The organism is Alloprevotella sp. OH1205_COT-284, from assembly GCF_003859795.1.
In the GTDB taxonomy this organism is placed as follows: domain Bacteria; phylum Bacteroidota; class Bacteroidia; order Bacteroidales; family Bacteroidaceae; genus Alloprevotella.
Genome location: NZ_RQYI01000019.1, coordinates 1 through 43,797 on the forward strand (window position 1 = coordinate 1; position 43,797 = coordinate 43,797).

At 51.7% G+C, this 43,797-nt stretch carries 38 protein-coding genes and 2 pseudogenes; 15 read left to right on the top strand and 25 right to left on the bottom strand.

Translation table 11 applies throughout. The annotated features are described in order from the left end of the window. Positions 1-352: 352 nt before the first annotated feature. Complete coding sequence (locus tag EII14_RS05875; RefSeq protein WP_124931619.1) at positions 353-799, bottom strand: hypothetical protein; 447 nt, start codon at positions 797-799, stop codon at positions 353-355. A 176-nt stretch (positions 800-975) separates the two neighbouring features. Here EII14_RS05875 and EII14_RS05880 point away from each other — a divergent pair, with 176 nt between their 5' ends. Both EII14_RS05880 and EII14_RS05885 read left to right on the top strand, forming a co-directional pair. Beyond that, entirely contained in the window at positions 976-1,653 is a 678-nt protein-coding gene (locus tag EII14_RS05880) for a response regulator transcription factor (RefSeq protein WP_370242026.1), read from the top strand. 26 nt (positions 1,654-1,679) lie between these two features. After that, positions 1,680-3,089, top strand: coding sequence for an ATP-binding protein (locus tag EII14_RS05885; protein ID WP_124931620.1), 1,410 nt, complete (start codon positions 1,680-1,682; stop codon positions 3,087-3,089). A gap of 68 nt (positions 3,090-3,157) precedes the next feature. On the opposite strand, the gene EII14_RS05890 is transcribed toward EII14_RS05885, so the two are convergent. Both EII14_RS05890 and EII14_RS05895 read right to left on the bottom strand, forming a co-directional pair. Further along, positions 3,158-3,865 carry a DUF2461 domain-containing protein gene (locus tag EII14_RS05890; protein ID WP_124931621.1) on the bottom strand — a complete coding sequence of 236 codons (708 nt, stop codon included), beginning with the start codon at positions 3,863-3,865 and terminating at the stop codon, positions 3,158-3,160. 86 nt (positions 3,866-3,951) lie between these two features. Beyond that, positions 3,952-4,425, bottom strand: coding sequence for a low molecular weight protein-tyrosine-phosphatase (locus tag EII14_RS05895; RefSeq protein WP_124931622.1), 474 nt, complete (start codon positions 4,423-4,425; stop codon positions 3,952-3,954). A gap of 189 nt (positions 4,426-4,614) precedes the next feature. Between EII14_RS05895 and EII14_RS05900 the strand changes: the two genes are divergently transcribed. The 4 genes from EII14_RS05900 (at position 4,615) to EII14_RS05915 (ending at position 6,944) form a co-directional block, all read left to right on the top strand. Further along, on the top strand, positions 4,615-5,229 hold the full coding sequence (locus EII14_RS05900) for a phosphatase PAP2 family protein (RefSeq protein WP_124931623.1): 615 nt from the start codon (positions 4,615-4,617) through the stop codon (positions 5,227-5,229). 231 nt (positions 5,230-5,460) lie between these two features. Next, positions 5,461-5,814: a hypothetical protein gene (locus EII14_RS05905; protein WP_124931624.1), complete on the top strand. Its 354-nt coding sequence runs from the start codon at positions 5,461-5,463 to the stop codon at positions 5,812-5,814. Positions 5,815-5,956: 142 nt separating this feature from the next. After that, positions 5,957-6,331 (top strand): MmcQ/YjbR family DNA-binding protein, encoded by a 375-nt coding sequence (locus tag EII14_RS05910; RefSeq protein WP_124931625.1) that lies wholly within the window; start codon positions 5,957-5,959, stop codon positions 6,329-6,331. Between the two features lie 127 nt (positions 6,332-6,458). Then, the gene (locus tag EII14_RS05915; RefSeq protein WP_124931626.1) at positions 6,459-6,944 is read left to right on the top strand and encodes a Dps family protein; all 486 of its coding nucleotides are present in this window, start codon (positions 6,459-6,461) and stop codon (positions 6,942-6,944) included. 300 nt (positions 6,945-7,244) lie between these two features. Here EII14_RS05915 and EII14_RS05920 read toward each other — a convergent pair whose 3' ends face one another. From EII14_RS05920 to EII14_RS05980, 13 genes and pseudogenes are all read right to left on the bottom strand, one after another. Then, complete coding sequence (locus EII14_RS05920; protein WP_124931627.1) at positions 7,245-9,650, bottom strand: hypothetical protein; 2,406 nt, start codon at positions 9,648-9,650, stop codon at positions 7,245-7,247. Between the two features lie 646 nt (positions 9,651-10,296). Continuing rightward, the gene (locus EII14_RS05925) at positions 10,297-10,959 is read right to left on the bottom strand and encodes an aminotransferase class IV (protein ID WP_124931628.1); all 663 of its coding nucleotides are present in this window, start codon (positions 10,957-10,959) and stop codon (positions 10,297-10,299) included. Continuing rightward, positions 10,943-11,929 carry an aminodeoxychorismate synthase component I gene (locus tag EII14_RS05930; RefSeq protein WP_124931629.1) on the bottom strand — a complete coding sequence of 329 codons (987 nt, stop codon included), beginning with the start codon at positions 11,927-11,929 and terminating at the stop codon, positions 10,943-10,945. The genes EII14_RS05925 and EII14_RS05930 overlap by 17 nt, the downstream gene beginning before the upstream one ends. A 73-nt stretch (positions 11,930-12,002) precedes the next feature. Next, complete coding sequence (locus EII14_RS05935; protein WP_124931630.1) at positions 12,003-12,392, bottom strand: rhodanese-like domain-containing protein; 390 nt, start codon at positions 12,390-12,392, stop codon at positions 12,003-12,005. Between the two features lie 91 nt (positions 12,393-12,483). After that, complete coding sequence (locus tag EII14_RS05940) at positions 12,484-13,839, bottom strand: FimB/Mfa2 family fimbrial subunit (RefSeq protein WP_158608335.1); 1,356 nt, start codon at positions 13,837-13,839, stop codon at positions 12,484-12,486. A gap of 82 nt (positions 13,840-13,921) precedes the next feature. Beyond that, a complete protein-coding gene (locus tag EII14_RS05945; protein WP_124931632.1) occupies positions 13,922-15,310 on the bottom strand; it encodes a M12 family metallo-peptidase in 1,389 nt (462 codons plus the stop codon). A gap of 60 nt (positions 15,311-15,370) precedes the next feature. Beyond that, positions 15,371-17,560: a glutamine synthetase III gene (locus tag EII14_RS05950; RefSeq protein ID WP_124931633.1), complete on the bottom strand. Its 2,190-nt coding sequence runs from the start codon at positions 17,558-17,560 to the stop codon at positions 15,371-15,373. Positions 17,561-17,892: 332 nt separating this feature from the next. Beyond that, positions 17,893-19,278 (bottom strand): flotillin family protein, encoded by a 1,386-nt coding sequence (locus EII14_RS05955; protein ID WP_124931634.1) that lies wholly within the window; start codon positions 19,276-19,278, stop codon positions 17,893-17,895. A 112-nt stretch (positions 19,279-19,390) separates the two neighbouring features. After that, positions 19,391-19,924 carry a hypothetical protein gene (locus tag EII14_RS05960; protein WP_124931635.1) on the bottom strand — a complete coding sequence of 178 codons (534 nt, stop codon included), beginning with the start codon at positions 19,922-19,924 and terminating at the stop codon, positions 19,391-19,393. Between the two features lie 973 nt (positions 19,925-20,897). Next, positions 20,898-23,123, bottom strand: coding sequence for a S9 family peptidase (locus EII14_RS05965; protein ID WP_370242041.1), 2,226 nt, complete (start codon positions 23,121-23,123; stop codon positions 20,898-20,900). A 45-nt stretch (positions 23,124-23,168) separates the two neighbouring features. Further along, positions 23,169-23,540: a dihydroneopterin aldolase gene (folB, locus tag EII14_RS05970; RefSeq protein WP_124931637.1), complete on the bottom strand. Its 372-nt coding sequence runs from the start codon at positions 23,538-23,540 to the stop codon at positions 23,169-23,171. Between the two features lie 119 nt (positions 23,541-23,659). Then, positions 23,660-24,100: pseudogene (locus EII14_RS05975) on the bottom strand (ribonucleoside-diphosphate reductase, adenosylcobalamin-dependent); the annotation flags it as partial. Between the two features lie 341 nt (positions 24,101-24,441). Further along, positions 24,442-24,882, bottom strand: a complete 441-nt coding sequence (locus tag EII14_RS05980) for a hypothetical protein (protein WP_124931638.1) — start codon at positions 24,880-24,882, stop codon at positions 24,442-24,444. A 220-nt stretch (positions 24,883-25,102) separates the two neighbouring features. Between EII14_RS05980 and EII14_RS05985 the strand changes: the two genes are divergently transcribed. From EII14_RS05985 to lptC, 4 genes are all read left to right on the top strand, one after another. Further along, entirely contained in the window at positions 25,103-27,157 is a 2,055-nt protein-coding gene (locus EII14_RS05985; protein WP_124931639.1) for a family 20 glycosylhydrolase, read from the top strand. Then, positions 27,154-27,873 (top strand): type III pantothenate kinase, encoded by a 720-nt coding sequence (locus EII14_RS05990; protein ID WP_124931640.1) that lies wholly within the window; start codon positions 27,154-27,156, stop codon positions 27,871-27,873. Before EII14_RS05985 ends, EII14_RS05990 begins: the two co-directional genes overlap by 4 nt. Before the next feature lie 21 nt (positions 27,874-27,894). Further along, positions 27,895-29,214: a hypothetical protein gene (locus EII14_RS05995; protein WP_124931641.1), complete on the top strand. Its 1,320-nt coding sequence runs from the start codon at positions 27,895-27,897 to the stop codon at positions 29,212-29,214. Between the two features lie 190 nt (positions 29,215-29,404). After that, positions 29,405-30,016 (top strand): LPS export ABC transporter periplasmic protein LptC, encoded by a 612-nt coding sequence (gene lptC / locus EII14_RS06000; RefSeq protein WP_124931642.1) that lies wholly within the window; start codon positions 29,405-29,407, stop codon positions 30,014-30,016. 174 nt (positions 30,017-30,190) lie between these two features. On the opposite strand, the gene EII14_RS06005 is transcribed toward lptC, so the two are convergent. Both EII14_RS06005 and EII14_RS06010 read right to left on the bottom strand, forming a co-directional pair. Continuing rightward, entirely contained in the window at positions 30,191-31,261 is a 1,071-nt protein-coding gene (locus EII14_RS06005; RefSeq protein ID WP_233569390.1) for a DNA alkylation repair protein, read from the bottom strand. A gap of 217 nt (positions 31,262-31,478) precedes the next feature. Continuing rightward, complete coding sequence (locus tag EII14_RS06010; RefSeq protein WP_124931643.1) at positions 31,479-31,847, bottom strand: hypothetical protein; 369 nt, start codon at positions 31,845-31,847, stop codon at positions 31,479-31,481. Between the two features lie 183 nt (positions 31,848-32,030). On the opposite strand from EII14_RS06010, the gene EII14_RS06015 reads away from it, so the two are divergent. From EII14_RS06015 to EII14_RS06025, 3 genes are all read left to right on the top strand, one after another. After that, positions 32,031-32,234 carry a winged helix-turn-helix domain-containing protein gene (locus EII14_RS06015; RefSeq protein ID WP_124931644.1) on the top strand — a complete coding sequence of 68 codons (204 nt, stop codon included), beginning with the start codon at positions 32,031-32,033 and terminating at the stop codon, positions 32,232-32,234. 271 nt (positions 32,235-32,505) lie between these two features. Next, the gene (locus tag EII14_RS06020) at positions 32,506-33,789 is read left to right on the top strand and encodes an SO_0444 family Cu/Zn efflux transporter (protein WP_370242036.1); all 1,284 of its coding nucleotides are present in this window, start codon (positions 32,506-32,508) and stop codon (positions 33,787-33,789) included. A gap of 292 nt (positions 33,790-34,081) precedes the next feature. Beyond that, positions 34,082-34,768, top strand: coding sequence for a queuosine precursor transporter (locus EII14_RS06025; RefSeq protein WP_124931646.1), 687 nt, complete (start codon positions 34,082-34,084; stop codon positions 34,766-34,768). Positions 34,769-34,952: 184 nt separating this feature from the next. Here the strand turns inward: EII14_RS06025 and EII14_RS06030 are convergent. From EII14_RS06030 to EII14_RS06055, 7 genes and pseudogenes are all read right to left on the bottom strand, one after another. Further along, positions 34,953-35,657 (bottom strand): annotated as a pseudogene (locus EII14_RS06030) (SIMPL domain-containing protein). A 60-nt stretch (positions 35,658-35,717) separates the two neighbouring features. Further along, a complete protein-coding gene (locus EII14_RS06035; protein ID WP_158608336.1) occupies positions 35,718-37,376 on the bottom strand; it encodes a carboxylesterase/lipase family protein in 1,659 nt (552 codons plus the stop codon). 198 nt (positions 37,377-37,574) lie between these two features. Beyond that, positions 37,575-37,730 carry a hypothetical protein gene (locus tag EII14_RS09325; RefSeq protein WP_158608337.1) on the bottom strand — a complete coding sequence of 52 codons (156 nt, stop codon included), beginning with the start codon at positions 37,728-37,730 and terminating at the stop codon, positions 37,575-37,577. Positions 37,731-37,758: 28 nt separating this feature from the next. After that, positions 37,759-39,048: a leucine-rich repeat domain-containing protein gene (locus EII14_RS06040; RefSeq protein ID WP_124931648.1), complete on the bottom strand. Its 1,290-nt coding sequence runs from the start codon at positions 39,046-39,048 to the stop codon at positions 37,759-37,761. A 391-nt stretch (positions 39,049-39,439) separates the two neighbouring features. Beyond that, positions 39,440-39,994: a hypothetical protein gene (locus EII14_RS06045; protein ID WP_124931649.1), complete on the bottom strand. Its 555-nt coding sequence runs from the start codon at positions 39,992-39,994 to the stop codon at positions 39,440-39,442. 249 nt (positions 39,995-40,243) lie between these two features. Further along, positions 40,244-40,702 (bottom strand): type II toxin-antitoxin system death-on-curing family toxin, encoded by a 459-nt coding sequence (locus EII14_RS06050; RefSeq protein ID WP_124931650.1) that lies wholly within the window; start codon positions 40,700-40,702, stop codon positions 40,244-40,246. Positions 40,703-40,714: 12 nt separating this feature from the next. Then, positions 40,715-41,716 carry a DNA-binding protein gene (locus EII14_RS06055; protein ID WP_124931651.1) on the bottom strand — a complete coding sequence of 334 codons (1,002 nt, stop codon included), beginning with the start codon at positions 41,714-41,716 and terminating at the stop codon, positions 40,715-40,717. 370 nt (positions 41,717-42,086) lie between these two features. Here EII14_RS06055 and EII14_RS06060 point away from each other — a divergent pair, with 370 nt between their 5' ends. Beyond that, positions 42,087-42,755 carry an HD domain-containing protein gene (locus EII14_RS06060; protein ID WP_124931652.1) on the top strand — a complete coding sequence of 223 codons (669 nt, stop codon included), beginning with the start codon at positions 42,087-42,089 and terminating at the stop codon, positions 42,753-42,755. A gap of 330 nt (positions 42,756-43,085) precedes the next feature. Further along, positions 43,086-43,532: a PepSY-like domain-containing protein gene (locus EII14_RS06065; protein WP_158608338.1), complete on the top strand. Its 447-nt coding sequence runs from the start codon at positions 43,086-43,088 to the stop codon at positions 43,530-43,532. The last annotated feature ends 265 nt before the right edge of the window (positions 43,533-43,797 follow it).

A 43,797-nucleotide genomic window follows, 5' to 3' on the forward strand; every position in this document is an offset into this window, starting at 1 on the left:
TGCTTAGAATTTTCTACTCGTTGCTTAGAATTTTCTACTCGTTGCTTAGAATTTTCTACTCGTTGCTTAGAATTTTCTACTCGTTACTTAGAATTCTCTACTCGTTGCTTAGAATTTTCTACTCGTTACTTAGAATTTTCTACTCGTTACTTGGAATATTCTACTCGTTGCTTAGAATTTTCTACTCGTTACTTAGAAATTTCTATCTCTTAGGTAGGTTTTTTCGCAAGGGAGGTGGAGTTGAACGCCGTTTCCGTGCTTGTCGGTCATCGGCATATCGTGTTTCCGGGTATTTCTTCCGATCAAGGTTCGCCTCATGCTGTCGATAGGGGAACACGGTGTGCGCATGTTTTCACGCCATGAGGAGAATGACAACTGAGGTGATGCTCACGGCAAGTCCGAACACTCCGGTGGCAATGGCGGCTTTTTCGCGTATCCAGCCCCAGAGAAACAAAGCGACAAAGAAGCTGAGCACGGGAACAATCCAAAAAAGTTGCGTCAGCAGGTAGAGCAGGATGTCTGCCAACCAATGGGGAGAAGAACCAAAGGGGCGGACTCCGCCAAAAAGGTAGAAAATCATCGTGAAGATCGGGATGATGACACTGGGGAAGAGGAGGGCTAAAAGCCATTTGGGATATTGATTCATGGGGCGTATGGAAATTAACACGTGAAATGCGAAACGATACCCGCAAAGAGTGTTTGGCCGTCGGAGAGATGAGGGGCGACCGTTGCGGGAGAAGGGGGCGGCGGCGAGAGGGCGGAAAAACGACTGTCTCGGCCTATCTGCTGCAAAGGTCATGATTTTCGATGAAAGGGGAAAGGCTTTTGCCCGGAGTTTTGCCCGTGACACACAAAACAGCTCCACGGCTTCATCAAAAAGTAACGACTTGCCGGGTGTGCATCCGAGAAGAATGATGTATATTTGCACAAGCCCCGACGTTTGTCGGGCGTTTGTTGTTGATTACTTCCCTGTTTATGGAACGCATACTTGTCGTAGACGACGAAAACGACCTTCGCGAAATTTTGCAGTTCAATCTCCAAACCGCCGGTTTTGAGGTGGATGTTGCCGATTCGGCCGAAAAAGCCCTTGAAATACTCACCCCTCGTCATTCCCTGATTTTGCTGGATGTGATGATGGGCGGCATGTCGGGGTGGCAAATGGCGCGTGTGGTGAGAGAGGAGCGAAAACTCGACACCCCCATTGTGTTTCTCACGGCCAAAACGACCCAGCCCGATGTGTTGCACGGTTTTTCGGTCGGAGCCGACGATTACATCACCAAGCCTTTTTCCTTTCAAGAGGTGTTGGCGCGCGTCAATGCCATTTTGCGCCGCAGCAATGCTCCTCATTGTGCCGTGTCGGCCAAAACGGAGCTTGTGTTCGGGCATCTTGTGATCGACTTCGTGCGAAAGGCCGTTCGTGTGGACGGGCAAGAGGTGCGCCTCTCTCCCAAGGAGTTTGGCATTTTGTCCACCTTGGCTTCCCACCCCGGCAGGGTCTTTTCGCGAGAAGAGATTTTGGCCGAAGTGTGGAATGGCGAGGCCTTTGTGCTCGATCGCACCATTGACGTACACATCGCACGCGTGCGTCGAAAACTCGGACACTATGGCGCGCGCATCACCAACCGGCAGGGATATGGTTATAGTTTTGAGTAGCCAATCGGCTTTTTAAGGCGAAGCGTATGAGCTACAAGGTTAAACTGCTACTTTATTTCTCCGTTCTGTTTGCCGTTTTTGCCGCCGTGTTGGTGGGGTTTCAGTGGCAACGCGAGAAACAGTTTCGTCGCGAGCGTTTGGAGAGCCGTTTGCAGGTCTATGCCGATATGTCGGCCGAACTGCATGCCACCGAATCTCCCGATTCGCTCGCCGCGGCTTTTCGCCGTTTGCGACGCATGATGCCCGAAGATTTGCGCATCACCGTCATCGACTACGAGGGTAAGGTGCAGCTGGACTATCCCACACATCGGCTTCACCCCTTGACCAATCATCGCGAGCGGCCGGAGGTCAGGGCTGCTTTCTCGAAAGGGGAAGGGAGCGACGTTCGGCTTTCGGCTACGGCCGGCATACAATATTTCTATTATGCCAAACGCTATCGCGACAGCGTGGTGCGCGTTGCCTTCCCCTACGATCGGGTGGCGCAATCGCTGCTCCAACCCGACAGTGTGTTGCTTTGGTTCGTGTTGTTGGTGTTTCCGTTTGCCACGGTCGCCTTGGTCTACACCGCCGATCGCTTCGGGCAAAGCGTGGAAACGCTTCGGCAGTTTGTCGATAGCGCGGAGCGCGGGCTGGTCGATTATGCACACATCCGATTTCCCAAAACGGAGCTTGGGCTGATGGCTCGTAAGGTCGTCGAAACCTATCGGCGTGCCGAAGAGGGGCGTTTGGCCGTGGAGCGCGAACGGGAGAAGAAGCGGATTTTCAAACAACAGATGACCAACAACATCACCCACGAGTTGCGCACGCCCGTGGCGGCCATTCAGGGTTTTCTCGAAACCCTCGTGCGCATGCCCGACCTCCCCATCGAGCAACGCACGTTTTTCCTCTCCCGTGCCTTTGCCCAATGTCGGCGGCTGTCGGAACTGATTCGCGATGCGTCGCTCATCAGCAAAATGGAAGAGGCCGCCGACACCATTCCGAGCGAGTTGCTCAATCTTTTCGACATCGTCGAAGAGGTCAGGCTCGACATCGCCGCAACGGCATCTGCTCAGAGCTTCGCGCTCGATAATCGCATTTCCGAGAGAACGGAAATCTGCGGAAACCACTCGCTCATCTACGCCGTTTTTCGTAACCTCATGGAAAACAGCGTTAAATATGCCATTCCCTGCCATTGCGTCGTGGAGTGTGTCGGTGAAGACGACACACATATCTTCTTGCGCTATTACGACAAGGGTAGCGGTGTATCGGAGGAACACCTGCCCCGAATTTTCGAGCGTTTCTATCGTGCGGACGAAGGGCGAACGCGCCACGAGGGTGGCACGGGACTGGGTTTGTCGATTGTGAGAAATGCCATCGCCATTCATGGCGGCACGATACGCGCCGAACGCCACGAAGAAGGCGGTTTGCAACTGTCGTTTTCTTTGGCCAAAGGCTGAGGCGATGAGTTTGCACCGATGAAAAAAACATCCGCTCCGAAGTTCATTAACCTCGGAGCGGATGGCGTTTATGTTCCTCCTTCGCGCACATAATCCACGGCGCGATTGACATAGTCGAGTAGCGGCTTGGCCGTTTGCAGCAATCGGGCGATGCGTTCGGGAGCATCGGCCGCCGTGATTTCCGTTTCGTCAAGACTGCATGCCAAACAATACATCTTCAATCGCAGGTATTCCGACCAAGGTGCCTCTTTGTCGAAACCTTTCGGGTTGCGTTTGAGCGCCCCGTCGGTGACGAGCCCGAAACGTGGGTCGGCCTCTTGTTTCACGATGCGGTCGAAGTCGCCCCCTCCGCCGGCGATGTCCTCGCGCACGATTTGCAACACCTTGGGCGGAAGGCAATAGTCGCCCACTGCCAAGATGTTTTGAGTGTTCCAGCGGATGTCGCCGAAATGAGCCGCCTCGGCCTCCACACCGACCTGCACATAGTAGCCGGAGTAGCCCGATTTCTTGCCGCCTCGGCAGATGTAGGCACCCATGTGGGTTTTGTAGGGAGTTTTGTCGGTCGAAAAGCGCGTGTCGCGGTAGATGCGATAGGTGATGTCTTTGGCCGTAAGCCCGGCCACGGAGGGGTCAAAACGCGCAATGTGTTGCACGAGGGTTTCGGCAAATGAGTTGAAGCGAGCCTGTGCGGCTTGATAGTCGGCTTTGTGGTTGGCAAACCATGGTCGGTCGTTGTTGGCGTGGAGCCGACGGAGAAAATGTATGACTTGTTGCATAGAGAAGTTTCAAATGGAGGAAAACGTTTGGCAAATGCTCGCCGGAATGCTCGGAAAACGGCCGGCGAAAAAAGAAAAGGAGGGCGTCAGCCCTTGTCGGTCAAGGCGTCGAGCAACCTTTGACAAGCATCTTCACACAAGTCGATGACCAAACGGAAGTCTTCGGCCTGACCGTAGTAGGGGTCGGGAATGTGGCGATGGGAGGGAAAGCGCGTGAGATAGTCGGCCAGCAAAACCACCTTCTTCATCAGTTCGGGGCGTGGAGCTTTTTGGCGCAGACGTCGCAGGTTGTCCTCGTCCATGGCAACGATGACATCGAACAGCTCGAAGTCTTTCGCGGTCATCGGGCGGGAGCGATGCGTGAGATGCAGTCCGCGCTCGGCGGCATGTGTCCGCATTCGTGCGTCGGCAAGTTCGCCTTCGTGGTAGCCGATCATGCCGGCCGAGTCGATGAGTGAGAAGCGGTGATCGGCACGGGCTTCTTTCACCTTTTGGCGAAACATTTCTTCGGCCAGTGGAGAGCGACAGATATTGCCGAGGCAGATAAAGAGTATTTTCATGAAGAGGAAGTTGTAAAAATGAATGATGTCGGAAAAGGCGCGTCAATGCCGCCTTGGCGAAAGAGAACGGCGGAATGCGGACGACCGAAGCCGGGCGGGAGCGACTGCCGATGAGCAACGTTCGTCTTTTGCCGCCGATCGTAAGACAAAGGTACGAGCTTTTTCAGATTAAAATCGTATCTTCGCCCCATGAATATCTTTCGTTTGCGCTTTTTCTTGCTTTTTTTGTGGTCTTCGCTCTGTTTCGGGCATCCTTTGCCCTTTTCGTCTTCTTCTCCTTTTTCTCATCGAGGCGATGATGTGCTGCAATTCGTGCCGCTCTTGGGCGGGGTGGGCTTGTCGGCGGCCGGAGTGGAAGGGCGTCATTCGTTGCGCGATCGGGCACTGATCGGTGCCACGGCTTTTGTGGCTGCCGAGAGCACCACGCGTCTGTTGAAATCGTTGCGTCTTTCGCGTCGTCCCGATGACACCGACCGCTTTTCGTTTCCTTCCGGCCACGCCACACGTGCTTTTCTCGGAGCCGAATGGGTGCGGCGCGAATACGGTTGGCAATACGGAGTTCCGGCCTATGCCGTGGCCTGCGGCGTGGCAGCGTTGCGTGTTCACCACCGCCGCCACCGTTGGAGCGATGTGTTGGCCGGTGCAGGCATCGGGGTGCTGAGCGTAGAGTTGGCGCATCGTTTGCTGCCGTGGCAGCGGCGTTTGCTCAACCGCGCCCGACAGCAACAGGTGCAGATGGCTTTTGTGCCCGCTTACGATGTTTCTTCGCATTCCGCCGGATTGAGTTGTGTGATGTGTTTTTAATCCTTTTGCAAGAACAACCGATTCTGAAAGAACTGATATGTAGAAAGAAAGCTGTCAATAATGGTGCGCAAAAACTAAAAACGACAAAGAAGCGGCTTCGCTCTTTGTTGATTTCTAAAAAAATACTTTTTATCGAGGCGGATATTTGCGCAAATCGGAAAAAATAGATACTTTTGTCGACAAGAAGACAAATAGAAAAGTCTTAGTATCCATTTAGTATTTCACGAAGTTATGAAAATTTTCCAACTCAATTCTATCTTCAAAGGCTTGGCACTCGTAGCCATGCTTTCTTTCGCCGGAAATGTTGCTGCCCAAGACGTGGTGGAAACGCAAAAGAGCGAACAAAAAACCTGCTGCAAGGCCGGTAAAACTGCTTGCGACAAAGCCAAAGAGGCTTGCAAGAAAGACAAAAAAGCCTGCAAGAAAATGGAAGACGTTTGCAAGAAAGAGCAGAAAAACTGCATGAAGACTTGCGACCAAAAGAAAAAGGAATGCAAGAAGGCTTGCGACAAGAAAGACAAGGAATGCAAAAAGGCTTGCGAACAAAAAGCAAAGGTAGAAAAGAAAGCCTGCTGCAAACACTAAACTACCCGGTTTCTTAAACCGCACAACCCCCTCATCGAGGCTGCGCGCACAACCATGGCACGTTGCCTCGATTTCTTTTTTACCTCCTCCGGGGTTGCACTTTCATTTCCTTTCGATTTCGTTTTCATCTCATTTGACTGCTATGAACATAGAAAGCATAAGAGAATACTGCCTTTCCAAAAAAGAAGCGAATGAGGGCTTCCCTTTCGACGAGGACACACTCGTTTTCAAAGTCTTCGACAAGATGTTTGCCATTCTTGATTTGAAGGAAGGCAAACGTGTGCTGGTGAAGTGCGATGCCGATCGTGCCGTCGAACTGCGCGAACAATATGCCGCCGTCGAACCGGCGTATCATTGTAACAAGCGTTATTGGAACCAGTTGTGGTTTGAGCAACTCGACGAGAAGTTGGTGAAGGAACTCATAGACCATTCGTATGACGAGGTGCTCAAAAAAATGACCCGAAAACAACGTCGGGCGTTGGAGGAAATGCCTGATGAAAACGAAGCAAAATCTTGATGTCCGCCCCAAATATAGGTTTTATCTATTCTTGTATTGTCTTTTGTCTGTTGGAGAGTAGAAAAAAACTCCCTACCTTTGCAGCGTAAAACAATAAAACATATTCACTCATTAATGAAATCTCATCATGAAGAACTTAGACTACCTCAATCTCGATCCCAAACAAACCGCTCCCATCGTAGAAGGCCTTTCCAAACTTTTGGCTGATTTCCAAATCTACTACACCAACCTCCGCGGTTTCCATTGGAACATCAAAGGACGCGGTTTCTTCACTCTCCACGAAAAGTTTGAACACCTCTACGACGAAGTGGCCGAAAAGGTCGATGAAATCGCCGAGCGCATTCTTCAACTCGATGGCACGCCCGAAAACAAGTTCAGCGAATACATCAAGCAATCTTCTATTCGTGAAGTCGGCGTTGTGTCGTGTGGCAATGATGCCATTGTAAACATTCTCGAAACCCTCAAGCTCCTCATTGCTCGCGAACGAGAAATCCTCGCAGCTGCCGCCGAAGCCGGCGACGATGTGACAGCGGCTCTCATGGGCGATTATCTCCGCTCTCAGGAAAAGCAGATTTGGATGTTCGTGGCTTTTCAAACTTCCAATTGCAAATAAATTTCGGATCAAATCACTTATGTGATTTTCAGATCGAGGGTGTATCGAAAGATATACCCTCTTTTTGTCACAACCCTTTTGTTGCTTAGCGATTTCGCCACATATCTTACCGGTAGAAACAGATTACAGTTTTCTGATTTTTGGGCGATAGAGGCGAATTTTCTTTGAATAAAAACGTGTGTAAAACAAAAGTCTTACACACGTTTTTTATGTAGATGGAATAGCATTCGATGGGATTATGTTCTTATGAAAGAAGCAGATACACACAGCTTGTGTGCGAATCTCATTGTTGTTGGAAGTTTATCGAATGACTTTCTTCACACCGTTCACGATGTAGATACCCGGTTGTGTCTTGCGCACGCGACGTCCTTGTAAATCATGGATTTCTTGTTGAGCAGAGTCTGTTTGGGCGACATTGATGCCGGTAGGGTCTGTGAAGGTTAAAGGCAGATAGGTCACACCTTCTTCCGCATTGACAATATAAGCGGTGAAACCGACAAAGTTGTCTGCGTTGTAAGGATAGAATCCGGTGCGCGACTCTACGTTTTGCAGTGTGTAGGCATTGTTCGATTTTGTGGCAACGGCGATGGCAGGTTGCAGTACGTTGTCTGTAATTTGGGTGCCATTGGTGGCCGACTTCAAAAAGTTGAAAGTACCGGCATTTTCGCTTTGTATAACAACACCGGTGTTGGCGGGAATGATGTCGTTGATTTCTTTCAAAATGACTTTTTGGTCTCTGATCGTGCCTTTATAAGCTTTCACGCCGGCAGGAATCATTGTGGCAAAAGGTGCGGAGAAGGTGGTGAACTTTTGGGTTTCGTCGGTGATGGTGACGGAGATTTTCTCGATGGGTTGCAATTTCCACATGCTGGCATTTGCCGATATTTCCCAACCCACGATGTTTCCGGGGGCATCGCAGTGAAGTTTTTCATATTGTCCGGCTCCTCCGAAAGTCACTTTGCCTTCATCGTTTTTGTAGAAAGAAAGTGCAACGGGCGTGTCAGACATGGCCACGGGGGTAGATTGTGAAGGCTTGCTCAGGTATTTTCCGGAGGAGATGTTTTTCACGGCATATCCTCCTTCGTGAGCGGTGATGCTCCACAATTTGTTGGCACCGTCGAAGTTTACAGATCCGGTGAAAGCGTTGCCTGCGGCGTTCACGCCCATGTAGCGCAGTTGGTCGCTTTGGGTGGTTTCGAGAGTGAAAATACCGTCGAACATGATCGTCACTTGGCTCAGAGCTTTGTAGATAGCTTCGGTGGCTGCCAAGAGCTGAGCGGCCTCGGTGGGCGTTGCGGCAGGAAGGGAGTTTACGACGCGGTCGTAGGATTCCTTTGTGGGATAGGTCGTTGTGTTGAGGTGATCTTTGTTTGCTGCAATGAAAGCATCGGCTTTGGCTTTGGCTTCATTGTAGCCTATTGTGTAAGCGGCGGCCAGCTCTTCCGGAGTGGCTTCCACAAATCTAATGGTGCTTCCGGCATCGGTGGCGGCATTGGGTCTTGTCCAATACCCCAGTTGGCTTTTAACATCGTTGATGAAACCCAAGATGCTTTCTGATTTCCGGAATACAAAACCTTCTCCGTTTCTCTGTAAATCGTAGGAGCCGAGATCGGTTACGGCTGAAACTTCGGTGAAAGGAATTACTTGGTCATTTTGAGGAGTGGCATTCCAAAGAATTTTGTTGGCTCCGGCTCCCATGTTGTAGATTCTATACCCTTTGGCAACATCGCCCACGAAAGCAAACAGTGCATTTGGGGAGATGGGAGAGGTTTCTGTGGTGTTGGCAATGGTGTTGGTTAGTGGGTTGTAAACGGAATTCTTTTTGGGAGTACGCAGAATTTCCAATTTGTACCATTTGCTGGCAGCCAAATCAAACTTGCCTTCTTTCGGTTCGGGAGAAATGGCAAAAGGGGCACTGTTGTAGTCCAAACCATAATAGACACAATCCAATGTTTCATCCTTTGTGACCAAGTCGGTAGGTATGATTGAGCTATTGCAGGCAGACGTTCCCAGAATGGGCAGAGGATTCACGAAAGAAATGAGTTGTGTTTCTTTGGGAACGTTCTTATAGATAATGGTTCTTTTGACATCATTAATAATGTGTTCGACTGTGATGGTGTAGAATTCCGTCACCTCGCGACAGATCTGCCAATTGGAGTTGGCGTCATTGGCATTCCATAAGTCTAAATGATTGTCTACTCCGTTGTTTCCGTTGAAACCTCCATGTACGTTGAGGGCCGGTGCCTGATCTGTGTAGGTTGCAGATGCGGAAACGGGAATAATGTCAATTTGTCCACGTTCGGCGGTACTCTTATTGTTGTTTTTAACTATCAGCCATTCGCTACCCTCATCGGAAAGATTTACGCAATTGGCGGCATTATCGGTGGCATCACAAGTCATGTATTTTTGTGCCGAAACGCTCCAAATCTTGTAATGTTTTTCTTTACTTCCACGAAGTAGCCGAAACCTTTCTGCAGTTTGGGGAGATCTTCTGGAATAGACTTTATCTGCTCCCACGCCTAAAAAGTATTGGTTGTGAATGGAATGGCGGATGCAAAAATCTTTGGAGGCATCATTGATGTCGGTAGCGATCATTTCAGACAAATCGCGCGGCACATAGGCTTTGGATTGGGCTACGGCTTCACTCGTCCCCCAAAAGGCCGAAAAGGCAAGAAGGGACATGAAAGCGGAGTAAACTTTTTTCATAAATGAATAAATAGAGAATATAAAAAAATAATGGTTGTTTGCGGTAAAGATAAACGCTCGTCGGAAGGAAGACTCAAAAAGGCTTTTCAAGTCTCGGCAAAGGTATAAAAAAAGTGGAAATTACAGGTATTCGGTAACACGAAAATATCCGACCGATCGAAATCTGAAATAAATGGTGAAACAAAAGGTGGGCTTCGTCGTTTTTGAGCGCGTATTCCCCTTGTTTTTTTGTTTTTGCCGTTTTGCTTCCGCTAAAACGCCTTTCTCGTTGATTTCCAGTTTGTTTCGTGCGAAGGCAAGTGAAGGCAAGAGGTGGAGGGGGATTGCTAATGTCTTGATTTCCAATAATGTCCGGTGAAGGCAAATAGGGCTGTTTGCTTTCACTTGCTTCCGCAATTTTCGGAGAAAAAACGGCGTAACAGAGGTGGTGAAGGCAAAAAGTCGTTTCATCGGCTTGATTGTCAGTGTGTTATGATTTGTGTTTTCGCTTTGCCTTCACTTGCCTTCACCGGTTTTTGTTGATTATCAATTGGTTATCTTGTTTTGCGGAGGCAGTGAAAGCAAAAACACTACATAAGGGATACGCGCGCGTGCGCGCGAAGGAATGTTCTTGGGAGGAGTTTTCAAGGCTCGAAAAAACAACTGCCTAAGAGGGCGTTTTTTTTAGCTCTGAGGTAGTTTGATCTACAAGGCTTGTAGGGGAATGGAACCGTATGCAATCGGTGGGCAGGTCGATTTCTCCCCAACGAATCATGGAGTTGAAAAGTCGGAGGCGGGAGAAACGGGACAGGCCATTGGCGGGAATATCGCTTTCGACCAACACGCCGCCGGCGAGCAGGGCGGCGCGGTGCGTGCCGGCGAGGAGGGGAAGAGAGGGCGTGTGCCACGCGCGGCCGTCGAAAAGAGCGAGATTGGCAATGGTGGTGTCGGTGAGCAGCCCGTTGCGCACGATGATGACGTCGTCGGCCGTGCTGCGGAGGGCGAACAGGGCGTTGAGCACGGAACGGTCGGCGGATTTGCGAGGATAGGCTGCGTGGTCGGCTTCGATGCAACGCAAGCGAGAGATGGGGCGGAGGGTGTAGGGCGAAAACGTGACGTCTGCGATGCTCGAAGCGTCGTAGATCACACGACAGCGCACGCGATCGAGATAACGAAGATCGGCCGGGAGGAGAGAGAGGCAGGCGGAGAGGTCGAACTCGGAATGGGGCGACTGTTCGTGGGCGAGGGTGGCGCGCAGGCGTGCTCGGTGATAGTCGAGGCGGAGAGGGTGTCCGCGTTCGATGCAGATGGTTTCAACGTAGCGGTGCATAGACTTTTTGTTTCATCTCTTCGTATTCGGCCTCCATGCGGCTGTTGATCGTGATGCCGCCGCCGGTTTTGAACACAAGGGTGCCGTCGGCCTCTTGTTCGACGAAGCGGATCATCACCGCACTGTCGAGGGTGGCACCGTCGAACACGCCCATTATGCCGGTGTAGAAACCGCGTTCGTAGGTTTCGGCCTCGGCAATGATTTGCATCGTTTTGACTTTGGGCGCGCCGGTGATGCTGCCGGCAGGAAGCAGTTGGAAAAGGAGGCTGCCCAAACGGCGAAGATGGTCGGTGGGGAGACGGCCGACAATCTCGGAGCTGGTTTGGAGGAGCTTTCCGCGGTGGGTTTCGATGCTTTCGAGATAGCGATAGCGGCGCACTGCGACTTCGGAGGCCACGATGCTGAGGTCGTTGCGGATGAGGTCGACAATGGTGGCGTGTTCGGCCGCTTCTTTCGGGTCGTCGAGCAGTCGCCGTGCGGCTTGGGCATCGGTGGCGGCAATGGTGCCTTTCATCGGGTAGGCACTGATGAGGCCGTCGGCGATGCGCACAAAAATTTCGGGAGAGAAACAGACGAAATGCTCTTTCCACCACAGCCGATAGCGCGCTTGTGTGTGAGTGTAGAGGTCGGCCAAAGAGAGCGAGGTGGTCAGGGGGACGCGGCAGGTGAGGTTGGTCAGAAAACTGTTGCCTTCTTGCAATTCCGCCGTCACTTTGTTGAAAGAACGGCGATAGTCGTCGAGAGAGGGCGGTTGTGGTTGCCAAAGAGGCGGCTCGGTAAGTGGAGTGGGGGAAGTGCGACCGTTGTGCACGCGGCCGAAATCGAAGCGCAATTCTTCTTCATTCACTTCGTCGAGCGGAAGAAGGAGAATGTTTTCCTGCCGATAGTCGATGACAAAAAGAAAAGGTCGTCCCTCACCGCCCCATTGGTTGATGAGGTGCTCGGCTTGGGTTTGTGAATAGCGTTTCATCGAAAGTGGGTTGCTTGTTGAAGCACATCGCCGAACAATCGGCGACTGTTCGGCGGTGTGTGGGGGGAGAGATTTATTTTCTGACAAGCGGAAGCCGTGCAGACATCCAGCCGAGTATGCCGTTTTGGAGTTCGACAACTTTATAGCCGTTGCGAGCGAGGATGCGAACGGCCTGTTTGCTGCGGTTGCCGCTGCGGCAGTAGAGGGCGATGGTTTTGTTTTTGGGGAGTGTGGCGAGCGATTGTTGTTCGAAACCGCTGCCCAACACGTCGATGTTGATGCTTCCTTGTATGTGCCCTTCGGCATATTCTTGGGCGGTGCGCACATCAAGACGGACAACATTGTCTTGGGTGATGATCTTGGCAAAGGCTTCGGCCGAAACGGACTCGGTGCCTTCGGGAGATTGGCAGGAGAAAAGAGAGGAGAGAAACATGGGAATGTGTATGAGAAGTTGTTTAATCATGAATTGAAAGGTTTAAGTGTCGGTCGGAAAGACTCGGCGTTTGAAAAAGTGGGAAAAAGACGTGGTAAGAGAAGCGGCGGCGGGCGGTGGTTCAAGAAAACTTGATGTGTACGCGTTTGACCAAACGAAGATGATAGTTTTTCACCGTTTTGCCTGCGGCAAGGATACCGCCGCCGAGACGAAAGGCGTAGCTCATCGTTGCCGCTTCGCAAAGATAGCGGGCGTTTTTCTGATTGTAAGTGGTGTAAACCGGTTCTCCGCCGAGGGAAGAGAGGGTTTGGTTGAGTTGCGCGAGCTGTTCGCCCGAATAGAGTTCGGACAAACGGCGTGCCGTCTCTTGCGAGGGAATGCTCCAACCCGTCAGCGTGCCTTCGGTGTAGGTCTGTGCAAGGCCTTGGGCTTCGTCGGGAGAGAGGGTGGAGAGCGCAGAGGGCAGATTGCTCCAACCTTGGGTCGAAAGCAAAATGAGATCGGCGGCTTCCGCGGTTTCGTTTTCCACGAATGCCACGACATGGTGACCTTTCCAAACAGATCCGGCACGAGGGCGTTCGTTTGGCGAGGTCGGAGTGTCGTCGGGCGAAGAGGGAGGTTCGAGAGGCAAAGGCTGGCCGGCACCGAATGAGAAAGTACTTTCAAAAGGTGCATTCCAGCCGATTGACAAGATCTCGCCGTCGATGAGCATGTCTCCCGTTGTGGAATAGCTGCCTTTGAGGCGATAGGGAGTGGCGGCTTTGAGACCGGAATTGAGTGTGAAACCGTATTGTCGGGTTTGAGAGGCTTCGGTGAGAGAAATGCTCAACACGGTGGACGAACGGTCATTGGGGAAGACGTATTTCGTGCCGGTGCTCCATGTGCCGTCGGAGTTTTTCCGGCAAGGCAGAAGGGTGGCGGATGGAGAGGAGTAGGCGTTGTTCCATGTCAATTGTCGGGGCAGGTCGTTGAGTTTCACGCTGACGGCTTCGACTGCCGAGGGGATATTGGAGAGCGTGATTTCCATGCCGGCCACGGCATAGGCGAGGGTGAGAGTGACGCTTGTCTTGGACGTGCCGACGGTGAGTGCTGCCTCACCACGCATCAAAGGTTGTTCGGCCTGATTGTTTTCGGTACTCATCGACAAGGCTGCGGCATTGACGTCGGTCGGCTCTTCGAGGCGATAGGCCGTGTGGCCGCTCAGTGCCACGATGCGATAGTTGCCGGAGGGCAGCGAGAGGGCAAGCGGCGTGGCGACACTCTCAATTGTTTGTCGGGCGCGACATCGACCGGTGTCGTCGAATGCATAGACGGCAATGGGGTAGAGAGGCTGTGTGCCCACTGCGGTGCGTGTGCGGATGTTTACTTTGTGTTGCTTGTGGGTTATGCTTCCTTTATCGTCGGGAAGTTCGATAGTATCGCAGGCACTGACCAACAGAACTGCGGCCATGAGGAATGATGAAATGTGAAATTTCATGAGAATTGGAATAAACGCATAATGCCATTTCTCCGGGAGTGAGAGAGCATGGTGGTGATGGAGAGGAAGAAAGGATGGCGGTTTAGTGCAAAACCCTTTTCGTCGTTCTTTTGCCATTGGACGTGATGACAACGAGTAGAACCCCGGCATGATTTTGTAGGGCGAAGCGTTCTTGCCGATGGATGGAGATGCGTTGGTGCAGGTGTCGGCCGTCGAGAGTGGTAATCGCTATGTTGCTGTGAAGAGGGGCGGTCACGGTGAGTGTGCCGTCGGTCATCTCTATGGAACTTTCGGAAGCGGAGGAGGGAGGCAGATTCGTGATATGATTTCCTTGTGTCACGGTGATGACGGCATCGGGGAAGAACTCCTCGTCGGACGATTGAAGCGAGCCGTTTTTATCGTCATCTTTCTCCTCGGAGGGCTGTTTGGCGTCTTGGGGATTGTTGCGCGAGATGGTGATTTTTCCGATTCTGGTGTTTTCCGTCGGGTTGGCTTTCACTTTGATGGTCAGAATCATGTCATCGTATCCGTTGGGATGAGAGATTGTGAGCCAGTCTGCATCGCTTGTGGCAAAAAACACTCCGTTGGTGCGTAAGAGCAGTTGTCGGGTCTGTGCTTCGTTGTCGGGAGCCCACTCCGTAAACTCCGGATAGTATCGGTCTTCGAGGAAGTCACCAAATAGGGAAGTCGCCGGAATGGTTTCGCGGATGCGCCGCACGCTGTTTTCCGTTTCACTTCCCATCGTGACTCCTTTCCAGATGGTCTTAGGACTTGAATAAAGGGGGATGGCGTCCACGGTGGTACACATAATTGTGCCGATGTCGCCTCTCACAGCCCCTACCGCATAAGGATGTATGCCGCCATTGCCACGTTCGTGTTCACAGCCGAGGATATGTCCGATTTCGTGTGCCGTTGTAAGAAAGTGTTTTGCTGCACGTATGGAACAAAAGGCAGCCATACGATCACTGTTTAATGGGGCTAAACCATGATGCCCGTCATTGAATGGATTGGTGTAGAAAATAACAATGTCGGCTTTGGTTTCTTTTCTTCTTGCTTTTACATCTTGATGATTGCTGACGATGTTCATTCCATCGGTGATGCTTTGAGCGGTTGATTGGATGCTTAGGCTGCCAACACAACGAAAGCGTGCATTGATGCCTGAATTGTGGTAAATTTGATTGAGGTTTTGGATAACGTTATTCGACATGGTTTCGATGGTCTCGAAATGTTCTTGGGCATAGGCCTGTCCCGTGGGGTCGAAAACAAAGAGCAAGTCGATTTCGTAAGCATTATCAATATTGTTTTGGGGAAGAGGGAAGTCTTTCTTACTAAAAGTCTTGACGCCACGTGTGGTTACTCCATCCCGACATGTTATACAGCAGATGCGATCGAGTGATTGGGCGTAAATGCAAGAATTACCGCAACCGCATAATAGCAGCAAAGATAGTAAAAGATATTGTCCGTATTTCATAATTCTTTTAAACGAGAATGAGCTTGAAAAATGTGTGAGATATTGTCGGACTCGGAGTTATCAGCGAATGAAAAGTAATTCTCTATATTTGGGAAGTGTCCACATTTGATCTTCCACAATGAGTTCGAGTTTGTCAATGTGTTTGCGAATGGCATTCAAAAATGGTTCAACCTCATCGTGATAAGCTATGGCCAAATCACGAATGTTTTCGAGTTTGTTGACTATTTTTCGCTTTTCGACCATTTCCTCTACGGCATTGACGATGAAATCGGTGTGGAGGTTGATCTTTTCGATCAGCGTCACGTTGTAGGCACTCAGCTGAGCTGCCTTTTCGGGAGGGAAGGCTTTGAGAATTTTGCTCACGTTGTCGACCAATACGCTTTGATATTTCGTTGCCACGGGAATAATGTGGTTCATGCAGAGATCTCCGAGCACGCGGCTTTCGATCTGCACCTTTTTGTAGTAGGTTTCCCATTTGATCTCGTTGCGTGCTTTGAGTTCGTTGCGGTTCATCACCTTGGTCGATTCAAACATCTTTATCGTGGCTTCGTCCAAATATCTGTCGAAGACGATCGGACAACTGGTTTCGCAGTCCAATCCTCTTCGTGCGGCTTCGGCTTTCCACTCGTCGCTGTATCCGTTGCCGTCGAAATGTATGGGGCGACACGTCTTGATGTCTTCTCGCAACACTTCGAGAATGGCACTGATTTTGTTTTGTCCCGCTGCGATGTGTTCGTCCACTCGTGCCCGGAAATTGTTGAGTGCTTCGGCGGCTGCGGCGTTGAGGGCGATCATCGCGCTGGCACAGTTGGCCGACGAACCAATGGCGCGAAACTCAAACCGATTGCCCGTGAAGGCGAAAGGAGAGGTGCGGTTGCGGTCGGTGTTGTCGATCATCAGTTCGGGAATCTGCGGAATGTCGAGTTTGATGCCGTGTTTACCTTCGAGAGTGAACAGCTCGTCGGTCGTCGAGTTTTCGACTTTGTCGAGCAGTTCACTCAGTTGCCGGCCGAGGAAGGTCGAAATGATGGCCGGCGGTGCTTCGTGTCCGCCGAGCCGGTGGGCGTTGGTCGCGCTCATGATGCTGGCTTTCAGCAGTCCGTTGTGGCGATGCACGGCCATGAGTGCCGACACCACGAAGGTGAGAAACCGCAGGTTCTCTTCCGGTGTTTTTCCGGGAGCGTGGAGAATGACGCCCGTGTCGGTCGTCAGCGACCAGTTGTTGTGTTTGCCACTGCCGTTTACGCCGGCAAATGGTTTTTCGTGGAGCAGGCAACGGAAACCGTGTTTGCGTGCGATTTTGCGCATGAGTGAAACGAGCAACATGTTGTGGTCCACGGCGAGGTTGCATTCCTCGTAGATCGGCGCAAACTCAAATTGGTTGGGTGCCACTTCGTTGTGTCGGGTCTTGCAGGGGATGCCGAGTTCGAGTGCCTGAATTTCGAGGTCTTTCATAAACTCCGTCACGCGTTCGGGAATGGCGCCGAAATAGTGGTCTTCCATTTGCTGGTTTTTTGCACTGTCGTGGCCCATGAGGGTGCGCCCGGTGAGCAAGAGGTCGGGGCGTGCGGCATAAAGCCCTTCATCGACGAGGAAGTATTCTTGTTCCCAACCGAGATTGGCCGTCACCTTCTTAACGTCCGGATAGAACAGCTGTGCCACCGATGTGGCCGCCTTGTCGACGGCGGCGATGGCTTTTTTCAGCGGTGCTTTGTAGTCGAGTGCCTCTCCCGTGTAGGAGATGAAGACGGTGGGGATCATCAGCGTGTCTCCGACGATGAACACGGGGCTTGTGGGATCCCACGCCGAGTATCCGCGCGCTTCGAAAGTGGAGCGTATGCCGCCGTTGGGGAAAGAGGAGGCGTCGGGCTCTTGTTGCACGAGCAGTTTGCCCGTAAACTCTTCGATCATCCCCCCCTTGCCGTCGTGTTCGACAAAGGCGTCGTGTTTTTCGGCCGTGCCTTCGGTGAGCGGCTGAAACCAGTGGGTGCAATGCGTCACCCCCATTTCGATTGCCCATTGCTTCATGCCTTGTGCGATTTCGTCGGCCGTAGCCCGATCGAGCGGCGTGCCGCTGTCGATGGCGGCGCAATACTTGTTGTAGGTCTTCAACGGCAGATACTTGCGCATCTTGTCTTGGTTGAACACATACTTTGCGTAATACTCGGAGGGGCGTTCCGTGGGGGTGGCTGCGGGAATGGGGCGTTTTTTGAACGCTTCTTCCACCACTTTGAATCTCAAACTGCTCATACGTTTGCAAAGATTTCGATCCGTCGGGCTTTCGCTGTCGAGGCTCTGTCGGATTGGGTTGTGAAGGCTTTATGGAATTTGGCGCAAAGGTACAAAAAAATAGAAAAAAAGAAGCACTTCGCGACCAACTTCTCCCTCATCTCTCGAAACTTCTTCAAAAGCGTTTTCTCTTCTCTGCCCGTATCGGACTTTGGGGAGGAACGCCCATTGCGGGGAGTGGAAGAAAACAGCATCTCGTTGGCACACGGCGTGCAAACGAGATGCTTGAAAATAGAATCTGCCCAAGAGGAAGTGGAGCAGCAGGTAGAGGCAGGTGTCGGCAGATCGGCCGCTTATTTTACGTCCTTGTTTTCAACGATTTCTTCCACCTCGCCTTGCTCTTTCCGCTTACCCAGATAGTCGGGCAGGCTCATGCCGGCTTGATCGAACAGATCGGACAGGGGCGGAACGGATTTTATCAGTCCGCTGACGAAACCTGCGGTCGAGCTTTTGCCTTCCGCACCGTTGGCTCCGTTGTCCCACACGGTCACCTTGTCGATGTTGATGCCCTTTATGGCTTCCACTTGTGTCTTGACTAGTTCGGGAAGTTTTTCGAGCAGCAACAAGGTGTAGGCTTTTGTGGCGTCGCCACCGGCGGCTTGTATCATTTGGTCGTATCCTTGTGCCTGCTTGGTGAGGATTTCGTAAAGACCTTTACCCTCGGCCTCCATTTTTGCGAAGATGGCGTCGGCTTCACCTTTGGCTTTGACGCGTTTTTGTTCGGCTTCGGCTTCGGCTTCGATGACGAGGCGTTGTTTTTCCACCTCTTGAACAACGATCACATTGGCCTGTTGCGAAGCTCTCTCTCTTTCGGCACGCGCCAATTCCGCTTGTCTTTCGGCCGAGTAGGCTTCTTCCAAGGCTTTGGCCTGCGCCACTTTTTCGGCGGCCACGGCACGGCGTTGTGCTTCGGCTTCTTTTTCTCGTCGTTCGGCGTCGGAGTTGGCGATGTCTACTTTTGCATGGTTTTCTCCGGCAATGGCTTTTGCGTTGGCTTCCGAGGTGCGGATGCGCGTTTCTTTCATGGCTTCCGCCCGTCCGATTTCTCCGATTTTGTCTTGTACGGCCACGCTGACTTTTGCCTCGTTGATGGCTTTTGCGGCGGCCTCTTTTCCGAGAGCTTCGATGTATCCGCTCTCGTCTTTGATGTCGGTGACATTGACGTTGATGAGTTTCAAACCGATTTTTTTCAACTCGATTTCAACGTTTTTCATGATGTTTTCTTGGAATTTGTCGCGGTCGCTGTTGAGCTCTTCGATCGACATGGAGGCGATCACCAAGCGGAGCTGTCCGAAGAGGATGTCGCGCGCCATTTCTTGGATGTCGTTGGGCGATAGTCCGAGCAGGCGTTCGGCAGCGTTGTTCATCGAGTCGCCTTCGGTGGAAATACCCACGGTGAAACGGCAGGGCACATCAACGCGAATGTTTTGACGCGAGAGGGCATTGGTCAGGTTGGCCTCGATCGAAATCGGCGTAAGACTCAGATAAGCGTAGTCTTGCACAACCGGCCACACAAAAGCGCCGCCGCCGTGAATACACTTGGCCGATCCGCCGTTGGAGGTGGTGCCGTAGATCACAAGGATTTTGTCGGAGGGGCAGCGACGATAGCGATTGAGCAATGCCGCAAGGATCACAAAGGCCACAATGGCTACGATGATCGGAAGAAGAATAAAGTCCATATCTTACAGGTTGATGAGTGAATAGTTTATGTTTGGGTCCGATGAGCTGCGAGCGGTGTGGTTTCGGTTGCTCGTTTCGCCCTCTCGTCTGCATCGGCAAGGTGTTGGGCGTTCAGAGTTGCTCCACCAGCACCGTGTCTTCATCAACGGCAGACACGATGCGCACCTTTGCGCCGGTGGCAATGCTTTCTTCGCCCGACGAAACGGCCGCCAGCTCGTGTATGGAACCATTGACGCTGACGGTGATCTTTCCGCCGGTGGTGCCGGACGAGGGGATGCGCAGATAGACCTCGCCCACCAATCCCACGCACTTGTTGACGTGGAAAGTGTTGTCTTGCGAAAGGCGCAACACTTGTTTAAGCAAGAATGCGATGAGCAGCATGAACGCCACTCCCATTATCAAAGCCCAAACGGCCAGCAACCAAGCATCTTCTATCACATTGTGGAAGAGGACGCCCGTCCACCCGAAACCGAGCAGAAAGCAGACCACCGTCTTGACGGAAACCAAATGGAGGCCGTCGATGTCGAAAGACAAATCGCTGCCGCTTAAATCGATGTCGGTGTCGAAGCCGATGAAAAGGGAGATTGTTTGAAAGACAAACACGATAGTTGACACGATGGCTATGAACCAATAGATAGAGATCATCGGGTCTGAAAGGAATTTTTCCCAAAAAGATAACATGAGCATAGGCGTGGTGGATATAAACGATTGGAACAGGTTGCTAATTTACATATAATTTCGAATACTTCCGCAAAAACTCAAAAAAAAACGAACGACTTTCCGTTTTTTTCGATAGCGAACCTTCGACAACGGCTGCCAACAATTTCTTTCGTGAGGACAAGTTCCTACTTCTCATCTCCGTTTTCGTGAGGGGAAGAGTGGAGGATTTTCGCAATCTCCCTCCGCTCGATGAAACCGCTGTTTTTGCGCATTTATACCCCTAATGTTTTGTTTTTTCGGTTTTGCCTTCGCAAAATGAATTAACCGTTTGATAATCCGAACGTTATTAGCGAAGGCAAGTGAAGGCAAACTGTTTTTTTTGTTTTTCAATATTTTGAAAATCAGTCTGTTGCTGTGAAGGCAAACCGGGGCGTTTGCCTTCACCTCCTTCCGCCTCTTCCGCGCTAAAACCGCCCCTTTCGAGGGTTGTGAAGGCAAAAAATCGGTGCAATGGGTTGTATTTCAGTTGGTTGTAAAATGGGTTTTCGTTTTGCCTTCACTTGCCTTCGCTAATATCGTGTTGGCATACAGCTTGTTACCGCTTTTTGCGGAGGCAGTGAAGGCAAAATACAATCAATAGGTATACGCGCGTGCGCGCGAGAGGGGGAGGATTGTATGCCTTTTGAGGTTGCGGGTAAAACGGGATGGGAGGTGTGTAAAATTAGATTGGAGGTAGAATGTTTTAGATTGGAGGTAGAATGTTTTAGATTGGAGGCAGATTTGTTTGGGACGGAGGCAGATCGGGGCGTGAACAAAAATGGGGAGCGATCGTTGTCGAAACGAAAGCTCCCTGAAAATATACCGCTGACAATCAAGGACGGATTTGAATGATCGGTGGATGTTGCCGTGTGGTGCGGAGGAAGGAGAGAGGCGGCTGCGGCCGTTTTTCCCGGTGTGTTTATTTCATGTGATGATTGAAGAAACGCAGCAGGTGTGCGAAAAGATGTTCGCGTGTTTTTCCTCCGTAGATGCCGTGGTTGCGATTGGTGTAGACCTGCATGTCAAACGGTTTTTCGGCCTGCACGAGTGCTTCGGCCATTTCGGTGCAGTTGCGATAGTGTACGTTGTCGTCGGCCGTGCCGTGAACAAGGAGCAGATCGCCATGCAGACGTGAGGCGCGCGCAATGGGATTGACGAGGTCGTAGTTGGCGTTTTCCTGAGGCGTTTTCATGTATCGCTCGGTGTAGACGGTGTCGTAGTATTTCCAGTTGGAAGGTGCGGCCACGGCCACTCCGCAGCGAAAAACAGGACGGCCGTCGGTCATGGCCATGAGCGTGTTGAATCCTCCGAAGCTCCACCCCCACAGCGCGATGCGCGAGGCATCGACATAGGGCAGGGTGGCGAGGTGAAGGGCGGTTTCGACTTGATCTTTCGATTCGAGATCGCCAAGGCGCAGATAGGTACACTTTTCAAAGTCTGCACCGCGAGCACCCGTGCCGCGACCATCGACGATGACGGAGATGTAGCCTTGCTCGGCGAGGCAGCTTTCCCAAACGCCGCCACCGAAAAATCCGGTGTCCCAAGCGTCTTTCACTTCTTGGCTGCCGGGGCCGCTATATTGATACATCACGACGGGATAGCGGCGCGAGGGGTCGAAGTGGCGGGGTTTGAGCATCCAGCCGTTGAGCGTGATGCCGTCGGTGGTGGTAAATTGGAAAAACTCCTGTCGGGTGCCGAGGCGTTCCACCTTTTGTTTGAGCTCGGCGTTGTCGATGAGGGTGGCAAGTTTTTTTCCGTCTGCATTGCGCAGGGTGGTGGCGGGAGGGCTGGCAAGGGCGGAGTGGACGTTGATGAAGTAGCGGTAGTTTTTGGAAAAGGTGGGGGTGTGGGTGCCTTTTTCGGGGGTGAGGCGACGGATGTTGCCGTGCTTGTCGGCACTGTACACTGCGGTTTGGAGCGGACTGTCTCGGTGTGCCGAGAAAAAGAATCGACCGCTTTGGGCATCGTAGCCGTGGAAATGGCTCACTTCATGGTTGCCTTTGGTGACGGTGGCTTCGAGGTTGCCGTTGAGGGTGTACCAATAGAGGTGTTGGAAACCGCTTCGCTCGGAGAGCATGGCAAAGTGTCCGTCGTAGAAACGGAGAGAAGTGTAGGCCGTTTCGCGGAGATATTTTTCGTTGGTTTCGCGCAGGGCGAGTTTGGCCACTCCGCTTCTCGGATTGACCATGTAGAGATCCATGCGGTTTTGGTGGCGGTTGAGGGTGACTACGGCCAAGCGTGCGGGATCGGAGGTGGCGGCAATGCGGGGAATGTAGCCATCGGCATCGAGCGGCACGTTGAGGCGGCGTGTGGCACGGCTTTTGAGGTCGTAGCTGTGGAGGGTGACGGTGGAGTTGGTTTGTCCGGCAATGGGGTATTTGTAGTCGTAAGTGCCGGGGTATTGGGCGTGGGTTTGGCGTTCGGGAGACAGCCCTTTGAACATCTGCATGCGATAGACGGGCACTTGCGTTTCGTCGTAGCGAATCCAGCAAAGCATTTCGCCGTCGGCTGAAAATTCAAAGGAGCGGTCGGTCGAAAATTCTTCTTCATTGACCCAGTCGGGGATGCCGTTGATGACGGCGTTGCGTTTGCCGTCTTTGGTGACTTGGGTTTCGGCGTTGTTGTAGAGGAGTTTGACGACGAAGAGGTTGTTGTCGCGGGCGAAGGCCACGACATTGCCGTCGGGCGAGAAAAGGGGCGACATCTGAGCGCCTCCTTCGGAAAGCGGAGAGAAGGTGGCGTTGCGGGTGTCGTAGATGTAGTATATGGCCGTTGAGGTGCGGCGATAGACGGGGCGCGTTTGTGTGCGAAGAAGTATTTTCTTTTCGTCCGGGCTCATGATGTAGCCGTCGATGCTGTTGAGCTTGACGTTGCCGCGTGCTTTGTCGGCATCGAAGAGGACACCGGTTTCTTTGCCCGTTTTGAAAGAGGAGCGGACAATGCGTTTGCCGTCGGAAGAGAGGCGGGTGTAGCTTTCGCCGTCGTTCATGGGGCGGACGCCGTGGAGGTAGCGTGGAAAGAAACTGCCGTTGGTCACTTCTTTGATCGTAATGGCCGGATCGGAGGTTTGGTCGGCTTGGGCAACGGCTTGGGGAGTGCCGCAAAGGGCGTGTCCGAAGAGGAGCGACAGAGCAATGGAGAGTATGCGGTTCATGGGCTGGTGTTCAAAGGGTTTGACGTGTGTCGTCGGCTAACGTGTGGCTTGGAAACGAACGCTGCAACCTGCGCAGTCGGCTCCGATAGGCGGATTGTCTTTGCGCAGGTCGATGACGAGAGATAAGATCTTGGGAAAGTTGTCGAACAGGGCTTGGGCGATGCGTGCGGCGGCGTGTTCGAGCAAGGCGGAGGGAATGCTCATCTCCCGCCGGGCGATTTCGTAGACATCGGCGTAGGAAACGGTGCCTTCCAAGCGGTCGTAGAGCATGGCCGGATGAGTGTCGGAAATTTGCAGTCGGAGGTTGAGGGTGAAGTCGGCACCGATTTTGCGTTCTTGCGGAAGCACGCCGTGGCGGGCGTGAAATCGGAGATCGTGGAGAGCGACTTCGGTGTTGAGTATTTGCATGAGGTGGTAAATAGGGGAGTGTGGAGATGCGACAGCGTTGTCGGCGTGGGGCGTGTTGTGGGGGGGGCGGCGGCGAACGAGGTGGCGAAAGCTCAGTTTTCTTCGTTTGCCGATTCGTCGGCTTCGATGTCTCCTGCGGTGTATTTCTTCAAGGCTCTCACCACTCCCGACTTCCACGTGTTGATGGTGTCGCTTTCGAGTTGGAGCGAGTCGATGAGTCGAATGACGTTTTCGACGGGCATGCGGTAGCGCAAAACGCCCGAAATGAGTTTGGCGTAGTTCCAATATTCTTTGTTGAACTTCTCGGACAGCCCTTCGACGGTGGTTTTGTAGCCGCGGCGGTTTTGAAAGGAAAAATCGTAGCGCGTCGAACCGTCGAAATTGAGGTTTTTGATGATCCAACCCGTATTGACGCTCTTGGGCAACACGATGCCCTCGTCGTCGTCTTGCAAACCGGTGAAGATTTCATAGGGACGACCGTCGAGCAGTCCGACAAAGGCGACCCATTTTTCTTTCTTGTTTTGAAATCGCCACACGTCGCACTCCAATATTTGCGGTCGGCGATGGGTTACGTTTTGAAGTTTTCCGAGTGCCAAGGCGTAGATTGCGCCGGTGATGCGTGCCGTCTTTTCTTGGGACGATGTGTCGAACGAAAAGGTGTTGTTGTCGCGCTGCATGGCTTTCACCAAACCGTCGAAGGCTTCTTCGTCGTTGAGGGAAGGGTCGGTTTGTGCCACTTCGTGCGCCAACCGCTGCATGTCTTCAAGGGAAAAGGTGTTCATGGTTTTTGTGTTACAAGCATTTTTCCACTTTGTCGCGGTGACAAAGCGGATGGAGCGGGGAGAGCGTGTGGGGGGATGGATCGGCGTCGGAGCGCCGGATCGGACAGCCGAACGGCAAACTATTCGGCGGCCAGCTTTTTCCAAAATTCGTCAAGATCTTCCGACAGCCCTTCCATCAACTCCTGACTGATAATGATGTTGTTGTCGTCCACCAGATAAAGCTCGGCGACGGTTTCGTGGTCTTCGCCCGTGAGCACGAGCGAGAAAGGGCGGAGCAGATTGATCGAATCGATCAGTTCTTTGTTGTTTTGAATGATCGATTGCAACAGCGGTTGTATTTTCTCGTAGAAATCCTCGTCGTTGTTGCCCATCCATTCTTCGACCACGCAGCGTGTGAGTTCCTGTTCGTCGTCATCGAAGATCAAGAGTTCTCCGCTGTCTTGTTTCACCTGCAAGTAGAGATCGGTGAGAATGGGGTCGTCGTCTTGCGTGGGACATTTGGCGGCCGCTTTGCGCAACGCGCGCTCAATTTGGTGAAAGGTTTGTTCCGAAGCGTTCATAAGGCTGTCTGCAAAAAAATAAACGTGATCGTTCGTAAGGCGAGGCGGACACGAGAAGAGGGGGGAGAGTTGGTGGCGGATAGCACCAAGCCTTCCCGCACGCCCGACAAATCATGCAAATGATAGGCAAAGTTAAGGGCTGTCGGGCGAAAAGCAAAATAAAACTTGTTTTTTTTCGTCTTAGAGTGTAACTTTGCCGCAAAACCTTTAATCTTCTTCCATGTTTATCGCTACTTTGCTCTTGGCCTTTTCCGCATTTTCGTCGGGCGATGTGCTTCCGGCTCCTTTTCGCATGGAGTTGGGAGAGAGCGGCAAGGCGTTTCGTGTTGCAGGAGCGCGCATCAAATGCGATGTTCCGCTTCATGCCGAAACTCATCGGTTGTTGCACCAAATGGTGGCTGTTTCAAAGCATGAACAAGGCACTTCCGGAGGCGTAATGGTCTTCACCGAACGCCCTTTGTTCGATGCTTCTTTTCGTTCGTTTGAGGCCTACGAGTTGCACATCTCTCCCGACAGCCTCCACGTTGTTGCCGCCACCCCCACGGGCTTCTTGCGTGCAACACAGACTTTGGTGCAGATGTGCGACAAGAAAGGGCGTGTTCCCTGCGGCCGCATTGCCGACGCACCGGCTTATGAATGGCGGGGGCTGATGATCGATGTGAGCCGCCACTTCTTCCCCGTCGAGTTCTTGAAGAAACAAATCGACATCATGGCCGCTCATAAGCTCAATCGGTTGCATTTGCATCTTACCGATGCCGCCGGCTGGCGAATGGAGATCAAACGCTATCCGCGTCTTACCACCTTGGCGGCATGGCGCGATGCGGCATTGTGGAAAGACTGGTGGCACGGCACGCGAAAATATGCGGAGCAGGGCACGCCTCAGGCTTATGGCGGATATTACACGCAGCGGGAATTGCGAGAACTGGTGGCCTATGCCTCAGAGCGTGGCATCGACATCGTGCCCGAAATCGAAATGCCGGCGCATTCCGAAGAGGTGCTGGCGGCCTATCCCGAACTCTCGTGTACGAGTGCTTCGTCTTGTCCGTCAGACTTCTGTGCCGGCAACGAGGCGGTCTATGATTTTCTGCAAAACGTGCTCGACGAGGTGATGGACGTGTTTCCCTCTCGCTACATACACCTCGGCGGCGATGAAGCGGGGAAAGAGAGTTGGAAAACCTGTTTGCGCTGTCGTCGCACGATGATTGAAAACGATATGACCGCCCCCGACAGTATGCCCGACCCCTCGGCCTTGGAGCGTTTGCAAGCCCATTTTATGCGACGGATGGGGCGCTACCTTTCGGCGCACGGCCGTCGAATGATCGGGTGGGACGAGGTGATAGACGCCACTTTGCCCGAAGACGCGGCGGTCATGGTGTGGCGCGACCTCCGACATGCCCGCCGCGCCGCCGCGCTGGGGCGTGAAGTCATTCTTTCGCCCGCTGCCTATTGCTACCTCGATGCCTATCAGGACGCTCCCCCCTCGCAGCCCGAAGCCATCGGGGGATATTTGCCTTTCGAGCAAGTGGCCGCTTTCTCTCCCGAAACTTTTGCGGATGAGGCGCACCGCCGACGGATCAAAGGAGTGCAGGGCAATCTTTGGACGGAATACGTTTCCACGCCCGACCACGCCGAATACATGCTTTATCCCCGTATGCTTGCCTTGGCCGAAATAGGGTGGAGCGGTGCGTCGCGCCGTTCGGCGTCCGACTTGCGTCGTGCCGTCATCAATCGCGTCGCGCAGTTGCGTGAGAACGGCGTGCGTGCCTTTGATCTGCGCACCGCCGTGGGGCAACGTGCTCTCTCTCACCCTCTCTCCCATAAAGCTCTGGGTGCAACGGTGGTTTATCATCGCCCTTTCTCCGCCTCTTATGCCGCCTCCGGAGTTGCCGCTTTGACCGACGGACGTTGCGGCGGTTGGAGCTATCACGACGGAGCTTGGCAGGGATTTCTTGCCGATGCGCAAGCGTCGTGTCCCTCGCTCGACGTCACCCTCGACCTCGGAGCCGAACGCCGCATTTCGTGGGTGGGTGCCGACTTCATGCAGGTGTGCAATCCCGAAATATTCTATCCCTCCGCGTTTCGTGTGAGCGTTTCTCGCGACGGACAAAACTACACGCTTTTGGGAGAACAGTCCGTTCCCTCTCAAAAGACAATCCTCCCCGACATACGCACCTTTTTCATAAAACGAAAGGCTCGTGCCCGTTACATTCGTGTTCAAGCCTCGCCGTCGGCATTCGGCGGTTGGCTGTTTACCGATGAAATAATCGTAAAATGATTCTGACTCTCGATATTGGCAACACACGTTCAAAATTCGCCCTCTTCGACGGCTCCGACATTGTGTGTCATCTCCCCGTTTCCCACGAACGCACGCTTTCGACGCTGTCCGACTTTTTTTCTCGTCATCGTACCATTTCTGCCGTTCATTGGTGTAGCGTCGGCGTGGAAATCGAGGGGTTCGAATCGGCCTTGGCCGCCATGTCTGTGCCGGTTCGCCGCTTGCTGCCCGCTTCTCCTCCGTCGGGCATCACGGTGGCTTATCTCACGCCCGACACTCTCGGTGCCGATCGTCTTGCCGCCGTGCTCGGTGCTCGCTCGCTTTGTCCCGATCGTCATTTGCTCGTGATCGATGCCGGAACGTGCATCACGTTCGACCTCTTGTTGGCCGATGGTCGATATATGGGCGGAAACATCAGTCCCGGTCTGGCGATGAGGCTCGAAGCCATGCATCGTCTGACGGCGCGTTTGCCCTTGGTCAATGCCGACGGCGAAACCCCTCTCATGGGGCAAACCACCGAGACGGCTTTGCGTAGCGGAGCCACTCTCGGCATTGTCTACGAAATCGAAGGCTACATCCGTAGACTCCAAGCGGAATACGGAGATATTTGCGTTTTTTTAACGGGAGGAAATCGTTTTGATTTTCGTATCTCATCAGAAAGTTGCATCTTTGCAGACGATTTTTTGGTGCTTCGAGGGCTGGCCGCTCTCGGTTGAGCACTTCAAACCGAACGTTTCATGAAGAAGACATTTCTCCTCGCCGCAATGGCCGTATCCTCCCTCGTAGCCACCGCGCAAGAAAGTGCCGTGTCCTCGGCCTACTCGCGCTATGGCGTCGGCCTGTTGGACAATCGTGCATCGGGTTTCAGCAAAGGCATGGCCGGCACTGCCGTCGGCATGTATGACGGTCGCGTGCTCAATGTCGGAAATCCGGCCTCCTATGCCCGTATCGATTCTCTTTCGTTTTTGTTCGACGTCGGAATGTCTTTGCAAAGCGCCAATCTCAGTGCCAATGGCGTGAAAGCCAATGCCCACTCCGCCCGATTCGACCATTTGTCCGTGGGGTTTCGTCTGAAACGCAATTTGGGCGTCAGTTTTGGTGTGCAGCCATATAGCAACGTCGGCTACGAAATCACCGCTCAGGGTGCTCCCATTCCCAACGGAGCTTCGGAAGTCGTCACTCCCACCACCACCTATCTTGGCGACGGCGGCTTATATTTGCTCCATGGCGGTGTGGGCTATGCGCCCCTCGACGCACTCTCGTTGGGAGCGAATGTCAGCTATTTGTGGGGAACGCTCAATCATTCGGCCACCACATCTTACGATCATCCGTCGATACACAGCCTGCGTCGTGCCTACGATGCCGAAGTGCGCTCTTACGCACTCGACCTCGGCGCGCAATACACCCAACGCCTCGGTCGCAAACATCGCTTCGTGCTCGGAGCCACCTACGGATACGGCCATCAGCTCAACGGCACATCAAACTTCTACAACCAGCGACTGGACAAACGTTCCGTATCGGCCGCCGACACCCTGTCCGTACGCAATGCCTACGGCCTTCCCCACAGCTTTGCGGTCGGCTTGACTTGGCAGTGGCAAAACAGTCTTCGTGTCGGTCTCGACTACACCCGCCTCCAATGGGGCGAGGTCACCTCTCCCATGTTGAAGACGGCTGCCGACGGCACCTTGTCGTATGTCAAAGAGAAAGGAGCCTACACCGATCAAAACAAAATCGCTTTGGGGGCAGAATACATTCGCGACCCCAACGGCTTCACTTGGAGCAGTCGTGTGCGCTACCGCATGGGGGTGAGCTATGCCTCTCCCTATGCCCTCATTGACGGGCGAAAAGGGCCGCAAGTCTATACCGCCGCCCTCGGAGTCGCGCTCCCCATTATCACCGCCCACAACGCTCGTGACAATTACAGCTATCTCAATCTTTCCGCGCAATACGAGCACGTCAAACCTCAAATGCCGGGGCAGATCACCGAACGCTACTTCCGCCTTTCCATCGGCCTCTCGTTCAATCAAAGGTGGTTCACCAAGTGGAAAGTCGATTGACCCCTGCCTCCTCTTCGGCAGACGATTGTGCTGCAACAAACCGAACAAAATCACGAAAACCACGGATCGTTGTCGATCTTGTGTCTTTCGTGATTTTGTCCATAGATTTGCCCCTGTGGCGGTGTGTCTTTCCTTCCTCGTCGTTCATCTGTCCGTTTTCCTCTCTTTCTTCTGTTATTTCCTAATCCCTATGCGCCAGCTTCTTCACAGCTTTCTCCTTGTTTGTCTTGTCGGTTTCGGAGCGGCTTGCAGCAACGACGCTCCCCCTCAGGGTGCCGCCGTTCGCAATCGCGATTCCCTCCCGGTCATGGTGACCTACGGCGTTTCCAAACTCATCAGCGATTCGGGGGTGACTCGTTACAAAATCATCTCCGAGGAGTGGCGTGTGTTCGACCGCACCCGTCCGCAACGTCAGGAGTTTGTGAAGGGAGTGTTTTTGGAGCGATACGACGACAAGTTCAACGTCAATCTTTTCATCACCGCCGACACCGCCTATTGGTACGACCAAAACCTTTGGGAGTTGCGCGGACGCGTTCGTGTGCGCAACGAGGAAAACGGCACTCTCTATCGCAGCGAACAACTCTATTGGGACATGGGAAGGCATGAATTCTATTCCAACGTATATATGCGCATCGTCACTCCCGATCGCGACATACAGGGAGATCGTTTTCGTTCCGACGAACAAATGACGCGCTACGAAGTTTCTCGCTCTCGCGGCTTTCTGCCCGTACCCAAAGGCATGGGCGACAGCCCCTCTTCCGCCGTTTCCGCAGCCGGGTCTGCCGACAGTTTGGGAGGCTGAGGCCGTCTGTTGCAAACGACGACGGCGCATTTTGTGTCGTGTCGGTCAAGGCGGTGTTCTGTCCGATCGTAGAGCGACCGTACAACGACAAACAGCGATCGATCCGTTTCTCGCCGAGGGCGAACAGACGGATCGATCGTTTCTTTTTTGAGCGGCAGGCGGTGCGCTTGTCGGTCAGTCGCGCGTTTTGATTTTCAACTCTTTCAGTCTTTGTTTCGTCGCACTGTCCACGCGAAGAGATTCGCAGATTTTCCGAATGGCTTTGTTGTGTGTCCATTTCGGGAGGCGCATGTCCTGCAAGACGGAAAGAGTGGCTTCGGGCTGTTTGATGAAACACTCGGCCACCGCCCATGCCACTGCCATTTGGGCGTAGTATCCCTCGTGTCGAATGGCCGTGTAGTCATCGAGGAGCGACAAAATATGTTGTTCGTCGATGAAATGTTTCATCGACATCACCACGCCGAAGCGCACTTCATATTCGGCATCGCTTCTCATTCGTTCGCGGAGGTAGCTCCACAAGCGGTCTGCGTGGCGTTTGGCAAAGGTGTGGTTGCCCGAAAAGGAAAACACGTCGCACACCGACCATGAGTTGATCACCGCTACGAAGCGCGAAACGCGATGCAGATATTCCTCAATGTCTGTCACGGGAATGAAACCCAACACCAAGCCGTGGAGCATGCGTTCTTCCATGTAGTGTGTGCCCGGAGCGGCGAGATATTCCTGCCATGTTCGGCTTTTGACGATGCGCCGTGCCAAATCGCGCACATCGGGCACGCGCAACCCCAACATGTTTTCCACGTCGGGGTGTAGCGACTGTGCAAACGAAGGGTTTGCTCCGGGGAGCAGGGCGAGCAGGTGTTGTTCTATGGTGAGTTGATCGAGCAGATAGGCCATGGTGCGATGATTGTAAAACTGCCGGTGAAGGGCTGGGCGACTTGAAACTTTCGGCTTCAAAGATACGAAATGTTGCAGAATGAGCAAAAACATTTCTCGCCATACGCCCATTGCCCGAATGGGGAGCTTCGTGCAAGCCGTCGGCAAGTGTGGCGTTGTACACGCCGAGGGAAGACCGCGGCGGAAGCGGGCGCACAACTCTCTTTCCGCCCAATCCTCTCCGAAACGTCTTCCGAAAGCCTTGCGCGTGGCAAAATATCCCCTGTTTTTTTGTTTTTGCCGTTTTGCTTCCGCTAAAACGATTATCTCTCTGACTTTTAGCGCGTTTCTTGCGAAGGCAAGTGAAGGCAAACGATTTTTTAGGATTTTCAACGTGTTGGAAATCAGCTTGTTTTGGTGAAGGCAAAAATCCCTTCTCCTTTCACTTACTTCCGCTAAACAGCGCGTGAAAACCGCAATGTTCGAGGTTGTGAAAGGAGAAAATCGATGCAACCCGTTGTTTGTCAGGTTGTTGAAAAACTCGTTTCCGTTTTGCCTTCACTTGCCTTCGCATGGAATGGTTTGATAATCATTTGATTATGTCGTTTTGCGAAGGCAGTGAAAGCAAAAAACAATTACAAGGGAACGCGCGCGTGCGCGCGAGGGAAAAGGCTTTTGTCGCATCGGCAAGCTCCGAAAGTGGCATTTCCTCCAAGGTGGAAATTTTTAGCTCAGAGCTAAAAATTTTTTTCTCCAAGGTAGAGTGCTCCGGATGCTCTCGACCGAAAAAAAACGATGTGCCGTCATCGGCAACGAGTGCTTCCCGATGAGGGGAAAGCTTCGGCAAAATTGCCGGCAGCGGTTTTTCCGAATGAAGGAGAGTGGGGAAAAAGGCAGGCCGCACGGAGAAACCGCCGGTGGTGCGGCATGGCTGAGGGCATGGCAGAAAGGAAAGCATGCCGCCCTTTCCGATAAATTAAATGTATTTTCTGTAAAGAGGCACTATGGAGAGTGGAGTTATCAAAAAACGTAATTTAATATGTGAATAATTTGTTTTTTTAGATTTTATGAGGTCGAAATGAACGAAAAAGCCCATATTTGCATCATCATATTTTTCAAAGATCCAAATAATTAAAGAATTATGCTTACAATCAAAGCCGGAGAAGTGGCCGGAAAAATCTGGCACGCCCTCAACGAAAACGGAACCCTTACGGGAAAAGACTTGAAAAAGGCTTGCGGAAAACTGACCGACAAGGAGTTGTACTTAGGTTTGGGCTGGTTGCTGCGCGAAGAGAAAATCGAAACCGTGGAAGTCGAAAAAGACATCACGGTAAGGTTGAAATAAAACCCCTCCCGACACGGAGAGCGCATGTTGTCGAAAGCGCATGTTTTCGCCGTTCTCCGTCGGAGCTTTCCATGCACGGCAAGCATCACGCGATTGTGTCGATATTATCCCTGAAAATTGACACAGTCGCGTGATGCTTGCCGGCGTTTTGGGAAGTGGAAAAAGTCGGCGAAAGCAAAACAAAAAGAGGGGTACGCTGTTGGGCGAAACGGAATAAAGTCGTATCTTTGCAGGGAGGGGGAAATCGCCGGAAAACCGCCTCCTTTCAAAGATGCTCCGTGTTGGAATGGAGCAAAAACAGCATGTTATGAATGATTTTTTGAATTTGATCCACGAAATGTCGCCCTATCTGTTGCTCGGCTTTCTCATCGCCGGGTTGATGCACGCTTTTGTGCCGGGGCAACTATACAGCCGTTATTTCTCGGCGCGCAATGTGCGCTCTGTTTTGTTGGCCGCCCTTTTCGGCATTCCGTTGCCTTTGTGTTCTTGCGGCGTTATTCCCACGGCCATGTCTTTGCGTCGCGAGGGGGCGTCGCGAGGGGCGACCACGTCGTTTCTCATCGCCACCCCGCAAACCGGCGTCGATTCCGTCATCGCCACGTTTTCGCTGCTCGGACTGCCTTTTGCCATTTTACGCCCCGTGGCGGCATTGATCACCGCCCTGATCGGCGGAACGCTGGTCAATGTCTTCGACGATGCTGCCGATGCGCCCGATGCTTCGACGTCGGCAACGTGTGACGGTGTCTGTGCGCCCGACGAGCAACGTCCGCACTCGTTGGCAGGAAAAATGAAAGTGGCCTTGCGCTACGGCTTTGTAGACATGATGGCCGACATCGGTCGCAGGCTCGTGATCGGTTTGCTCGTGGCCGGAGTGATCACCGTTTTTGTGCCCGACGACTTTTTTGCACGCTTTGCCGAACACTCGTTGTTGAGCATGGCGGCTGTGTTGTTGCTCGCCGTGCCGATGTATGTTTGTGCCACCGGCAGCATTCCCATTGCCGTGGCCTTGTTGCTCAAAGGGCTTTCGCCCGGCACGGCTCTCGTTTTGCTCATGGCCGGCCCTGCCGTGAATGTGGCTTCGATGTTGGTGGTGGGCAAGGTGTTGGGGCGGCGCACATTGGTGGTCTACACGGCTTCGATAGTGGGAGGAGCCATGCTCTTCGGGTTGGCGATGGACGCTTTTCTGCCGCGTGAGTGGTTTGTGCCGACCATTGCCCCCACGCCCGAATGCTGTCGTCCCGAAACGCCCTTGCTGCAATGGATCTCCACGCTCGGTTTGGGCGCACTGCTGATCAATGCACTCCTTGTGCAACCGTTGCGCAAACGCACCGCCGCCGTGTCGCACGAGGCACACGAAAGAGTGTTTGTCGTTCGCGGCATGTCGTGCAATCACTGTCGCACGAACGTCGAACGGGTGCTTCGCTCCTTGGAAGAGGTGGACGAAGCCACGGTGAGCTTGGAACGTGGAGAAGCCGTGGTGAAAGGTGCGGCTTCGCTCGAAACGCTGCAAAAGGCCGTTTCGACCATTGGGTTTGAATTGCTGCCGCCGTCGTGACGGCAAACTGCGTCCGCCGCTTGCCACTCGCCGCCTCTGCCCCTGCCGCCCTTGTCGTGTTTCGCCTGCCGTTTCGGCGGTTGCGGAGCCGGCAGGGGCGGCGGGTGTGCATAGAGGGAGAAAGGAGGAGAGGGGAGCAGATGAAAGTTGTTTTAACACCGACGATTTGCTGAGTCGGCGGAGTTTGTGTATTTTTGCAGCCGTTTGCGCCGTTTCGGCCATGTTGGGCAGGAACAGCGCGACATCGCGCTCTTCAACAGTGTAGCAGCTACCACTCTAAAAACAAGATTTCATGAATTCCGAAAAAAACGTAAGCCTGTCGTTCATGTTGATGGGCGTTTTGTTTTGTGTGTGCCTTGTGGCCTCCAACCTTTTGGAAACCAAAATCATACAGATCGGCCCCTTTGCGCTGACGGCAGGTTTCCTCGTTTTCCCCGTTTCTTACATCATCAACGACTGCATCGCCGAGGTGTGGGGCTTTCGCAAAGTGCGCCTCGTCATCTGGTTGGGTTTTCTGATGAATTTTTTTGTCGTCCTTTTGGGCAATATCGCCGTGGCCTTGCCGGCCGCTCCTTTTTGGAAAGGCGAAGAGCATTTCAACTTCGTTTTCGGGCTTGCACCGCGCATTGCCTTTGCCAGTCTGTTGGCTTTTATCGTGGGCTCCTTTCTCAACGCGTGGGTGATGAGCCGCATGAAGGTCATCAGCAAAGGGCGCAACTTCTCGCTGAGGGCGGTGGTTTCGACGCTGGTAGGCGAAACGGCCGACTCGCTCATCTTTTTTCCCATTGCCTTTTTCGGTTTGATCGGCGGCAGTGAGATGCTCATGCTCATGCTCATACAGATTGCCGCCAAAACGCTCTACGAAATCATCATTCTGCCGCTCACGGTGCAGGTGGTGAAATATGTGAAGCGACACGAGCACACCGACGTGTTCGACCAAAATATTTCTTACAACATCCTCAAAATTAAAGATCTCTAAAACTGACTTGTGAGCGCGAAAAACGCCGCCGGGTGCATGATTGTTGCACTCGGCGGCGTGTGGTTTCGGAGAGGGGGAAACCTTGTGTCGGGAATGGGCGTCCGATCCCCCGAAAATGCGGCAGGTTTTCCAAAGGTGTTGTCGGGAGTTCCGCTAAATGGCTCATCTCTCCGACCGGTATGGATCAGTCTTCCAAAAAATATTCCACCGTGGTGACAACCCTCACCTTTTTGATGTGAGCGGTGTTGGCATCGCGGTCTTCGATAGAAAACTGGCCTTGCGATGCGGTTTTGATTTTGCCCAATCGGCTGTCGGAATCTTAGGCAAACTTCTCGGCGGCGGAGCGTGCGTTTTTGGTGGCTTCTTCGATCATTTGCGGCTTGATGTCGTTGAGGCCGGTGTAGAGGTAGTTCAGCGAGTTGCTGCCATATTCCACCGCTTCGACGGCAATGCCGTGTTTCAGCAGTTCCGTTTGCCGCTGCATCAGTTTGCGGACGGTATCGACATTGGCGGAGGTGACGATAATCGCACTCGACGCGATGTAGCGTTCTTCTCCTTTGAAATCGCTGTAAGCATTGGCTTTCCGATCATCTACGGTGGGAGGATTGATGCTGATTTCGGAAGCCCGAATGCCGTTTTGGGTGAGAAATCTCACGATGTCGGCATTTTTCTGTTTGATGTTGTCATACATTTGCGAGGGCGACGCGCCCAGCTCTTTGTAGACGATCGGCCAGATCACTTTGTCGGCCTTGACTTCCGTTTCGGCCAGACCTTTCACCGTGACCACGCGGTCTTTGTTGATAAAATCGCCGACGGCGGCGCGAAAAAGCAAACCGATGCCCAGCAGAGCCGTGGCGATGATGAGGGATTCGATGCGCAGGTGTTTCATGGGGTTGATGTGTTTTTAAGGGGTTGATGAGATGATGTTGCGAAGTGTCGGAAAAGCGGTTCATCGGCCGATGTGCCCAATGTGATATTTCAGTAGGGGAGTGAGCAGGCGTCGTGCCAAAGGGCGTGGGTCGTTTTCGATTTCCAATGTGGAGTCGAGGCGCATGGTGGCGCGCGTTTCCGGATCATAAGGCGGCCATTCGCATTCGGTGGTCGAGGGGTTGCCGGTGCGTGCAAAATTGACCCACATCTGTTGCACGCGTTCGGCCAAACGGTGGTCGATGTTGTCGCCGGTGAAGAGCGTTTCGTGCAGATTGCCGAAAACGTAGGCCAGTTCGACGGCGTGGCAGGCTTTGAGGTGGGGCAGACCGGAGGGATACGTCCAGCGATACATGAAAGAGCGTCCGCCGCCGAGGGCGTGGCATTCGGCCTGAGCAATGGCCGGAAGGCGAAAAACCACTTCGTTGTAGTATTCCGTTTTCTTCCAAACGTCTTCCATTGGGAGCGAATCGAAAAAGGCACGGACGCGACGGCGGTCGGCGGTTGAGAGCGGCTCGAAACTGCGGCGACAGACCAACGGCAGCATGAAACGATACACCTGATAGCCACCCACCTCCTGCATCCAAAGGCGTGCCTCGTCTTCGTTGGTGCCGATGAGCAGGTCGAGGTGTGCCGCATCGCCGCGGCGATAGGCTTGGTAGAGGTCGTGGGGGATGCGCCGGCCGTCGCGTTGAGGGAATGCGTTGTAGAGCATGAGGTGCTCGTTGGCGCGGATCAAGGCGTGTGTTGGTAGGCGCGAGAGTTGCTCCATGTTGTTGCAACCGGTGTGGCGGAGGAATTTGCGTGCGAAAATTTTGCAGTCCTCCCGATCGTAGCTCAATGCGACGCTGCCGCTTTGGGCGATGACGCGTTGAAACAGACCTTTGGCTTCGGGCATGACGGCCAAGAGCGAAACACTGCCGCCGCCGGCCGATTCGCCGAATATCGTGACGCGGTCGGGATTTCCGCCGAACGCATGGATGTTTTCGCGCACCCACCGCAGGGCTTGAACCTGATCGAGCAAACCGAGGTTGGGGGCGTCGGGATAGGCTTCGCCGCCCGGCACGTCGGAGAAATCAATGAAGCCCAGCATACCGAGGCGGTAGCCGATGGTGACTAAGACGATGTCGGGATGTTGTTCGACAAGGCGCTGACCGTCATACAGAGGGTTGGACGTGCCGCCCCAAGCATAGGATCCGCCGTGAATGAAGACCATTACGGTCTTATCGGTCGAGCGACAAGTGTGGCTCGTCCAAATGTTGAGATACAGACATGCCTCGCTTTGGCGATGAAAGGAGGCCGGCTCTTGTTCGCGTTCCGATTGAAGGGAGGAGGGGGCAAAGTGAAAGGCCGAAAACACCCGACGGTCGGGGTGGGGCGGCAGAGGGGCTTTCCAGCGCAGAGAGCCGATGGGTTGGCGGGCGTAGGGGATGCCTTTGAAAGCGATGACTTCGCCATTGAGCTGTCCGACGAATGTGCCGTTTTCGCAGGTGGCAGACAGTGCCTTGTCGTAGGGCAGGCGGATGCTGTCGTCTTCGAGCACCCGATTGCGACGACCGTCTGTTTTGTGGCGCAAAGTGCGACGGCGATTTTCTCGTCGGCCCCAAAACGCGGAGAATGCACCGGCGGTGACGACCAAACCGGTGCTCAGAAGAGCAAGCGAAAGTCGAAACTTATTCATGATCGGAGAGAATTTGAAAAGAGGCCGGCGGCAGCCGTGGCAACCGTTGAACGAGAAGAATAGAGGAAAAAATATTGCCTCACCTCTTTCCTCACATCTTGCAGACATGATGTAGGGAAGAGGCGAGGCTATGCTCAGAAAGTTGAGGTGCGGATTGGCGTCATGCCGCAAGTTGCGGCGACGTCTGTCGAGCGAGGATTATTCGCTGTCACCCCAAATGGAAGATTTGCGTTGTGAGTATTGTCCGGCATCTCCCGCTTCGTTTGTGATGCCTATATTTGATTGCTGAAGAATAGGCTGTTCCAATCTGAGGGCAATGCTCGTCATTGTGGGAACGATATATTGTTTTTTCATAATGGTCGGTGTTAGTTGGAAAGGTGGATTAACGAATAATTCTTTTGCCATTTACGATATAAATTCCTCTTTGTTTGGAAGTCGTGCGACGTCCGGAGAGGTCATAAACGGGAGCGGTCGGGTCGGCTTCTATGTCGTTTTTGATCTCACTGATGCCCGTCAGGTTGTCGTCGAGCGAGAAACCTTGCACTGGCGATGAGGTGTTCACTTCCAAGAAGCAACGATTTGGAGCGTTGTTCACGCTTGTGCCGTCGGTGCCGTTTTGGTAATAGAAACCGAATTTTCCGTTTTTCTTGGTCAATACATAGTATCGGGTGGATCCGGTGGATTGTGTCAATCCCTCTGTGCCGCGCAACAGATTTCCACTTACGTCTGTGGTGTTGTCGAGGAGAAGTTTGGATTCAACGACCTCATAAGTCCCGGGAGCGCCTTTCAATAGAAGAGGTGTGTTGGCTTTGATCGCGCCGTTTCCGGAATTGAAAACATAGTCGACCGTGGCTTTTCTTCCGGATACCGTCACCGTTCCGGCAACTACTCCTTTGGGGAGGCAATATTTTTTGTCCCAATTAAATGTGGCATGGCCGAAGTCTGGAATGGTCAGCTTGAATACGGATAATACTTTTTGGGGGAGCTCGCCAAATCCATTAGACCATCTGTTATCATATCCGGTTGCATCTTGAGGAACATAAATATCGTAGACATTGGAGGGAAAAGAAAAATCTGTTTCCGTATTCGGAGCGACTTTACTCCGACATTCTATTTTTTTTAATTTATTGCAATAATTAAAAACGAATCTACCTAGATATTTTAAGCTCGCGGGTAGGGATATTTTGTAAAGTCCCGTACAGCCAGCAAAGACACTTGCATTAAGATTTGTCAGTCCTTCATTTGGAAAATAGACATCTTGCAGATTTATGCATCCGGAAAAAGCTGCTTCTTCAATGGTAGTCAATGTTGAAGGAAAAGAAATCTTTGTAAGTCCCCAACATTTGTCGAATGCATTTTTACCGATTGTTTCCAAACCTTCGGGAAGGGAGAAACCTATGGCTTTATACCTTTGGAATGCTTCGTTTTCAATGGATGTAACTTTGTAGTTCTTTCCGTTGTGTTGGATGGTGGCAGGAATGGTCTCTTCTCCATTGAATGTTGGATCTCCACTTTTTACAGCTGCCGTTTTGGTGGCTTCATTGAGTTTATAGGTGATTCTGCCTATTTGGGTTTCTGTCTGTGCAACCGCGGTTTGCGGTATGAGTACGCATAATCCGAAACTTACGATCAAAACAGAGAGTGATCGCGAGAATAATGTATAAATGTTCATAAAGTATTGAGAAATAAATTTGATTGATATAAAATCTGATAAGTAAAGAGTATCGCATTTGGCGATACAATTTGTAGTATAGTTTCGTCTTGCTTTAAATTAAAAGCCGGAAGAAAATCATGGGATCGTTAAAATATTACAGCAATTTTATTAACAACAAAAACGAAATCTTACTCAAAAATAGAGAGGGAGATTTTCTAACACTGCAAAAGTAGGATTTATTATTGACTTAAACAAAATAAAAGAAAAGATTTCTGGAATGAATCTAAAAAAAGGAGAAATCTATGTTTCGTGCTATTAAAAAAGAGGTGATGACTAATGGAGTAGACAAGTCGCGGACGATGGCAAAAAAACGTCGTCGAGAGATTCGAGAACGAGTGATAATGGAGGATCAGATCATGGGCTCAAATTTGTAGCCGAGGCGTTTCAGTTCGACGGCCACACCGATGCGAAACAGCGCATGGATGCTGCGAACGTAGACGTGAAAGGCCATGGGGCTTTGCGGTTCGATGCCTTCGTGGCGTATTTTGTCGAGTGCGGTGCGGGCGCATTGCCGCACGAGGTCTTCGGTGGCGGCATAATGCGCGGATGAGGGCGGAAAACCCAAAACCTCCTCGCGCACATATTCGTCCAGACAATCGAAACCGCGGGGATCTCTCACGGCGGCGTAGAGGCAGGCGCGGCGACTGTGGCGCGCCCAGTCTTCGTCCCAAAAGTGTGCCACGGCCATGCCTACATACATCATCCAGCCCAAGGCCGCATCGGGATATTGGGCAATTTCCTTGACAGCATCGGCCATGTAGGCGGAGGCAATGTCGCGCCAACGCTCTTCGAGGTCGGGTGTTTCGAGGAGTTGCCGGTCGAGTGCTCCCTTTTGGGTGCAAAGTCTGAGGAGTTGTTCGGTGAGTTGTTGTTGATAAGTGTCGAGATATTCTTGTTGTTCCATTGAGGGGAGAAAAGTGAATGATGAAAACCGTGCATCTCATCGGACGGGGATAGCGGCGGATGCAACGCGAGAGGGAAGAAAGAGCGTCGGTAGGGAGAACGGTCTGCCGGAACGGATGCCGAAGGTCTGCGTTTTGCAAAGATAATGCTTTGTTTCGACAACGACACCATGAGATGCCTTATTGGTTAGGATAGTATAAAGCTCACCGTTAGAGAAACTGGTTTCCGACAATCTCAATCTTTACAATTCTTAGTATTGTTCTTCTATTTTCAACCTTTTAGATCTGGCATTTTCGATACCGAGCAAGACGGACTCCGGATAATCCTCTTCATTTACAAGGCAATGCATTATTTCTGTAAGCAACTCTTTTTCCATGCAACCCGCAGCTAAATCAAGTGCTATCTCTTCCATATTTTTCATGAAGTTTTGCGCAACGAAGAGATATCCGTTTTGCAAGAATAAGTACATCGTAAGTGTTATGGAAATTCGTTTGTTACAATCATTAAAGTAATGCCCACGACACAAACTGTACATCATATAAGCTGCTTTATCCGCAATTTCCGGATAATACATGTCCTGTCGGATGTTCTCTAACATGAGTCTTATACCACCTTCGTCACGTACTCCTGCCATACCACCGCCACTCTTTTCTACGGTCTTATGATATATCTCTAAGGCTTGTTCGTAATCAATATAGTCTATTCCCATACTTCTATTCTGTTACTGTTTTAGATGATCGAGAACATCTTTGTTATCCTCAAGAAGTTTATCAAAGTCAATAGAAAGATTTCCTATAAATTTTTGATACTCCTCAGGCATTACTGCACGAACGTATGCCGCAAGATTTCCATGATAAACATTTCTAAGAGCATTATCTCTTGATGCCATTTTTATACGCGCATCTTCTATTACAGGTCTGACAAGTGGATTCTGTGATAAGTCTGTTATTATCATATTTACATCCTTAACCGACAATATGCCATTGGTATTAGCCTGTTTCTTTATTTCCTCTGCTGTGGCATTTTCAAATGACGAAACAGCAACTAAAACTTCTGCATATAGCGTATGTCGTAGACTATCTTTTTTACTAAGTTCCAAAAGTTTTTTATATTCAGAAGCCTTTTCACAGAATACAACCTTATAAATTGTGTCCATGATTTGGGAATACTTAAATTTATTGTTTTTATCGACATAGTCTCTTATTGCATCTGTCAATTTCTCATAGTAATTTTCTTCCGATAATGCAGAGGTCACATAGTTCTGATCTCGTCGATTGATAAACTTGGTTGATCCTCCACTTCTTTCATTCAATATTGATATTACAATATCCAAAATATGACTTCTCACTTCCTTTGCTTTTTCACTGGTAGTGAGTAACATTCCAAGATTAAGGAATGATCTAAAATCAAAGACTCCAAGTACGGTCGTTTTGGTAGGGAAATCAATTTCCTTACCAAGGATAGATTTAAATTCTTTCAGAGTATCACCTTGTAGTACCCTATATCCATTTGAAACAAGTTCTTGTTCGTAATGGTTTAAGCAGTTAGTCAATGTTCTTATATCAACGCCATAATACTCCGCCGCCTTTTGTCTTGTGATAACATATTGACCTTGGAACTGTATGAAATCCACATCTAATGATGCTCTTATTTTAGGTAGAGCCACTGGATTATTCAATATGTTTTGTCTATCTATTTCAGATGTTGTTAAATCCTTTGCCATATATTGCTGATTTTGAATAAACTATTATAAATGATAGGCTCGTTGTTATCTGCAAAAGTACTGAAAAAAGATGTCTTTCAGTATGATATGCTCTTCTTTTTTGCTTAATGGAATCTTGTATGTTTAGATTTAGCTAAGTAATTTCACAGGATACCCATATTGTCGTCCCTTAAAAAGCCTTGATAAGCGAGAAGTCATTCATGTCCTCTCGCTCAGAAACTTCCGCAGAGGTCTCCGTTGTGTTCCGCAAGCCGGCGGCTTTGTTTTTTGAGGGAGAGAGGATGTTTTCGTTTGATTTTATTAAGTACCGAAAGTGTTTGAGAGCCGATGAAAACACGTATCTTTGTAAAAACAACACAATCGTTTTTTTATGAATACTCCTATCACTTATCCCCTGATCAAGGGCACGCCCGAAGTCGTGACCTATATTAAACGCGCCGATCGCTCGCTCGAAGCCATCGGCTACACCGAACACGGCTTGGCACACGTGACGCGTGTGGCCGTCGTGGCCGGACAATTGCTTGAAGATCTCGGATATTCGGAGCGCGATGCCGAGCTGGCACGCATTGCCGGCTTTATGCACGACATTGGCAACGTGGTCAATCGTGTGGATCATGCACAAAGCGGTGCGATCATGGCTTTTCGGATTCTCGACAAAATGGGGATGTCGGCCGAGGAGGTATCGATGGTCATTTCGGCAATCGGTCATCACGACGACCACACGGCTTTTCCCGTCAATGAAGTGGCGGCAGCGGTCATCTTGGCCGACAAGAGCGATGTGCGCCGCAGCCGTGTGCGAAAAAAGAGCGAAGTGGCTCACGACATACACGATCGTGTGAACTACGCCGTGACCGACAATCGGACAATGCTCCTGTCGGATGAAAAGAAGTTTGTGCTCGATCTCACGATCGACACGCTCATCAGTCCGGCGATAGAATATTTTGAAATCTTCTTGCAGCGCATGACCCTCTGCCGCAGTGCCGCCGCTGCCCTCGGACTGCATTTCGAACTGCGCATCAACGGAGCGGTGCTGAGTTGATGAGGTTCGGCGCGCTGCCCTCGTCTTTGAGGAGAGGGGATGCTTGATTTTTCGGGTCTGTTGTTCTGCTTTGCTGCCGTTTGCCTTTTGGCTCTTCGTCGAGAAGCTAAAAAACGTATAAAAGAGTAGAAATTGTGGGATTTGAATTCTTACCGACATCTCAAACTCTAAACATCTTTAATCCTTGACGTGTTTTTTGGGAGTTTGGCTCTTTCCTCAATATATTTGCAATACGTTCAATTTCCAAACATGGTGTTTCGCCTCGCAACGGGCAAAGAAACAGACACCAGTACAGAACATTCTAAACCCTCTAAACACACAACCAACATCATGAAAAAGAAAATTCTTTTGGCACTGATTGCCATTGCCGGCCTTTTCTCCACCACTGCCGTTGCCGACAACAGTCTTCCGATCAATTTTGAACAGTTGCCCATCGCTGCACAAAATTTCATTAAAAAGCATTTCAAAGCCGCAGACGTGGCTACTATCCTCAAAGACAAAGAGTTGCTATCGGTTTCCTATGATGTCATCATGGAAGACGGCACGACCGTCGAATTTGACAAAAAAGGGAATTGGAACGATGTGGACGGTAAGCATAAAGCTATTCCCACTGCCATTGTTCCGGCTGCCATTCTGCAGTATGTTCAAAAGAACTATCCCAAACAATACATTGTGCAACTCGAACGCAACTCCAACGGACGCTACGAGGTGGAACTCAACAACGATTTGAGCTTGAAGTTCAACTCTAAATTCCGTCTTGTTTCCGTGGATCATTGATGGGGAGAACATCGGAGCTAATTCTTCTTCAACATACACTTTGTGCCAAAAAACGAAAGCAATCATTCGTTTTTTGGCACAATCTCTTTTCTCGGTGTCCGACTAAGTCTGTGATAGATTTTTCTACTCGTTACTCCGTTTACTCTACTCCTTGGGTAAGATACGTTTCGACGCATTAAAAAGGGTCTTCCGGAATTTGGAGTGATGGACTTAATTGTCTGAAATTCTTATATGTACATGTGTACCTGCTTTCGTAACTCCCTAT

Excerpts from the sequence above, each read along its gene's own strand:
- EII14_RS05875 (WP_124931619.1), bottom strand. The coding sequence starts at position 799 with ATGACCTTTGCAGCAGATAGGCCGAGACAGTCGTTTTTCCGCCCTCTC.
- EII14_RS05880 (WP_370242026.1), top strand. The coding sequence starts at position 976 with ATGGAACGCATACTTGTCGTAGACGACGAAAACGACCTTCGCGAAATT.
- EII14_RS05885 (WP_124931620.1), top strand. The coding sequence starts at position 1,680 with ATGAGCTACAAGGTTAAACTGCTACTTTATTTCTCCGTTCTGTTTGCC.
- EII14_RS05890 (WP_124931621.1), bottom strand. The coding sequence starts at position 3,865 with ATGCAACAAGTCATACATTTTCTCCGTCGGCTCCACGCCAACAACGAC.
- EII14_RS05895 (WP_124931622.1), bottom strand. The coding sequence starts at position 4,425 with ATGAAAATACTCTTTATCTGCCTCGGCAATATCTGTCGCTCTCCACTG.
- EII14_RS05900 (WP_124931623.1), top strand. The coding sequence starts at position 4,615 with ATGAATATCTTTCGTTTGCGCTTTTTCTTGCTTTTTTTGTGGTCTTCG.
- EII14_RS05905 (WP_124931624.1), top strand. The coding sequence starts at position 5,461 with ATGAAAATTTTCCAACTCAATTCTATCTTCAAAGGCTTGGCACTCGTA.
- EII14_RS05910 (WP_124931625.1), top strand. The coding sequence starts at position 5,957 with ATGAACATAGAAAGCATAAGAGAATACTGCCTTTCCAAAAAAGAAGCG.
- EII14_RS05915 (WP_124931626.1), top strand. The coding sequence starts at position 6,459 with ATGAAGAACTTAGACTACCTCAATCTCGATCCCAAACAAACCGCTCCC.
- EII14_RS05920 (WP_124931627.1), bottom strand. The coding sequence starts at position 9,650 with ATGAAAAAAGTTTACTCCGCTTTCATGTCCCTTCTTGCCTTTTCGGCC.
- EII14_RS05925 (WP_124931628.1), bottom strand. The coding sequence starts at position 10,959 with ATGCACCGCTACGTTGAAACCATCTGCATCGAACGCGGACACCCTCTC.
- EII14_RS05930 (WP_124931629.1), bottom strand. The coding sequence starts at position 11,929 with ATGAAACGCTATTCACAAACCCAAGCCGAGCACCTCATCAACCAATGG.
- EII14_RS05935 (WP_124931630.1), bottom strand. The coding sequence starts at position 12,392 with ATGATTAAACAACTTCTCATACACATTCCCATGTTTCTCTCCTCTCTT.
- EII14_RS05940 (WP_158608335.1), bottom strand. The coding sequence starts at position 13,839 with ATGAAATTTCACATTTCATCATTCCTCATGGCCGCAGTTCTGTTGGTC.
- EII14_RS05945 (WP_124931632.1), bottom strand. The coding sequence starts at position 15,310 with ATGAAATACGGACAATATCTTTTACTATCTTTGCTGCTATTATGCGGT.
- EII14_RS05950 (WP_124931633.1), bottom strand. The coding sequence starts at position 17,560 with ATGAGCAGTTTGAGATTCAAAGTGGTGGAAGAAGCGTTCAAAAAACGC.
- EII14_RS05955 (WP_124931634.1), bottom strand. The coding sequence starts at position 19,278 with ATGGACTTTATTCTTCTTCCGATCATCGTAGCCATTGTGGCCTTTGTG.
- EII14_RS05960 (WP_124931635.1), bottom strand. The coding sequence starts at position 19,924 with ATGATCTCTATCTATTGGTTCATAGCCATCGTGTCAACTATCGTGTTT.
- folB (WP_124931637.1), bottom strand. The coding sequence starts at position 23,540 with ATGCAAATACTCAACACCGAAGTCGCTCTCCACGATCTCCGATTTCAC.
- EII14_RS05980 (WP_124931638.1), bottom strand. The coding sequence starts at position 24,882 with ATGAACGCTTCGGAACAAACCTTTCACCAAATTGAGCGCGCGTTGCGC.
- EII14_RS05985 (WP_124931639.1), top strand. The coding sequence starts at position 25,103 with ATGTTTATCGCTACTTTGCTCTTGGCCTTTTCCGCATTTTCGTCGGGC.
- EII14_RS05990 (WP_124931640.1), top strand. The coding sequence starts at position 27,154 with ATGATTCTGACTCTCGATATTGGCAACACACGTTCAAAATTCGCCCTC.
- EII14_RS05995 (WP_124931641.1), top strand. The coding sequence starts at position 27,895 with ATGAAGAAGACATTTCTCCTCGCCGCAATGGCCGTATCCTCCCTCGTA.
- lptC (WP_124931642.1), top strand. The coding sequence starts at position 29,405 with ATGCGCCAGCTTCTTCACAGCTTTCTCCTTGTTTGTCTTGTCGGTTTC.
- EII14_RS06010 (WP_124931643.1), bottom strand. The coding sequence starts at position 31,847 with ATGCTTTCCTTTCTGCCATGCCCTCAGCCATGCCGCACCACCGGCGGT.
- EII14_RS06015 (WP_124931644.1), top strand. The coding sequence starts at position 32,031 with ATGCTTACAATCAAAGCCGGAGAAGTGGCCGGAAAAATCTGGCACGCC.
- EII14_RS06020 (WP_370242036.1), top strand. The coding sequence starts at position 32,506 with ATGCTCCGTGTTGGAATGGAGCAAAAACAGCATGTTATGAATGATTTT.
- EII14_RS06025 (WP_124931646.1), top strand. The coding sequence starts at position 34,082 with ATGAATTCCGAAAAAAACGTAAGCCTGTCGTTCATGTTGATGGGCGTT.
- EII14_RS06035 (WP_158608336.1), bottom strand. The coding sequence starts at position 37,376 with ATGAATAAGTTTCGACTTTCGCTTGCTCTTCTGAGCACCGGTTTGGTC.
- EII14_RS09325 (WP_158608337.1), bottom strand. The coding sequence starts at position 37,730 with ATGAAAAAACAATATATCGTTCCCACAATGACGAGCATTGCCCTCAGA.
- EII14_RS06040 (WP_124931648.1), bottom strand. The coding sequence starts at position 39,048 with ATGAACATTTATACATTATTCTCGCGATCACTCTCTGTTTTGATCGTA.
- EII14_RS06045 (WP_124931649.1), bottom strand. The coding sequence starts at position 39,994 with ATGGAACAACAAGAATATCTCGACACTTATCAACAACAACTCACCGAA.
- EII14_RS06050 (WP_124931650.1), bottom strand. The coding sequence starts at position 40,702 with ATGGGAATAGACTATATTGATTACGAACAAGCCTTAGAGATATATCAT.
- EII14_RS06055 (WP_124931651.1), bottom strand. The coding sequence starts at position 41,716 with ATGGCAAAGGATTTAACAACATCTGAAATAGATAGACAAAACATATTG.
- EII14_RS06060 (WP_124931652.1), top strand. The coding sequence starts at position 42,087 with ATGAATACTCCTATCACTTATCCCCTGATCAAGGGCACGCCCGAAGTC.
- EII14_RS06065 (WP_158608338.1), top strand. The coding sequence starts at position 43,086 with ATGAAAAAGAAAATTCTTTTGGCACTGATTGCCATTGCCGGCCTTTTC.